General features: G+C 69.8%; 61 protein-coding genes and 1 riboswitch (2 of these 62 running past the window's edge). Of the genes, 48 read left to right on the top strand and 13 right to left on the bottom strand.

Annotated features, from left to right (window positions below):
• The 5 genes from ASH02_RS24125 to ASH02_RS24105 form a co-directional block, all read left to right on the top strand.
• Nucleotides 1–341, top strand: partial view of a LysR family transcriptional regulator gene (locus tag ASH02_RS24125; protein ID WP_200959234.1) — the 3' end only. Its footprint begins 664 nt before the window's first position; only the last 341 of its 1005 coding nucleotides appear in the window; its start codon lies off the left edge, out of view; it ends in the stop codon at nt 339–341.
• Between the two features lie 107 nt (nt 342–448).
• Nucleotides 449–1780 carry an MFS transporter gene (locus ASH02_RS24120; RefSeq protein WP_082621006.1) on the top strand — a complete coding sequence of 444 codons (1332 nt, stop codon included), beginning with the start codon at nt 449–451 and terminating at the stop codon, nt 1778–1780.
• A complete protein-coding gene (locus tag ASH02_RS24115) occupies nt 1777–2967 on the top strand; it encodes a CaiB/BaiF CoA transferase family protein (protein WP_057295607.1) in 1191 nt (396 codons plus the stop codon). Before ASH02_RS24120 ends, ASH02_RS24115 begins: the two co-directional genes overlap by 4 nt.
• 103 nt (nt 2968–3070) lie before the next feature.
• Nucleotides 3071–4219, top strand: coding sequence for an acyl-CoA dehydrogenase family protein (locus ASH02_RS24110; RefSeq protein ID WP_057295606.1), 1149 nt, complete (start codon nt 3071–3073; stop codon nt 4217–4219).
• A 70-nt stretch (nt 4220–4289) separates the two neighbouring features.
• Nucleotides 4290–4562 carry a hypothetical protein gene (locus ASH02_RS24105; RefSeq protein WP_057295605.1) on the top strand — a complete coding sequence of 91 codons (273 nt, stop codon included), beginning with the start codon at nt 4290–4292 and terminating at the stop codon, nt 4560–4562.
• A gap of 10 nt (nt 4563–4572) precedes the next feature.
• Here ASH02_RS24105 and ASH02_RS24100 read toward each other — a convergent pair whose 3' ends face one another.
• Both ASH02_RS24100 and ASH02_RS24095 read right to left on the bottom strand, forming a co-directional pair.
• Complete coding sequence (locus ASH02_RS24100) at nt 4573–4992, bottom strand: cyclic nucleotide-binding domain-containing protein (RefSeq protein WP_056686983.1); 420 nt, start codon at nt 4990–4992, stop codon at nt 4573–4575.
• Nucleotides 4993–5046: 54 nt separating this feature from the next.
• Nucleotides 5047–5649 (bottom strand): TetR/AcrR family transcriptional regulator, encoded by a 603-nt coding sequence (locus ASH02_RS24095; protein WP_235529990.1) that lies wholly within the window; start codon nt 5647–5649, stop codon nt 5047–5049.
• 131 nt (nt 5650–5780) lie between these two features.
• Here ASH02_RS24095 and cysD point away from each other — a divergent pair, with 131 nt between their 5' ends.
• From cysD to ASH02_RS24075, 4 genes are read left to right on the top strand one after another with little or no spacing between them, the layout of a single operon-like run.
• Nucleotides 5781–6695 (top strand): sulfate adenylyltransferase subunit CysD, encoded by a 915-nt coding sequence (cysD, locus tag ASH02_RS24090; protein WP_056889711.1) that lies wholly within the window; start codon nt 5781–5783, stop codon nt 6693–6695.
• The gene (gene cysN, locus ASH02_RS24085) at nt 6695–8596 is read left to right on the top strand and encodes a sulfate adenylyltransferase subunit CysN (RefSeq protein ID WP_057295604.1); all 1902 of its coding nucleotides are present in this window, start codon (nt 6695–6697) and stop codon (nt 8594–8596) included. The genes cysD and cysN overlap by 1 nt, the downstream gene beginning before the upstream one ends.
• 40 nt (nt 8597–8636) lie before the next feature.
• A complete protein-coding gene (locus tag ASH02_RS24080; protein ID WP_057295603.1) occupies nt 8637–9782 on the top strand; it encodes a sulfotransferase family protein in 1146 nt (381 codons plus the stop codon).
• Between the two features lie 55 nt (nt 9783–9837).
• Nucleotides 9838–10899, top strand: coding sequence for a DUF1214 domain-containing protein (locus ASH02_RS24075; RefSeq protein WP_057295602.1), 1062 nt, complete (start codon nt 9838–9840; stop codon nt 10897–10899).
• Nucleotides 10900–10917: 18 nt separating this feature from the next.
• Here ASH02_RS24075 and ASH02_RS24070 read toward each other — a convergent pair whose 3' ends face one another.
• Complete coding sequence (locus ASH02_RS24070; protein ID WP_056686964.1) at nt 10918–12246, bottom strand: FAD-dependent oxidoreductase; 1329 nt, start codon at nt 12244–12246, stop codon at nt 10918–10920.
• Nucleotides 12247–12321: 75 nt separating this feature from the next.
• Here ASH02_RS24070 and ASH02_RS24065 point away from each other — a divergent pair, with 75 nt between their 5' ends.
• Nucleotides 12322–13245 carry a LysR family transcriptional regulator gene (locus ASH02_RS24065; RefSeq protein ID WP_056889706.1) on the top strand — a complete coding sequence of 308 codons (924 nt, stop codon included), beginning with the start codon at nt 12322–12324 and terminating at the stop codon, nt 13243–13245.
• A 5-nt stretch (nt 13246–13250) separates the two neighbouring features.
• Here ASH02_RS24065 and ASH02_RS24060 read toward each other — a convergent pair whose 3' ends face one another.
• Together ASH02_RS24060 and ASH02_RS24055 are read right to left on the bottom strand one after the other, a co-directional pair.
• Nucleotides 13251–13748, bottom strand: coding sequence for a DUF6328 family protein (locus ASH02_RS24060; RefSeq protein WP_057295601.1), 498 nt, complete (start codon nt 13746–13748; stop codon nt 13251–13253).
• Entirely contained in the window at nt 13732–14289 is a 558-nt protein-coding gene (locus tag ASH02_RS24055; protein ID WP_057295600.1) for a Dps family protein, read from the bottom strand. The genes ASH02_RS24060 and ASH02_RS24055 overlap by 17 nt, the downstream gene beginning before the upstream one ends.
• A gap of 104 nt (nt 14290–14393) precedes the next feature.
• Here ASH02_RS24055 and ASH02_RS24050 point away from each other — a divergent pair, with 104 nt between their 5' ends.
• The 3 genes from ASH02_RS24050 (at nt 14394) to ASH02_RS24040 (ending at nt 16214) form a co-directional block, all read left to right on the top strand.
• Nucleotides 14394–14939: a type 1 glutamine amidotransferase domain-containing protein gene (locus tag ASH02_RS24050; protein WP_082621004.1), complete on the top strand. Its 546-nt coding sequence runs from the start codon at nt 14394–14396 to the stop codon at nt 14937–14939.
• Nucleotides 14940–15087: 148 nt separating this feature from the next.
• Nucleotides 15088–15831, top strand: coding sequence for a GAF and ANTAR domain-containing protein (locus ASH02_RS24045; protein ID WP_057295598.1), 744 nt, complete (start codon nt 15088–15090; stop codon nt 15829–15831).
• A gap of 113 nt (nt 15832–15944) precedes the next feature.
• The gene (locus ASH02_RS24040) at nt 15945–16214 is read left to right on the top strand and encodes a DUF7218 family protein (protein ID WP_057295737.1); all 270 of its coding nucleotides are present in this window, start codon (nt 15945–15947) and stop codon (nt 16212–16214) included.
• Here ASH02_RS24040 and ASH02_RS24035 read toward each other — a convergent pair.
• Nucleotides 16201–16896 carry an HAD family hydrolase gene (locus tag ASH02_RS24035; protein ID WP_057295597.1) on the bottom strand — a complete coding sequence of 232 codons (696 nt, stop codon included), beginning with the start codon at nt 16894–16896 and terminating at the stop codon, nt 16201–16203. The two genes, ASH02_RS24040 and ASH02_RS24035, sit on opposite strands and share 14 nt — an antisense overlap.
• 160 nt (nt 16897–17056) lie before the next feature.
• Here ASH02_RS24035 and ASH02_RS24030 point away from each other — a divergent pair, with 160 nt between their 5' ends.
• From ASH02_RS24030 to ASH02_RS23970, 13 genes are all read left to right on the top strand, one after another.
• Nucleotides 17057–17272: a hypothetical protein gene (locus ASH02_RS24030; protein WP_056686942.1), complete on the top strand. Its 216-nt coding sequence runs from the start codon at nt 17057–17059 to the stop codon at nt 17270–17272.
• A gap of 183 nt (nt 17273–17455) precedes the next feature.
• Complete coding sequence (locus ASH02_RS24025; protein ID WP_056686939.1) at nt 17456–18274, top strand: sigma-70 family RNA polymerase sigma factor; 819 nt, start codon at nt 17456–17458, stop codon at nt 18272–18274.
• Between the two features lie 76 nt (nt 18275–18350).
• Nucleotides 18351–19805 (top strand): SpoIIE family protein phosphatase, encoded by a 1455-nt coding sequence (locus ASH02_RS24020; protein ID WP_057295596.1) that lies wholly within the window; start codon nt 18351–18353, stop codon nt 19803–19805.
• A 244-nt stretch (nt 19806–20049) separates the two neighbouring features.
• On the top strand, nt 20050–21027 hold the full coding sequence (locus tag ASH02_RS24015) for a DNA topoisomerase IB (protein WP_057295595.1): 978 nt from the start codon (nt 20050–20052) through the stop codon (nt 21025–21027).
• 10 nt (nt 21028–21037) lie between these two features.
• A complete protein-coding gene (locus tag ASH02_RS24010; RefSeq protein WP_235539111.1) occupies nt 21038–22057 on the top strand; it encodes an NADP-dependent oxidoreductase in 1020 nt (339 codons plus the stop codon).
• 92 nt (nt 22058–22149) lie between these two features.
• Complete coding sequence (gene rpe, locus ASH02_RS24005; protein WP_056686924.1) at nt 22150–22812, top strand: ribulose-phosphate 3-epimerase; 663 nt, start codon at nt 22150–22152, stop codon at nt 22810–22812.
• Between the two features lie 223 nt (nt 22813–23035).
• Nucleotides 23036–23188, top strand: a riboswitch (FMN riboswitch).
• 112 nt (nt 23189–23300) lie between these two features.
• Entirely contained in the window at nt 23301–24431 is a 1131-nt protein-coding gene (gene ribD / locus ASH02_RS24000; protein ID WP_056686921.1) for a bifunctional diaminohydroxyphosphoribosylaminopyrimidine deaminase/5-amino-6-(5-phosphoribosylamino)uracil reductase RibD, read from the top strand.
• Nucleotides 24432–25067, top strand: coding sequence for a riboflavin synthase (locus ASH02_RS23995; RefSeq protein WP_056686919.1), 636 nt, complete (start codon nt 24432–24434; stop codon nt 25065–25067).
• On the top strand, nt 25060–26328 hold the full coding sequence (locus ASH02_RS23990; RefSeq protein WP_056686916.1) for a bifunctional 3,4-dihydroxy-2-butanone-4-phosphate synthase/GTP cyclohydrolase II: 1269 nt from the start codon (nt 25060–25062) through the stop codon (nt 26326–26328). The genes ASH02_RS23995 and ASH02_RS23990 overlap by 8 nt, the downstream gene beginning before the upstream one ends.
• Nucleotides 26325–26810, top strand: a complete 486-nt coding sequence (ribH, locus tag ASH02_RS23985; RefSeq protein ID WP_056686912.1) for a 6,7-dimethyl-8-ribityllumazine synthase — start codon at nt 26325–26327, stop codon at nt 26808–26810. Before ASH02_RS23990 ends, ribH begins: the two co-directional genes overlap by 4 nt.
• Before the next feature lie 55 nt (nt 26811–26865).
• Complete coding sequence (locus ASH02_RS23980) at nt 26866–27129, top strand: phosphoribosyl-ATP diphosphatase (protein ID WP_056687390.1); 264 nt, start codon at nt 26866–26868, stop codon at nt 27127–27129.
• Nucleotides 27130–27139: 10 nt separating this feature from the next.
• Nucleotides 27140–28006 (top strand): ATP phosphoribosyltransferase, encoded by an 867-nt coding sequence (gene hisG, locus ASH02_RS23975; protein WP_056686909.1) that lies wholly within the window; start codon nt 27140–27142, stop codon nt 28004–28006.
• Between the two features lie 8 nt (nt 28007–28014).
• Complete coding sequence (locus ASH02_RS23970; protein ID WP_235529911.1) at nt 28015–28443, top strand: PH domain-containing protein; 429 nt, start codon at nt 28015–28017, stop codon at nt 28441–28443.
• 13 nt (nt 28444–28456) lie between these two features.
• Here ASH02_RS23970 and ASH02_RS23965 read toward each other — a convergent pair whose 3' ends face one another.
• From ASH02_RS23965 to pdxR, 5 genes are all read right to left on the bottom strand, one after another.
• Nucleotides 28457–29365: an aldose 1-epimerase family protein gene (locus ASH02_RS23965; RefSeq protein ID WP_057295593.1), complete on the bottom strand. Its 909-nt coding sequence runs from the start codon at nt 29363–29365 to the stop codon at nt 28457–28459.
• Between the two features lie 4 nt (nt 29366–29369).
• The gene (locus tag ASH02_RS23960) at nt 29370–29966 is read right to left on the bottom strand and encodes a uridine kinase family protein (protein WP_057295592.1); all 597 of its coding nucleotides are present in this window, start codon (nt 29964–29966) and stop codon (nt 29370–29372) included.
• Nucleotides 29966–31180 carry an amino acid deaminase/aldolase gene (locus ASH02_RS23955; RefSeq protein ID WP_082621003.1) on the bottom strand — a complete coding sequence of 405 codons (1215 nt, stop codon included), beginning with the start codon at nt 31178–31180 and terminating at the stop codon, nt 29966–29968. Before ASH02_RS23955 ends, ASH02_RS23960 begins: the two co-directional genes overlap by 1 nt.
• Nucleotides 31180–31626: a hypothetical protein gene (locus ASH02_RS23950; protein ID WP_056686901.1), complete on the bottom strand. Its 447-nt coding sequence runs from the start codon at nt 31624–31626 to the stop codon at nt 31180–31182. The genes ASH02_RS23955 and ASH02_RS23950 overlap by 1 nt, the downstream gene beginning before the upstream one ends.
• Nucleotides 31627–31704: 78 nt before the next feature.
• Nucleotides 31705–33141 (bottom strand): MocR-like pyridoxine biosynthesis transcription factor PdxR, encoded by a 1437-nt coding sequence (gene pdxR, locus ASH02_RS23945; RefSeq protein WP_162262621.1) that lies wholly within the window; start codon nt 33139–33141, stop codon nt 31705–31707.
• 231 nt (nt 33142–33372) lie between these two features.
• Here pdxR and ASH02_RS23940 point away from each other — a divergent pair, with 231 nt between their 5' ends.
• The 10 genes from ASH02_RS23940 to ASH02_RS23895 all read left to right on the top strand — a co-directional run bounded on the left by ASH02_RS23940 (nt 33373) and on the right by ASH02_RS23895 (nt 43222).
• Nucleotides 33373–34602, top strand: a complete 1230-nt coding sequence (locus ASH02_RS23940; RefSeq protein WP_057295590.1) for a hypothetical protein — start codon at nt 33373–33375, stop codon at nt 34600–34602.
• Between the two features lie 7 nt (nt 34603–34609).
• On the top strand, nt 34610–35137 hold the full coding sequence (locus ASH02_RS23935) for an SseB family protein (protein ID WP_056889691.1): 528 nt from the start codon (nt 34610–34612) through the stop codon (nt 35135–35137).
• Between the two features lie 247 nt (nt 35138–35384).
• Nucleotides 35385–36134, top strand: coding sequence for a translation initiation factor IF-3 (gene infC / locus ASH02_RS23930; protein ID WP_321163498.1), 750 nt, complete (start codon nt 35385–35387; stop codon nt 36132–36134).
• Nucleotides 36135–36181: 47 nt separating this feature from the next.
• A complete protein-coding gene (gene rpmI / locus ASH02_RS23925) occupies nt 36182–36376 on the top strand; it encodes a 50S ribosomal protein L35 (protein WP_056686884.1) in 195 nt (64 codons plus the stop codon).
• An 80-nt stretch (nt 36377–36456) separates the two neighbouring features.
• On the top strand, nt 36457–36849 hold the full coding sequence (rplT, locus tag ASH02_RS23920; protein WP_057295589.1) for a 50S ribosomal protein L20: 393 nt from the start codon (nt 36457–36459) through the stop codon (nt 36847–36849).
• Nucleotides 36850–36968: 119 nt separating this feature from the next.
• Nucleotides 36969–37784: a TrmH family RNA methyltransferase gene (locus ASH02_RS23915; RefSeq protein ID WP_057295588.1), complete on the top strand. Its 816-nt coding sequence runs from the start codon at nt 36969–36971 to the stop codon at nt 37782–37784.
• 61 nt (nt 37785–37845) lie between these two features.
• Nucleotides 37846–38901 (top strand): sensor histidine kinase, encoded by a 1056-nt coding sequence (locus ASH02_RS23910; RefSeq protein ID WP_056686875.1) that lies wholly within the window; start codon nt 37846–37848, stop codon nt 38899–38901.
• 91 nt (nt 38902–38992) lie between these two features.
• The gene (pheS, locus tag ASH02_RS23905; protein ID WP_056686872.1) at nt 38993–40090 is read left to right on the top strand and encodes a phenylalanine--tRNA ligase subunit alpha; all 1098 of its coding nucleotides are present in this window, start codon (nt 38993–38995) and stop codon (nt 40088–40090) included.
• 4 nt (nt 40091–40094) lie between these two features.
• Nucleotides 40095–42575, top strand: a complete 2481-nt coding sequence (pheT, locus tag ASH02_RS23900; RefSeq protein ID WP_057295587.1) for a phenylalanine--tRNA ligase subunit beta — start codon at nt 40095–40097, stop codon at nt 42573–42575.
• 122 nt (nt 42576–42697) lie between these two features.
• On the top strand, nt 42698–43222 hold the full coding sequence (locus tag ASH02_RS23895) for a gamma carbonic anhydrase family protein (protein WP_057295586.1): 525 nt from the start codon (nt 42698–42700) through the stop codon (nt 43220–43222).
• A 67-nt stretch (nt 43223–43289) separates the two neighbouring features.
• Here the strand turns inward: ASH02_RS23895 and ASH02_RS23890 are convergent, their stop codons facing one another.
• Together ASH02_RS23890 and ASH02_RS23885 are read right to left on the bottom strand one after the other, a co-directional pair.
• Nucleotides 43290–43784 carry a DinB family protein gene (locus ASH02_RS23890; protein WP_056686864.1) on the bottom strand — a complete coding sequence of 165 codons (495 nt, stop codon included), beginning with the start codon at nt 43782–43784 and terminating at the stop codon, nt 43290–43292.
• Entirely contained in the window at nt 43784–44575 is a 792-nt protein-coding gene (locus ASH02_RS23885; RefSeq protein ID WP_056686861.1) for a maleylpyruvate isomerase family mycothiol-dependent enzyme, read from the bottom strand. Before ASH02_RS23885 ends, ASH02_RS23890 begins: the two co-directional genes overlap by 1 nt.
• Nucleotides 44576–44647: 72 nt before the next feature.
• Here ASH02_RS23885 and argC point away from each other — a divergent pair, with 72 nt between their 5' ends.
• The 12 genes from argC to ASH02_RS23825 form a co-directional block, all read left to right on the top strand.
• Entirely contained in the window at nt 44648–45688 is a 1041-nt protein-coding gene (gene argC, locus ASH02_RS23880) for an N-acetyl-gamma-glutamyl-phosphate reductase (RefSeq protein WP_056686858.1), read from the top strand.
• Nucleotides 45685–46116, top strand: a complete 432-nt coding sequence (locus ASH02_RS23875) for an ACT domain-containing protein (RefSeq protein WP_056686856.1) — start codon at nt 45685–45687, stop codon at nt 46114–46116. Before argC ends, ASH02_RS23875 begins: the two co-directional genes overlap by 4 nt.
• Entirely contained in the window at nt 46113–47264 is a 1152-nt protein-coding gene (gene argJ / locus ASH02_RS23870; protein ID WP_057295585.1) for a bifunctional glutamate N-acetyltransferase/amino-acid acetyltransferase ArgJ, read from the top strand. The genes ASH02_RS23875 and argJ overlap by 4 nt, the downstream gene beginning before the upstream one ends.
• Nucleotides 47261–48196 carry an acetylglutamate kinase gene (argB, locus tag ASH02_RS23865; protein WP_056686850.1) on the top strand — a complete coding sequence of 312 codons (936 nt, stop codon included), beginning with the start codon at nt 47261–47263 and terminating at the stop codon, nt 48194–48196. The genes argJ and argB overlap by 4 nt, the downstream gene beginning before the upstream one ends.
• The gene (locus ASH02_RS23860; RefSeq protein ID WP_056686847.1) at nt 48196–49374 is read left to right on the top strand and encodes an acetylornithine transaminase; all 1179 of its coding nucleotides are present in this window, start codon (nt 48196–48198) and stop codon (nt 49372–49374) included. Before argB ends, ASH02_RS23860 begins: the two co-directional genes overlap by 1 nt.
• Nucleotides 49371–50294, top strand: a complete 924-nt coding sequence (argF, locus tag ASH02_RS23855) for an ornithine carbamoyltransferase (RefSeq protein WP_056686844.1) — start codon at nt 49371–49373, stop codon at nt 50292–50294. The genes ASH02_RS23860 and argF overlap by 4 nt, the downstream gene beginning before the upstream one ends.
• Nucleotides 50291–50809, top strand: a complete 519-nt coding sequence (locus ASH02_RS23850; RefSeq protein ID WP_056686840.1) for an arginine repressor — start codon at nt 50291–50293, stop codon at nt 50807–50809. The genes argF and ASH02_RS23850 overlap by 4 nt, the downstream gene beginning before the upstream one ends.
• Before the next feature lie 102 nt (nt 50810–50911).
• Nucleotides 50912–52342 carry an argininosuccinate lyase gene (gene argH / locus ASH02_RS23845; protein ID WP_057295584.1) on the top strand — a complete coding sequence of 477 codons (1431 nt, stop codon included), beginning with the start codon at nt 50912–50914 and terminating at the stop codon, nt 52340–52342.
• A gap of 16 nt (nt 52343–52358) precedes the next feature.
• A complete protein-coding gene (locus ASH02_RS23840) occupies nt 52359–52958 on the top strand; it encodes a DNA-3-methyladenine glycosylase (protein ID WP_057295735.1) in 600 nt (199 codons plus the stop codon).
• A gap of 7 nt (nt 52959–52965) precedes the next feature.
• A complete protein-coding gene (locus ASH02_RS23835; protein WP_057295583.1) occupies nt 52966–53592 on the top strand; it encodes an FMN-binding negative transcriptional regulator in 627 nt (208 codons plus the stop codon).
• 97 nt (nt 53593–53689) lie between these two features.
• Nucleotides 53690–54964: a tyrosine--tRNA ligase gene (tyrS, locus tag ASH02_RS23830; RefSeq protein WP_056889684.1), complete on the top strand. Its 1275-nt coding sequence runs from the start codon at nt 53690–53692 to the stop codon at nt 54962–54964.
• A 10-nt stretch (nt 54965–54974) separates the two neighbouring features.
• A protein-coding gene (locus ASH02_RS23825; RefSeq protein WP_056686828.1) for an alpha-hydroxy acid oxidase crosses the window boundary here: on the top strand, nt 54975–55704 show its 5' portion. The gene runs 341 nt beyond the window's last position; 730 of the gene's 1071 nt are visible here — the first part of the coding sequence; it begins with the start codon at nt 54975–54977; the stop codon falls past the right edge of the window.

Below are 55704 nucleotides of genomic sequence, written 5' to 3'. Positions count from 1 at the left end.
TCCGCCAGCGTGGCGCGGTGCTCCCGATCGTGCAGGCCGGGGGCGGTGTGGCCGTGCTTCCCCTGCGGATCGCGGTCGAGGCGATGCACCACGGCGTCGTGGTCCGCGAGCTCGAGCCGTCACTGAAACGGGGCATCGGCCTCATCCATCGCCCGGGCAGCCTGACCGCGGCCTCCCAGACTTTTCTCACCCACGCCAAGCAACGCCTCGCCGAATGGGTCGAGGCACTCGAGCGTCAGGTCGCCTCCGGGTCAACGTTGATCCGGGCGGCCGAGGTCACGGTCGCGGCAATGGATCGCCGGGTCCGCGAGCTCAATCTCGAACGCTCCAAGGACCAGTAGGCAAACTCACCCGATTCGGGTGGATACAAGTCTTTGACGTAGTCGATCAACCGGACATTCAATTGTGGGAGCCGTCACACCGCGGCGCCACCGACCGAGTAGGTTCCATGACTCTCCTCTCCCACAGGGCCAAGCCCGCCGTACGCCGTCCCGGCTACGGCCGCGCCTGGACCCTGACCGTGCTCCTGGTGTTCTTCCTGTTCCTGAACTACGCCGACAAGGCCGTCCTGGCCTTCGGGGGCAAGGAGATCCAGCACGAGCTCGGCATGAGCCCGGCCCAGTTCGGACTGGTGCAGAGCTCCTTCTTCTGGCTCTTCGCCGTCGGCGCCGTGGCACTCGGCTCGTTGAGCACGCGGATCGGGCTGCGCTGGCTGCTCGGTGGCCTGATGGTCATCTGGGTCTTCACGATGGCGCCGCTGCTCGGCACCACGAGCTTCCTCGTCCTGCTGCTCACCCGCATCATGCTCGGCTTCGCCGAGGGTCCGGCGTACGGCTTGGCCACCCACGCCGTGCACGGCTGGTTCCCCGCCGAGAAGCGGGCCCTGCCCGCCGGCCTGGTCACCGCGGGCGCCTCGATCGGCCCGTTGGTGTGCGCACCGGTGCTGACCTGGATCATCGTGACCTGGAACTGGCACGTCGCCTTCGGTGTGCTCATGGTGGCCGGCCTGGTCTGGGCCGCCCTGTGGCTGGTCCTGGCCCGCAACGTGCCGGCCGACCACTGCGTCACCGACGAGGCGCCCGAGCAGGAGGTCCTGGCGGACGTCGTGCCGGCGGCCGAGCCCGACGTCAGCTACTGGACCCTGCTGAAGACCGGCACGGTCGCCGGCATCGCGGCCCTGCTGTTCCTCGGCTACTGGTCCACCGCATTGAAGATCGCCTGGCTGCCCGTCTACCTCTCAGACGGCCTCGACTACGGCACCCTCACCGCTGGCCGTCTCGTGATGATCCCGTACGCCGTCGCCGCGTTCGGGGCCATCGCCTCCGGATGGCTGTCCAACCGCCTCGTCTCGAAGGGCGTCTCGCTCAAGGTGGCTCGCGGCTACCTCGCCGGCAGCCTGGTCTTCCTCGCGGGAGCATCGATGTTCGGGCTCACCCTCGTGGGGCCGGGCATCCTGCAGATGGCCCTGATCACGCTGGCGTTCTCCGGCAACGTGGCGTCGTACGCCGTCGCGTTCACCGCCGTCGCCGACGTGGTGCCTGCGCTCAAGCGCGGTCCGATCCTGACCGGCCTCGTCGGGTTCTCCAGCCTGGCCGGCATCATCGCGCCGCTGGTGATGGGCTTCTCCGTGTCGGCCGGGGGTGGCGGTGCCTCGGGCTACTCCTTCGGCTTCGCCCTCACCGGCATCCTGATGGCCGTCGGCAGTGTCGTGGCCACACTCTTCGTCGATCCCACCCGCGACGCACTCAAGATCGAGTCGCTTGCCAAGGAGTCCTTGTGAACGCCCGTCCCCTCACCGGGGTGAAAGTGGTCGACTTCGGCCAGTTCATCGCCGCCCCCGCCGCCACGCAGGTCCTCGTGGACCTCGGCGCCGACGTGATCAAGGTCGAGCCGGTGCACGGCGAGTCCTCCCGCGTGATCGGCCTGCACGGCGAGGCCATGCTCCAGATGCACAACCGCGGAAAGCGCGGCGTCGCCCTCGACCTCAAGAGCGACCAGGGCCAGGAGATCGCACAGCGGCTGATCGCCGACGCCGACGTCGTCGTGCAGAACCTGCGGCCGGGAGTGATGGAGGCCTTCGGCCTGGGGGCAGCCCAGGTCCTCGAGGCACACCCGCACATGGTCTACGCCAGCATCAGCGGCTTCGGCCTCAACGGGCCCGGTCGGATGCGCGCCGGCCTCGACATCGCGGCCCAGGCCGAGAGCGGCATCATGCACGTCACCGGTGAGGCCGACGGGGAGCCGCAGCGCGTGGGCTTCCAGATGGTCGACGCCGCAGCGGCACACGTCGCCGCCGAGGCGATCCTCGGTGCCTACGTCCAACGACTGCGCACCGGCAAGGGCGACACCGTCGAGGTCTCCCTGCTCGAGGTCGCCATCCAGCTGCAGGCCTCCGCATGGGGCGCCTACCTGATCTCCGGCGAGGAGCCGATCCGTTCGGGCAACGGCCAGCCGAGCATCGCTCCGGCCGCCGACGTGATGCCCACCAAGGACGGCGCCGTCGTGGTGTCGGCGTACTCCGAGGTCCACTTCTCCAGGCTGTGCCGCCTGCTCGGCAGGCCCGAGCTCGCCGACGACCCGCGCTTCGGCTCCAACACCGACCGCGTGCGCAACCGACCGGTCATGCTGGCCGAGCTGCACGAGTGCTTCGCGCTGCTGACCAGCGACGCAGCGATGGAGCTCCTCACCTCCAACGGCGTCGTGGCCGGACGCATCAACACCTACGCCGACGTACGCCGGCACGCGGACGTCGAGGCCAGCGGCATCTTCCTCGACACCGTCGACGAGGCAGGCGCCCGCACCACGACGATGGCCTCCCCGTGGCACCTCGGGTCCGTCACCGAGCTCCCGGCCTCGGCCGCACCAGGGCTCGGCCAGCACACCGCCGTCGTCCTGGCCGAGCTCGGCTACGACACCGACACGATCGACAGGCTCGTCGCGGACGGAGTCGTCGTCACCGGCGCCTGACCGCACCATCACCCACCACCCCTCAGTCGAGGCGCCACGGCGCCGTCGAGCACTGGCGCTCACCCGAATCCGCGGGCGCCCACCACGAACAAGGAGCAGACCCATGCAACGCGATCTCTTCACCGAGGACCACGAGGCGTTCCGCCAGACGGTCCGCCAGTTCATCGCCAAGGAGATCACCCCCCACCTCCAGGGCTGGGAGGACGAGGGCTCGCTGCCCCGCGAGCTCTACAGGCAGACGGCCGAGATCGGCATCAACGGACTCCAGGTGCCCGAGGAGTACGGCGGCGGCGGCATCGACAGCTTCCTGTTCAACGTGGTCGTCTACGAGGAGGTCGGCTACGCGGCCGCTTCGCTCGGCGGCCTCCAGGTGCACCTGAACACTGTGCTGCCTTACTTCCTGCACTACGCCAGCGACGAGCAGAAGGACCGCTGGTTCCCCGATTTCGCCTCCGGTGACCTGGTCGCCTCGATCGCGATGACCGAACCGGGCATCGGCTCCGACCTTGCCGGCGTGCAGACCACCGCCGTACGCGACGGTGACGACTTCATCCTCAACGGTGCCAAGACCTTCATCACCGGCGGCATCCTGGCCGACCTGGTGATCGTGGTGGCCCGCACCGACACTGCCGCGGAGAACCGTCGCAGCGGGCTCTCGTTGCTCGTCGTCGAGTCGGGGATGCCGGGCTTCGTCCGTGGCCGCAACCTCGACAAGCTCGGCCTCAAGTCGAGCGACACCGCGGAGCTCAGCTTCACCGACGTGCGGGTCCCGGCCCGCAACGTGCTCGGTGTCGAGGGCGACGCGTTCTCGATGCTCACCAGCAACCTGCCGCAGGAGCGGCTCTCGATCGCGATCACCGCGCAGGCGACTGCCACGGCCGCGCTCAACTTCGCCATCGACTACGTCAAGGAGCGCAAGGTGTTCGGCAAGCCGCTGTCGGGCTTCCAGAACACGAAGTTCGTGCTCGCCGAGTGCGCCACCGAGCTCGAGGCCGGCCAGGCGCTGCTCGACCGCGCCACCGCCGAGCTCGATGCCGGCACCCTCACCGTGGCCGACGCCGCCAAGGTCAAGCTGTTCGCCACCGAGATGCAGGCACGTGTGATCGACAAGTGCCTCCAGCTTCACGGCGGCTACGGCTACATGCGCGAGTACCCCATCGCCCGGTTGTACGCCGACGCGCGGGTCACCCGCATCTACGGCGGCACCAGCGAGGTCATGAAGAGCGTCATCTCCAAGTCGATCGGCCTCTGACGGCACGATCCACGAACTTTCGAGAACCCGACCAACCGGCCGGACCGATCGCCCAGGAAGGAAAGACGCAATGAGCACCACCATCGCGAGCACCACCAGCACCACGGTCCTGCCGTGGACCGTCACCGGCTCCCACCGCGCGAGCACCGCCGACAGCCGCCCGTTCGGGGAGTGGCACGCCCGTCGTCTGGGGGACCGGTCCACGGCATGCGGCCAGTCCGCCGTCGGCTGGCCGATCTTCTGGGACCTCGACCTGCACCGGGGCGGCGACCGTGCCTGCCTCGACTGCACCGAGGTGGTCCGGATGGCCGAGCTGGTCGCCGAGGTCGACGCGCCCTACTGACGGCGGGGGACTACCGACCTTCCTGGTGGCGGGTGAGGTTCTCCTGCACGCGTTGGGCGACCAGCTTGTCCTCCCGGAGCAGGGCGCTCATCTCGCGTGAGTTCAGCACCAACAGCCGCATCGGCGTCTTCGCGGTGACGGTCGCCGCGCGCACGGTGTGCTTGAGCACGCCCATCTCGCCGACCAGCTCACCGATCTCGGTGTCGCGGACGGGCTTGCCGTCGACCTCGATCTCGGCCACCCCGTCGGCGATGATGAACGTCTCGTAGGCGCCCTCACCTTGGGAGGTGAGCACCTTGCCGGCGGCGACGTTCACGTCGTCGAGATGCTGGTCGATCCGCGCGAGCACCTTGGTCGACAGACCCTCGAAGAAGGGGACCTGTCGCAGCACGTCGATGCGCTCCTTGGGTACCCGGTTCCTGTTGAACATTCCTGCCCCTTCCGCCCTGCTCAGAGTGGCAGCGGGCCGGGTGCGTGGCAAGGCCTAGCTTGTGATCCCCCGGGTGATCGCGTGCGCGGCGAACGTGACGAGCTCGGCCGGGTCGAGGTCTCCCCAGTCGTTGACGAGGGCGTCGGACACGCCGGCCAGGCCCGAGTGCACGAAGCGGAGCATCGCCGGGTCGTCGGTGAGGCTCCGTCCCTCGATGCGCGCTGCCTCGACCAGCGCATGGCGCAGCGCGTCGTCGTAGCGACCGAAGCTCTCGCGCAGCCGGCTCACGGACTCGCTCCGGTCGCGTTCGGTGGCGCCGGTGGTGTCGCGCCAGGCGGCGGTCATCCGGACGACGCGCCTCCACTGTCGGGCCGACTCGGGGATCAGTGCCTCGATCAGGGCCGCGACGCCGTCGGTGCGCGGCAGGGAGGCGACGAAGTCGGCGGACTCGGCCTGGCTCTCCTCGAGCAGTGCGACGAAGATGTCCTGCTTGTCGGTGAAGTACTGGTAGATCAGGCCGGTGCTGGTACCGGCCCTTTGGGCGACCGCGCGGATCGTCAGTGCGGCGTACCCGCCCTCGTCCAGCAGCGCTGCGGCGGCATCGAGGGTGCCGCGGCGCCGGGCCTCTGCGTCGCCGTGGATCGACCTGGCGTTCATCCCGTTCACTGGGACACCTTAACCACGACGGACCCAGAATGAACAATGTTCATTTTGTCATGGCAGTCGCTGACGCCGCCCCGAGTGGGTGGGCGACGGCGGGCCGTCCATCCCTGGGAGGTACCGGCACGATGAGCACCACGCACCCCGTCCTGACGCACCTGGAACGTCTGGAGGCTGAGAGCATCCACATCATGCGGGCGGCAGTCGCCGAGAGCGAGAACCCCGTGATGCTCTACTCGGTCGGCAAGGACAGTGCGGTGATGCTGCACCTGGCCCGCAAGGCGTTCTACCCGTCACGGCTCCCGTTCCCGCTGCTCCACGTCGACACCACGTGGAAGTTCCGCGAGATGTACGAGCTGCGGGACGCGACCGCAGCGGCGGGCGACCTGGACCTGCTGGTCCACCAGAACCCCGAGTGCGTCGAGAAGTCGATCAACCCGTTCACCCACGGGTCTGCCACCCACACCGACATGTGGAAGACCGAAGGGCTCAAGCAGGCCCTCGACCTCCACAAGTTCGACGCGGCCTTCGGTGGTGCCCGCCGCGACGAGGAGAAGTCGCGGGCCAAGGAGCGCATCTTCTCGATCCGCTCTGCCGAGCACCGGTGGGACCCGAAGCAGCAGCGCCCCGAGCTGTGGCGGATGTACAACGTGCGCAAGTCGCCCGGCGAGAGCCTGCGCGTCTTCCCGCTCTCCAACTGGACCGAGCTCGACGTCTGGGAGTACATCCGGCAGGAGGAGATCCCGATCGTGCCCCTCTACTTCGCGGCGAAGCGGCCGGTCGTCGAGCGTGACGGCGCGTTGATCATGGTCGACGACGAGCGGATGCCGTTGCTGTCGGGCGAGGAACCCGAGCTCAAGAGCGTGCGCTTCCGGACCCTCGGCTGCTATCCGCTGACCGGCGCCGTCGAGAGCGTCGCCACGACCCTGACCGACATCATCCAGGAAATGTTGCTGACCACCACCTCCGAGCGACAGGGGCGAGTGATCGACCACGACAGCACCGCGTCCATGGAGAAGAAGAAGCAGGAAGGCTACTTCTGATGACCCACTCGACCGACCTGATCGCTGACGACATCGAGCAGTACCTCGAGCGGCACGCGAACAAGACCATGCTCCGCTTCATCACCTGTGGCAGTGTCGACGACGGCAAGTCCACGCTCATCGGCCGGCTGCTCTACGAATCGAAGCTGGTCTTCGAGGACCAGCTCACGGCACTCGAGACCGACTCGCGCAAGGTGGGCACCCAGGGCGAGGGCCTCGACTTCGCGTTGCTGGTCGACGGCCTGGCCGCCGAACGCGAGCAGGGCATCACGATCGACGTGGCCTACCGCTACTTCTCCACCGAGCAGCGCAAGTTCGTCGTCGCCGACACCCCGGGCCATGAGCAGTACACCCGGAACATGGTCACCGGAGCCTCCACCGCGGACCTCGCGGTGATCCTCGTCGATGCCCGCAAGGGTGTGCTGACCCAGACCCGACGGCACTCGTTCCTCGTGTCCCTGCTGGGGATTCGCCACGTGGTGCTCGCGATCAACAAGCTCGACCTGGTCGACTACTCGCAGGAGGTCTTCGACCAGATCGTCGCCGACTACAGCGGCTTCGCGAAGGAGATCGGCCTCGACGACGTCGTGGCCATCCCGATGTCGGCGTACGTCGGCGACAACCTGACCGAGAGCAGTGCCAACACGCCTTGGTACGACGGCCCGACGCTGATCGGGCACCTCGAGACGGTGCAGATCGACGACGAGCTGCTCACCAACCCGTTCCGGATGCCCGTGCAGTGGGTGAACCGGCCCGATCTCGACTTCCGTGGCTTCTCCGGCCAGATCGTCAGCGGCGTGGTGCGGCCCGGTGACCGGGTGCGCGTCCTGCCCAGCGGCCGCGAGTCGTCGGTCTCGCGGATCGTCACGATGGACGGCGACCTGGCGGAGGCGATCGCCGGCCAGTCCGTCACGATCACCCTGGCCGACGAGATCGACATCAGTCGGGGCGACGTGCTCGCCATCGCCGACGACCTGCCCGATGTCGCCGACCAGTTCGAGGCACACGTGGTCTGGATGGGCGAGGAGGAGATGCTGCCCGAGCGGCCGTACCTCTGCCAGATCGGCACGATGACGGTGCAGGCGCGGATCACCAAGCCCAAGCACAAGGTCAACGTCAACACCCTCGAGAAGACGGCGACCAACACGCTCGCCCTCAACGAGATCGGCGTCTGCAACCTCAGCTTCGACCGCCCCGTGCCGTTCGACCCGTACGCCGCGAACCGCGACACCGGCGGGTTCATCCTGATCGACCGGCTGACCAACTCCACGGTGGGTGCCGGCATGATCGCGCACTCGCTGCGTCGCTCGGACAACATTCACTGGCAGGTCGTGGACGTCGACGAGCGGGCCCGCGAGGCGCTGAACGGACACCGTCCGCAGGTGCTCTGGCTGACCGGTCTCTCCGGCTCCGGCAAGTCGACGATCGCCAACCACCTCGAGCGACGGCTGCACGCACTCGGCGCGCACACCTATCTCCTGGACGGCGACAACGTCCGCCACGGCCTGAACCGGGACCTCGGGTTCACCGAGGCCGACCGGGTGGAGAACATCCGGCGGGTCACCGAGGTGGCCCGGCTGATGGCCGACGCCGGCCTGGTCGTGATCGCGTCCTTCATCTCGCCGTTCCGCGCCGAGCGCGAGGCGGCCAGGGAGCTGGTCGGGGCCGACCAGTTCTGCGAGGTCTTCGTGGACACCCCCATCGACGTCGCCGAAGGGCGGGACCCCAAGGGGCTCTACAAGAAGGCGCGTCGCGGTGAGCTGGCCAACTTCACCGGCATCGACTCGCCGTACGAGCCACCTCTCGCGCCGGAGCTGCGGATCGACACCACGTCCGTCTCGCCGGAGCAGGCGAGCGACCAGATCGTGGGCCTGCTCCGCGCCCGCGGCGTCATCTCGTGACCCAGACCCACCAGGGCACCACTCAGGGAAGGACTGACCGATGACCCACGACCACGACGGCATTGGTTCCATCGAGGGCCTGCAGACCGCCGCGCGCGAGGCGTCCGGGTACGACGACTTCGGCACGGACGACTACCTCGAGGGGCTCCAGATCCTGCTCGAGTCGTTCGAGCGAGAGGCCGACCTCACCCCTCAGGGAAAGGTGATCGCCCGCAAGCTGATCACCGGAGCGCTCACGGGGCGCCTGACCAGCGAGGCCGGATTCGCGAGACACCCCGAGCATGTCGACGTCCCGATCGAGCGGCCGATCTTCGTCGTCGGCCTGACCCGAACCGGCAGCACCGCACTGCACCGTCTGCTCGGCGCTGACCCGGCGCACCAGGGGGTCGAGATGTGGCTCGCCGAGCGGCCGCAGCCACGACCCGAGCGCGACACATGGGCGGAGAACGAGGACTTCCGGCGTTCGGACGCCTTCTACCGGGCCCGCCAGGCGGCCGAGGCCGACCTGATGAAGGTGCACTTCATGGGCGCGGAGGAGGTCGAAGAGTGCTGGCGGCTGCTGCAGCAGACGATGCTCTCGACCTCGTTCGAGACCGTGTCCTACGTTCCGTCGTACAGCACGTGGCTGTCGGACCAGGACTGGACCGAGACGTACGCGCGCCACAGGAAGAACCTTCAGCTGATCGGGCTGCACGACGCCGACCGGCGATGGGTGCTCAAGAGCCCCAGCCATGTCTTCGCGATCGACGAGATCATGAAGGTCTATCCGGACGCGTTGTTCGTGCGCACGTTCCGGGACCCGCTCACGTCGATGGCGTCGACCTTCAGCCTCTCGGAGCAGGGCGGACACGGTATGTCGAAGTCCTTCGACCGCCCCGCCATCGGGCGCACCCAGCTCGACCTGTGGGCGCGCGGCAACGCGAACTTCAACGAGGCGCGGCTGCGGTACGACCCGGAGCAGTTCATCGACGTCGACTACGACGACTTCGTCTCCGATGCCGTCGGCACCGTCGAGAAGATCTATGCGCAGTTCGCCATGCCCTTCACGGACGCGGCCCGCGCGGCCGTGACGGCATCCCATGAAGCCAGCCTCTCCGACCATCGCCGTCCGTCACACCGCTACTCCCTCGAGGAGTTCGGCGTGAGCGCCTCCGAGGTCGAGGCGAAGTTCGCCGGCGCTTCCTGAACCTTCGCCGGCACTGTCCGAGAAACGAACCGTCAACCAGAACAGGGACACTCGAATGAACGCCACCTGGGAGAAGTTCTGTGCAGATCTGCTCGAGGTCGGGAAGATCCTGGAGGACGACATCGTCCCCCAGGACCCGCTGACCCAGGCCGAGGGAGTCCGCTACCTGAGTCGGCTGCTCCGGTACGGCACGATCAACAGCGTCGAGTTCACCGATCCACGGTGGCCGAGCTTCACCTCCGCGCCCAACCCCAACATGATGACGAAGATCGGTGCCGACAACCCCGACAACGTCTACATGCGGGCCAACGTCTCGGGCAGCTACCGCTACCGGGTCACCGGGACCCGCGGCACGGTTCCGTTGATCACGTTCGGTTCACGCGTCAACCGCTACCACATCGACGGCACCATGCTTCAGACCGGCGACCTGCACATCCACGACGTCGAGGTCGACGAGCACGGCCGCTTCGAGTTCATCGCGAGCGTGGACGAACCGGCGGACGGCGCCTGGCTGCCGTTGTCACCGGACAGCAACCTGATCTCGGTCCGGCAGACCCACCAGGACCGCCGCAACGAGGTCGTCGGTGAGCTGTCCATCGAATGCCTTAACCCTGACGGGGAGTTCAAGCCGTTGGACCCTGACGCGGTCGGGGAGCGTCTCACCAAGGCCGTCGAGGTCGTGAAGGGCATGTCGGAGACCTTCCTCGAGTGGTCCCGCAAGTTCCAGCCCCGCGCCAACGAGATCTTCGACTGGGGTCAGGACTACTTCCAGGATGCCGGCGGTGACCCGACCATCTTCTACCTGCACGGCTACTGGAAGCTGGCCGAGGACGAGGCATGGGTGATCGAGACCGAGGTCCCGAACTGCGAGTACTTCAACTTCGTCCTGCAGAACTTCTGGGTGGAGTCACTCGACTACGACCGCGCGAACATCTACCTCAACAACCACACCGCGAAGCTCAACGACGACGGCACGCTGACGATCGTGGTGGCAGCCAAGGACCCCGGGTACGGCAACTGGATCGACACCGACTCACATCGTGAGGGCACCTGGGCGATGCGCTGGATCAAGGCCGACTCGCACCCGATCCCGACCGCGAAGGTCGTCAAGCTCTGACCGGGGGAGGTGCTGCGCTCAGCGAGCCCTGCGCAGCATCTCCTCGCGCTCGACGACCTTGACCCGGGTCCGGCCCTCGGCCTCGCCCAGGGCGATCTCGTGGGCGTCGAGCCGCTCCCAGTTCTCGAACTCGACGACGTCGACGCCGCGCTCGGCGAAGTAGGCGTTGACCGCAGCAGGGTCGCGCTCGGGAGCGGTGGCCGTGGTCTCCTCGACCAGGTGCCCGACGGTCTGCGCAGCGTCGCTCTTGGTGTGCCCGATCAGGCCGACCGGACCGCGCTTGATCCAGCCGGTCACGTAGGTGCCGGGGATCGGGTCACCGTCGAGGTCGAGGACCCGACCCTCGTCGTTCGGGATCACCGCCGCCCGGGTGTCGAAGGGCAGGTCGGCCACCTGCGTGCTGCGGTAGCCGACGGCGCGGTAGACCGCCTGCACGTCCCAGTCGGTGAACTCGCCGGTGCCCTCGACGCCGCCGTCGCCGACGAGGCGGGTGCGCTCGGTGCGGAAGCCGGTCACGGACTCCTCGCCGAGGATCTCCACCGGCTGCTCGAGGAAGTGCAGGTGGATGCGGTGCGGCTTGTCGCCGGGATCGCGACCGACCCAGTTGGACAGCGTGTTCAGCACCATCTTCGCCTGCTTGTTCGCGGCGATGTGCTCCATGCTCGCGTCGTCGACCTCGAAGCCCTCGGCATGCACGACCACGTCGACGTTGGGGGAGTGGGCCAGCTCGCGCAGCTCGAGCGGGGAGAACTTGGCGTACGCCGGACCGCGTCGCGCGAAGACGTGCACGTCGGTCGCCTGCTTGGCCACGAGGCCGGCGTGGACGTTGGCCGGAACGTCGGTGGCGAGCATCTCTTCGCCCGTCTTGGCCAGCACCCGGGCGACGTCGAGGGCGACGTTCCCGGCGCCGACGACGGCGACGTGGCGCGCCTCGAGAGGCCAGTCGCGGGGCACGTCGGGGTGGCCGTCGTACCAGGAGACGAAGTCGGCTGCGCCGTAGGAGCCCGGGAGCTCTTCGCCGGGGATGCCGAGGTCGCGGTCGGACATCGCGCCCGTGGCGATGACGACGGCGTCGTAGAACGCACGCAGGTCGTCGAGCTTGCAGTCGACGCCGTAGGTCACGTTGCCCAGGAACCGGACCTCGGGCTTGGACAGCACCCGCTGGAGCGCCTTGACGATCTCCTTGATGCGCGGGTGGTCCGGGGCCACGCCGTAGCGGACCAGGCCGAACGGGGCAGGCAGCCGTTCGAGCACGTCGACGCTCACGTCGGTCCCGGACTTGGTCAGCAGGTCGGCGGCATAGATGCCGGCCGGGCCGCCGCCGATGATGGCTACACGAAGGGTCATGAGACCAGTCTGGGTGGCGTGTCCGCTCCGCGGAACGACGTCCACGTTGTGGGGTCACAACGTAGGCTTGTGACCATGTTGAGCCCGCACATGCCCGAGCTGCGCGCCCTCGAACTGCTGGTCGTGGTGGCCCGCACCGCCAGCCTGAGCGCCGCCGCCGTTGAGCTCGGCATCAGCCAGCAGGCCGCGTCCTCACGGGTGCGCACCATGGAGTCGTTGGTCGGTGCCACGCTCCTGGCCCGCACACGGCGCGGGTCCGAGCTCACCCCGACGGGCGAGCTCGTCGTGCAGTGGGCGAGCCGGGTGCTGGACGCCGCCGAACAGCTCGACGCCGGCATCACCGCCCTGCGCCAGGACCGACGCGGGCCGCTCGGCATCGCGGCCAGCCTGACCATCGCGGAATACCTGCTGCCCTCATGGCTGGTCGGCGTACGCACGGCGCAGCAGCGCTCCGGAGTGGCGACGACCGAGTTCACACTGACCGCCACCAACAGCGATCACGTCGCCGAGCTGGTCAGGGCCGGCGAGGCCGAGCTCGGGTTCGTCGAGGGTCCCGAGGCGCCTGCCGGCCTGCGACGCCAGGTGGTGGCGGTCGACGAGCTCGTCGTGGTGGTGGCGCCGAGTCATCCGTGGGCGCAGCGACCGAGCCGACGGGTCAGCGTGCACACCCTGGCGGCCACGCCCCTGGTGGTGCGCGAGGCCGGCTCCGGCACGCGCACCGTGCTCGAACGGGCGCTCGCGCACCTGGCCGCCGTCGACCCGGCACTCGAGTTCTCGAGTACGGCGGCCGTGCGCGCGGCCGTGGCCGCGGGTGCGGCGCCTGCGGCGCTCAGCGTCCACGCCGTCCACGACGACCTGGCCGCGGGTCGGCTGGTCCGGATCGCCATCAGCGGGCTGGAGCTGCCGCGGCCGCTGCACGCCGTGTGGAAGGGCGGCGCGCGACCGCCGGCGGGCCCGGCCCGCGAACTCGTCGACTGGGCGACCAGCTCACGGTCCTGACGGGCTCAGGGCGACTCCGGGTGCTCGGGTGCCCGGCCACCGGCCAGACGCGGAATCACGACCAGGGCGACGGTCACGAGCACCACCATGCCAAGGCCGACGACCGTGGCTGCCTGTCGATCGACGACGACGTCGAAGACGAACAGCGCGAGACCGGTGACGAGCAGGCCGATGAGGAACATCACGACCTGCGCCAGGCGGTGTCCGGCCATGACGAGGCGCTGCTTGCGTTGCCACCGGAAGACCCGGCGGTGAAGGGCGATCGGCGAAAGCAGGAGTGTCGTAGTGGTGGCCGCGAGCAGCACCAGCACCAGGTAGAGGTGCCGCTGGAAGTCATCCAGGTCGGAGAACGCCGACTGGAACGGCAGCGTCAACAGGAAGCCGCCGAGGATCTGTACGCCGGTCTGCAGCACCCGGAACTCCTGCAGCAGGTCGTCCCAGTTGCGGTCCGCGCGCTCCTCGGTGGACTCGTCGCGGCCCTTCGGCTCAGCCGCTGGCGTCACGAGCCGCGCCAGCCTCGGTCGTGGCGCCCTCGGTCTGCAGCTTCCCGCCCTGGTCCTCCAGGTGGGCGCGGACGAACCAGTGGAAGAGCTCGAGCTGCTCGACCTGCCCGATCAGCACGTCCTGGGTCACAAGGTCGAGATCGTCCAGGGCCTTGATCGCCTCCCGGTAGGAGGTGATCACGCCTCGATACGTGATGTCGAGGGCGGCGAGGTGCTCCTGCGTGGTGGCCCGGCCGATGCTGTAGTCGTCCCACGCGCGTTCCTTGACGAGGGCACCCGGGGTGCCGCGCGGTGCGCCACCCAACGTGGCGATCCGCTCGGCGAGGGCGTCGGCCATCGCGCGCACGGCGTCGACCTGCGGGTCGATCATCTCGTGGACGGCGATGAAGTGCGGCCCCACGACGTTCCAGTGCACGTGCTTGATGGTGAGCTGGAGGTCGTTGGCGGCATGAAGGCGTGACTGCAGCAGGTCGATGATCTGCTGGGCCGCGCCCTCGTCGAGACCGGGAACCGTGTAGTGCAGCGGTGTGTCGGTAGCCATGCCCGGGCAGTACCCGCATCCGATTCCTTCATACGGGCACCGACTGCCGTACGCGGTGCGGGGTACCGGGGTCGCCGACATCGACGGAAGGGATGACTCACACGATGACCAACGAATCGAGCACGACGAAGGTCGCCGTCCTGGTCGGCGCCGAGGGCATCGAGCAGGCCGAGCTCACCGTGCCGTGGGAGGCCCTGGCGGCCGCGGGGTGGCGGCCCGTGCTGATCTCACCCGAGTCGGGGGACGTGCAGGCCTACCACCACCTCGATCCCGCCGACAGTTTCACGGTGGACCAGAAGGTCGGTGACGCCGACCCGGGGGCGTACGCCGCCGTCGTACTGCCCGGCGGTGTGGCGAACGGCGACCAGTTGCGCACCGACGAGACGTCCGTCGAGTTCGTCCGGCACTTCCTCGAGGCAGGTAAACCGGTGGCCGCGATCTGCCACGCCATCTGGACCCTGGTGGAGACGGGTGGCCTGGAGGGACGACGGCTCACGTCATGGCCGAGCCTCCAGACAGATGTCCGCAACGCCGGTGGCGAGTGGGTCGACGAAGAGGTCGTGGTCGACGGCAACCTGGTCACCAGCCGCAAGCCCGACGACCTGCCGGCCTTCAACAAGGCGCTCCTCGATCAGCTCGGATCGGTCTGAGATGGCGACCCGCTCCGAGGAGGTCCACGTCGCCGACAGGGACCCGCGCCGGGCGGAGACGATCGACATGTTCGGCTCGGACGTCCTGCCCGGGCTCGCCAGTCACGAAGGCCCGGCGTGATGCGGGAGCGAGCAGTAGTCTCAGCCCATGCCTGACCAATCGACTGCCGGCGGGAACGACACCGGACCCTATTTCGCGGAGCTCAGCAAGGTGCTGATGTCCGACCATGACGTGGCAGGCACCCTGCAGCGCATCTGCGACCGATCGTTGGAGGTCGTTCCGGCGGCGGCCTTCAGTGCGATCACGGTGCGGCGACGCCGGGGCCGGCTCGAGACACTGGCGCACACCGACGAGATCGCCCTCCGCTGTGACGAGCTGCAGTACGAGTTCGAGGAGGGCCCCTGCATCGCGTCGGCCCTCGAGGACGAGCCCTACCTGATCCTCTCGACCAGCGATGACCAGCGCTTCCCGCTGTGGGGACCCAAAGTGGCGGACCTGGGCGTGCACTCGTTGATCAGTGTGCAGCTCTCCGCGGCGGCCATCGACCCCGACCGCGACCCGCTCGGCGCCATCAACCTCTATGCGACCAAGGTCGACACGTTCACCGAGGAGGACCTGCAGCGCCTCATCGTGTACGGCGTACACGCGGGCAACGCCCTGGCGACCTCCCACCTGGTGACGACGCTGGGCGAGGCAGTGGAACGGCGGCACGAGATCGGTGTGGCACAGGGGGTCATGCTGCAGCGGTACGGGCTCGACCAGGAGCAGGCCTTCGAGACCCTTCAGCGCTACTCCAGCCACGCGAACGTGAAGTTGCGCGACGTGGCAGCCCTGGTGATCGAGCAGGGCGGGTTGCCGGCCAGCTACAAGGATGTCGCCCAGGAGTCCTGAGTGGCGGCACCCGTGCGTCAGGGGTGCCGGCCGGATCGATGCCCTGCCGGTCTGAGGGATCCGCACGTGGGTACCGCGCGTCGGACACCGTGAGACGAAAGGAAGTGGACGCGATGCCGAAGCGCAAGCCTGGTCCCAGCGTCAAGGACCCAGAGCTCTACGAGGAGCTGCGCGACGAGGGGGCGAGCAAGGAGAAGTCGGCCCGGATCGCGAACAAGGCGGCCGCCAGCTCTCGCTCCAAGGTCGGGCGCAAGGGCGGGGAGTCCGGGTCGTACGACGACTGGACGGTCACCGACCTGCGCTCCCGAGCGAAGGAGATCGGCATCGACGGCCGGTCGAAGATGAACAAGAGCGAGCTGATCAAGGCCCTCAGGAACCATTGAGCGCGGGCTGCCCGGTCGACAACGGGCTCCGGCCCAACTGCGCGAGGAGATCGGCAGGGTGGGCGAACACGGACCCCGCACCGGCGCCCCGCAACGAGGCTTCGTCGATGCCGCCGCAGAGCAGACCGATGGTCGGAACCCCGCACGCCTGGGCGGCCTGTGCGTCCCAGACGGAGTCGCCGACCACGATCGCGCGCTCCGCGTCGACGGCATGCATCGCGGCCTGGATCAGGTCCGGTGCCGGCTTGCTGTGAGCGACCTCGGCTCCCGACAGCACCACCGTGAGGGATCCTGCGGCGTCGACGGTGGAGAGCAGTGCCTCGGTGATCTCCTGGCTGCCGGAGCTGGCCAGCACGAGTCGGTGTGTCGAGGCGAGGCGGCTCAGGAGGTCCGAGGCGCCACGTGTCTCGTGCACCTGCGACATGAGGTCGCGGAAGTGGCTGTCGTGGGCCCGGCGTACGTCGTCTCCGACGGCCCACTCGGCGGCCTCGCCGGCAACCTGCGCGACCAGGCGATCGCCGCCCATGCCGATGCAGCGGTGCACATCGCTCCCGCTGACCTGCAACCCGACGTCCCTGAAGGCGCCCATCCAGGCCACGACGTGCTGGTAGACGGAGTCGACCAGGGTGCCGTCGAGGTCGAACACGACCGTGTCGATCGGGGAGTGCTGCCCTGCGGGCATGTGCGGATCCTCTGCTTGGTGACTGTGTCAGTTTCCGTTACCCAATCCGGTCCAGCGCATGCCGTGAGGTCTACTGACAGACGAAGGTCACGGGCATTCGCATGGGACCCGCTGCCTCGGGTACCGCGACCACTGGTCGTCAAGGTCGAGAGGTGCAGAGATGGGCAAGCGGGCAACGTTCGTCGCAGCAGGTGCTGGGTGCCTGGTCGGCGCATGTCTCGGGCGGGCTCGGCAGCGCGCCCGGGGTCCGCATCTCGTCGCCGCCGGTGCGCACCCGGCGGAGCTCGCCGCCATGCAGAAGGTGGCCCGTCGGTCGCGCCGCGCGGCCGCCGACGCGAGCGCCGCACTGATCAACGACCGCTTCCGGGGCCCATGAGGCCAGGGGAAACTCCTGTGCCGCCGTGCCGGAACCAGGGACTGGAAAACCGAGGTGTCGTGCGCTAAGTTGCGGTGCGACGGCATCATCTGCCGGAGCATCACGAATGCCAACGAGGTCCACGGTTACACCTCTCGCTGAAGTCAACGGCGAGGCCCGAGCGAATTCCCCCGGGAGGCCGCCATGGCCAGCATTGACATCCAGAAGAATCCCTTCGACGACCTGCCCCGCGACCAGCGGCGCAAGCTCACCGCGAGTCTTCTCCAGCGCGCCGCGCGTGCCAGTACGCCGGAGGAACGAGCGCGGTTGCTCGAGGACGTCGTGCTCGCCAACGTGTGCGTGGCACGCAGCATCGCCTCGCGCTACAAGTCGCGCGGCATCGCGTCCGAAGATCTCGAGCAGGTGGCCAACGCGGCCCTCGTGCGCGTCGTCCAGAAGTTCGACGGGGAGCACGAGAGCGACTTCCTCGCCTATGCCGTGCCGAGCATCAGGGGGGAGATCCGTCGCTACTTCCGTGACCACGGCTGGGTGGTCCGCCCGCCGCGGCGCATCCAGGAGCTCCAGTCGCGGGTCATCGAGGAGCGGGACCGCCTGGGCAGCGAGGGGCGGCGTACGCCGAGCGACGGCGAGATCGCGGCTGCTCTCGACGTGCCCGAGCAGGAGGTGTCCGAGGCCCTCCGCGCGGAGGGTTGCTTCACCCCGACGTCGCTCGACGCCCCCGTGGGCGACGACGTGGGCGCCAGTCTGGGCGACATGCTGCCCGATCCGCAGGCCGACGAGGCTGCCGCGGCGGAAGCGCGCGTGATGCTGCGTCCGGTGGTGCGCAGGCTGTCCGCCCGAGACCGCAAGCTGCTCCGGATGCGCTTCTTCGACGAGCTCACCCAGCAGGAGATCGCCGACGAGTTCGGGGTCACCCAGACCCAGGTGTCCCGACTGCTGAGTCGCATCATGCGCGACCTTCGCAGCGGTCTCGTGGAAGGGCGCGAGGACATCGAGGCGTGACGATCGGGCATGCCGAAGCCCCAGTTGGATACCGTGAGGGGGATGGAGTGGCACGTTCTCGGCCAGAGGGGGCGACATGCCCACCACACCCACTGATGTCCAGATTCCGTCCGGGCTGCCCGTCCTGCCCGGCGTCGTCCTCACGGGCAGCTACCTGCTCACGGACGTGCCACCGCTCAACCGCGGTGACACCATGGACGCGATCGTGCTGCCGCATCGACGGGTCGCGCTCATGGTCGCCGACGTGGTGGGCCAGGGCTTCGGTGCAGCCCTGGCCGTCACCCAGGTCCGGGCGATCCTGCGGGAGCGTCTCACGGGTGGCGCTGGGCTGCTGGGCGCACTCGAGAGCGTCGACGCCTACGCCGAGCACCATCCGGAGACCTGCGCCACCACGATGTGCGTCGCCGTCCTCGACCTCGACAACGGGCATGTCGAGTACGGCACGGCAGGTCACCTGCCACCCATGATCCTCACCCCCTTCCGGCCCGCACGCATGCTGCCCTCGGAGCAGGGGCGCCCCTTGGGGACCGGGGGCGACTTCCACACCGGGTGGGCCAAGCTGGCGCCGGAGGACCTGCTGGTGCTCTACACGGACGGTCTGGTGCGCACCCCCGCACGGTCGTTGGACCTGGCGAACGCACAGCTGCTGCAGGTGGCGGCGACGGCACTCGACCGGACGATGTCCGGCCCGGCGGTCCAGCGTGGGGACGAGGTGTGCCGGGCCATCCTGAACGGTGCCGGCACGGCCGGCGACGTACGAGACGACGTGGCGCTGATCGTGGGAGCGCGTAGCCCCGCCCCCGCGACGTACTCCATCCGCGCGTCGGCCAGCACGGCTTCGGCGTCGACGGTCCGCGACGGGCTGCGTGACTGGCTCGACGCGATCGGTGCGGGCCTCCTTGACCACATCGGACTCGACCATGCGCTCGCGGAGCTGGTCACGAACGCGGCCCAACATGCCTACCCGGATGACACGCGAGATGCCGAGCGCCCGCTGTGGGTCGACGCCGCGCTGGACGACAGCGGGACGGTGACCGTCACGGTCTCCGACGCCGGCCGGTGGCGCGAGGAGGTCTCTGACGGCCGGGGACTGATGATGGCCGCCGCGCTGGCCGACAGCATGGACGTCCGCCGGGGCCCGCGCGGAACGGAGGTCGAGCTGCGGCTGAAGTTGGCCCGACCCGTGCAACTGCTCCAGTCCGAGCCGGAACCGCGGGCCGCCCCCGTGGTCGACGACCATGACGGAGAGCTCCACACGGTCGCTGCGCGGGGGAGCCTGGTCGCCAAGGGGCCGATCGACGGCGTGACCATCGAGGTCTTCGACGCAGCGCTGCACGAGGCGACCCGGGCGGGCACTGCCTCGGCCACGGTCGATCTCAGCGGGGTCACCCACCTCGCGAGCCCGGGGGTGCAGTCGCTCTTCGAGTTCCTGGCCCGCACCAAGAGGGCCGGGGCCGAGCTGACCTTCCTGGCACCGGCAGGTTCCCCGGCCGCCCAGATCATGACGCTCGTCGGACTGGTGTCGGCTTGATCCGGATTTGTCGGGAACTGCGCGGTATGAGCATGCACGGTCCGGGTACTGGCTTCTCGCGTCGGGGCCGATCGGCCAGTGCGGACCGGCTTCGACGTCCAGGCAACACACGGGCTGGCGCCTCACTCTGCACTGCTTGCGCGCGGCACTGCCGAACGAGTCCCGGCCCGCTCCTGATCGCGGAGCCCTCCCGTACGCCGTGCGAGGGCTCCGCGATCCACGTCCCGACGGCGAGGATTCCAGGGTGCGACTGCGACGGGTGTCACCGCACGATCCCGGCTGGAGCCGGCGCCGGGCCGGCCGCGGGTTCGTCTATCTCGACGAGGTGGGGGAACGGCTCCCGGACGACGACGCCCAGAGGATTCGGGACCTCGCCGTGCCGCCGGCCTGGCAGGACGTGTGGATCTGCCCGGTGGTCAACGGCCACCTGCAGGCGGTCGGCACGGACGCCGCGGGTCGCCGGCAGTACCTCTACCACCCGGACTGGCGGATCCGCCGTGACGCCGAGAAGTTCGAGCGCACCACGTCCCTGGGACGGGCGCTGCCGCGGATGCGCAGGGCGGTGTCGCGCCATCTCCGGGACGACGAGATGAGCGAGGCGCGCGCCTGTGCGGTGGCCGTTCGCCTCCTCGATCTCGGGTACTTCCGGATCGGCAACGACGTCTACACCGACGAGTACGGCAGCTTCGGTCTCACCACGCTCGAGCGACGACACGTGCGGCTCTCCGGTGAGGTCGCCACGTTCGACTTCGTCGGCAAGTCCGGGGTCGAGCACGTCGTGACCATCGACGACGCCAGGTGTGTCGCGGCGATCAAGGCGTTGCGGGCGCGCCGGGGTGGGCCCGATGAGCTGATGGCGTTCAAGCACGGTCGACGATGGCACCGGCTCGAGCCCGCCACGATCAACGACTACGTCCGTGCGGTCTCGGGAGTGGAGGTGACGGCCAAGGACTTCCGCACCTGGCACGCGACCGTGCTGGCCGCGGTGGCCCTGGCGCAGAGCCCGGAGCCGGGAGAGAGCAAGGCCTCACGCAAGCGGGCGGTGCGTGCGGCCATGGAGGAGGTCGCGGAGTATCTCGGCAACACCCCCACGGTGGCGAGGACGTCGTACGTCGACCCGCGAGTGCTCGACCTCTACGAACAGGGCGAGGTGATCGGCACCAGCCGATCCGCGTCGCAATCCGCGGTGGAGAAGGCAGTCCTGCTTCTGCTGGGTCAGTAGCATCGCCACGGTGAAGACCACCCAGATCCGCCTTGCGTCCCGACCCGTCGGTGAGCCCCAGGACAGCGACTTCTCGTTCGTCGACGAGGAGCTCCCGGCACTCGAGGAAGGACAGGTCCTGCTGCGCACGATCTACCTCTCCCTCGACCCCTACATGCGCGGCCGGATGAGCGCCGCCAAGTCGTACGCCGAGCCGGTCGAGGTCGGCGCCGTGATGATCGGCGGCACCGTGTGCGAGGTGCTCGAGTCGCGTTCATCCGCACGCCAGCCGGGTGACCTCGTGCTCGCCTTCGCCGGCTGGCAGACCCACGCCGTCGTCGACGCCGGTCAGACTCGCCGTCTCGACCCCGAGGCCGCACCGGTCTCGACCGCGCTCGGCGTCCTGGGCATGCCCGGCTTCACGGCGTACGCCGGACTCCTCGAGATCGGCAGGCCGAAGGCGGGGGAGACGGTCGTCGTCGCGGCGGCCACCGGTCCGGTCGGTTCCGCGGTCGGCCAGATCGCGAAGGTCAGGGGCGCCCGCGCGGTCGGCATCGCAGGCGGACCCGAGAAGTGCCGGGCCCTGCTCGAGGAGTTCGGCTTCGACGCGGCCGTCGACCACCGCTCGCCGACCTTCGTCGACGACCTCACCGCGGCCACCCCGGACGGCATCGACGTCTATTTCGAGAACGTCGGGGGCCCGGTGGCCGCTGCCGTGGCCCGACGCCTCAACACGTTCGCCCGCATCCCGGTGTGCGGCCTGGTCGCCAACTACAACGCGACCTCCGCGCCCGAGGGACCCGACCAGCTGCCAGCCTTCATGGGGAAGGTGCTGTCGCTCAGCCTGACCATCCGCGGGTTCATCCAGCAGGAGTTCGTGCCCACGCATCACGAGGACTTCCTGCGTGACATGGCCGGGTGGGTCGCCGACGGCTCGGTGCGCTACCGCGAGGACGTCGTCCACGGCCTCGACCAGACGCCCGAGGCCTTCCGTGGACTCCTGACCGGACGCAACTTCGGCAAGCTCCTGGTGCGTGTCGGTGACGAGTAGGTCACCCGCTCCGACCCGCGCGGCGTCCGGTCGAGTGCGCGGCCGGGCTCCCGTGGCGGGCCGGGGGACGCGCGCGGGATAGAGTCCCGCCCGTGGGTATCCAGATCACGCCGAGCATCCTGAACGCCGACCTTGCCGACCTGGCCAACGAGGTACGCCGCATCGGCAGTGCCGACTGGGTGCACGTCGACGTCATGGACAACCACTTCGTGCCGAACCTGACCCTCGGGTTGCCGGTCGTGGAGTCGCTGGCCAGGTCGACGCCGTTGCCGATGGACGCGCACCTGATGATCGAGGACCCCGACCGCTGGGCTCCGGCGTACGCCGAAGCCGGTTGCGGCTCGGTGACCTTCCACGTCGAAGCGGCCAAGGCACCCGTCCGCCTGGCTCGTGAGATCAGGGCCCAGGGCGCCCGCGCGTCGATGGCACTCAAGCCGGCCACGCCGATCGAGCCCTACGAGGACCTCCTCGCCGAGCTCGACATGCTGCTGATCATGACCGTCGAGCCGGGCTTCGGTGGCCAGAAGTTCCTCGACCTCTGCCTGCCCAAGATCCGCAAGGCACGGGCGCTGATGGACAAGCACGGACTCGAGACCTGGCTCCAGATCGACGGCGGGGTCTCGCTCGAGACCATCGAGCGTTGCGCCGAGGCCGGTGCCGACGTGTTCGTCGCCGGGTCGGCCGTCTACTCCGCCCAGGACCCCGACGCCATGGTGCGCGAGCTGAAGGCCAAGGCCGAAGCCTCCGCCGGCTAGCTCACCCTGCACCCTGTCCGCATCGACCTGTCGCCAGTTCTGATCGACCTGTCGTGAGTTCGGGTCGACCTGTCGCCAGTTCGGCCCGAGAGTCAGAACTGGCGACGGGTCGTCAAGAACTGGCGACGGGTCGCGGAAGGGAGACGGGTGCAGTCTTGGTGGCCGGGCTCACATCCGCGCGCCGTGGGTGGTGTGGCAGGATTGCTCCCGTCGAGTTTTCAACTCGCGTGCTCTGGGGTCGGTGCAATTCCGAGCCGGCGGTGACTGGGTGAAGAGGTTTCACCCGGAAGTCCGCGACCCGGTCACAACCAGTGACCGGTTGACCAGGTGAGATTCCTGGACCGACGGTCAAAGTCCGGATGGGAAGTGCACGCAGTGGTTGATGCTCTGCGTGAGGCCGTCCGACGCGCAGCACGCACGAGTTGACCCCCTGCCGATCGACCCGCATCAAGCCCCAGAGTCCGCGACCGGACCGAGAGGGCAAGCGGATGACCAGGGTGATCACCGAATACTCTGCCGTCGAATACTCTGCCGCCGAGCAACGCGCCATGCTGCGTGCGCTCGAGATCGCGGCCACCCCGGGCGTGCCCCTCGGCCCGAACCCACGCGTCGGATGCGTGCTCCTCGACGACGACGGCATCGAGGTCGCCGAGGGCTTCCACCGCGGAGCCGGTACGCCGCACGCCGAGGCGGCCGCACTCGCCGAGGCCGCCGGCCAGGCGCCGGGTGACCTTGCCCGCGGTACGACGGCCGTGGTCACCCTCGAGCCCTGCAACCACACCGGTCGAACCGGTCCGTGCGCCCAGGCCCTCATCGACGCCGGCGTACGTCGGGTGGTCTTCGCCCAGTCCGACCCGAATCCCGTGGCTGCCGGGGGAGCGGAGACGTTGCGGGCAGCCGGTGTCGACGTCGCGTACGGCCTTCACGAGGACGCCGCCCGACGACTCAACCGGGCGTGGACGTTCGCCGTCGAGCACCAGCGTCCGTTCGTGACGTGGAAGTTCGCGACCACCCTCGACGGCCGCAGCGCCGCTGCCGACGGCACCAGCCGCTGGGTGTCGTCACTGCCGGCCCGACGTGACACGCACCGCCTGCGCGGTGAGTGCGACGTGATGATGGTCGGCGCCAACACGGTCGACGTCGACGACCCCGAGCTGACGGTGCGCGACGAGCTGGACCAACCCGTGGAGGCGCAGCCGCTGCGTGTGGTGATGGGGCTGCGCGACCTCCCGGCGACGAAGAGGATCTTCAACGACTTGGCGGAGAGCCTGCACCTGCGCACGCACGATCCGCGCGAGGCGCTGCAGCAGGTCTTCGATCTCGGACGCCGTCACGTCTTCCTCGAGGGCGGGCCGACCCTGGCCGCCGCCTTCCTCGAGGCCGGGCTGATCGACGAGGTCGTCACCTACGTCGCGCCGATGCTGCTCGGCGCCGGACGCAACGCCGTGGCCGACCTCGGAATCAGCACGATCGCCGACGCGTTGCACTTCGCGATCGACGACGTGACCGTGCTCGGCACCGGCGCCGAGACCAACATCCGCCTCACCATGACACCGAGTTCGTTGGTTGAGGAGCGAGCGCCAGCGAGCGTCTCGAAACCACACACAGAGGAGAGCTGAATGTTCACCGGAATCGTCGAGGAACTCGGCACCATCGAGGCGATCGAGTCCCAGGGTGACGCGATTCGCCTCTCCATCCGCTCGGCTGTCGTGCTCGACGGCACCGGCCTCGGTGACTCGATCGCCGTCAACGGCTGCTGCCTGACGGTCGTGGAGCACGACGGAGCCGTCTGGACCGCCGACGTCATGCAGGAGACCCTCGACAAGACCTCGCTCCTCGGCGTACAGCCGGGCGACAAGGTGAACCTCGAGCGTGCGGTCACCGTCGAGAAGCGACTGGGTGGCCACATCGTGCAGGGCCACGTCGACGGCGTAGGCACCGTCGTACGCCGGACCCCCAGCGAGCACTGGGAGATCGTCGAGATATCGATGCCCGAGGGCATGGGCCGCTACCTGGTCGACAAGGGCTCCATCACGGTCGACGGCATCTCCCTCACCGTCGTGGAGACCCACGGCGACACGTTCACCGTCAGCCTCATCCCCGAGACGTTGGCGCGTACCACCCTCGGCTTCCGGGGACCCGGCGACCGGGTCAACCTCGAGGCCGACGTCATTGCCAAGCACGTCGAGAAGTTGCTGGCCAGTGGCTACATCAACCAAGGAGACAGCACCAATGAAGGACCAGGCAATGAGTGACAAGGTGCGACTCGACAGTGTCGAGGACGCCATCGCGGACATCGCGGCCGGCAAGGCAGTTGTCGTCGTGGACGACGAGGAGCGCGAGAACGAGGGCGACATCATCTTCGCGGCCAGCAAGGCCACCCCGGAGCTGATGGCGTTCACGATCCGCCACTCGAGCGGCGTGATCTGCGTGCCGATGCCCGCCGAGATGCTCGACCGCCTCGAGATCCCGTTGATGACGCCGCACAACAAGGACAAGCTGCGGACGGCCTACACCATCTCGGTCGACGCCCGTGACGGCGTGAGCACCGGCATCTCCGCCGCCGACCGGGCGCACACCGCGCGCGTGCTGGCCGACTCCGCGACCGAGCCGTGGGAGATCACCCGTCCCGGCCACGTCTTCCCCCTGCGCTACCGCGAGGGCGGCACCCTGGTCCGTCGCGGCCACACCGAAGCCGCGGTCGACCTGGCCAAGCTGGCCGGGCTGACCCCGGCCGGCGTGCTCGTCGAGGTGGTCAACGACGACGGCACGATGAAGCGCGCCCCCGAGCTGCGCGCCTTCGCCGACGAGCATGGCCTGAAGATGATCTCGATCGAGGACCTCGTGCGCTACCGCCGCCGCACGGAGGTGCTCGTCGAGCGCGTCGCCGAGACCGACCTGCCCACGAAGTTCGGCGACTTCACCGGGTACGGCTACCGCATCACGATCGACGACAGCGAGCACATCGCCCTGGTGTACGGCGACATCAGCGGTGACGCGCCGGTGCTGACCCGGGTGCACTCGGAGTGCCTGACCGGCGACGTGTTCGGCAGCCACCGCTGCGACTGCGGTCCGCAGCTCGACGAGGCGCTCGAGCGGATCGTGGCCGAGGGTCGCGGCATCGTCGTCTACCTGCGCGGCCACGAGGGCCGCGGCATCGGGCTGGTCGCCAAGCTGCAGGCGTACGCGTTGCAGGACGGCGGGCGCGACACCGTCGACGCCAACCTCGACCTCGGGCTGCCCGCCGACGCGCGTCACTACGGCACCGCCACCCAGATCCTGCGCGACCTCGGGGTCGGCACGGTGCGGTTGATGACCAACAACCCTGACAAGGTCAACAACCTCGAGGACTTCGGCATCACCGTGGCCGAGCGGGTGCCGCTGACGCCGCACCCCAACGACCACAACCTCGCCTACCTGATGACCAAGCGCGACCGTATGGGCCACGCGCTGCCGGACCTCGAGCCGGCGCCCACGTTGGACGGACACGACACGTTGGAAGGACAAGAGCTGTGAGCGGAGCGGGAGCCCCCGACCAGAAGCCGATCGACTGCCACGACCTGCGAGTCGCCGTGGTCGCCTCGAGCTGGCACGAGGAGGTCATGAACGGCCTCCTCGAGGGTGCCGACCGTGCCCTGCGCGCGCACCAGGTGGAGGCGCCGACCGTCGTGCGCGTGCCCGGCGCCTTCGAGCTGCCCGTGGTGGCGGCCGCGCTGGCCACGACGTACGACGCGGTGATCGCGCTCGGTGTCGTGATCCGCGGCGGCACGCCGCACTTCGACTTCGTCTGCAACGCAGCCACCGATGGGCTCGGTCGGGTCGCCCTCGACACCGGTACGGCGGTCGGCTTCGGCCTGCTCACCTGTGACGACGAGCAGCAGGCCCTCGACCGCGCGGGGTTGGCCGACTCCCGCGAGGACAAGGGGTGGGAGGCCACGTCCGCGGCGCTGGCCACCGCCCAGCTCCTCAAGCAGGTACGCCGCGGCATCATCGAGTGATCGCTCGTGAGACCGGCGCGGGACGCGGTCGTCGTACGCCGTAGGCTTGTCGACCGTGAAGACGTTCGAGGAACTCTGGGCCGAGCTCAACGAGAAGGCCCAGACCCGACCTGAGGGATCCGGCACCGTGCGACAGCTCGACGCCGGCGTCCATGCCATCGGCAAGAAGCTGGTGGAGGAGGCCGCGGAGTCCTGGATGGCCGCCGAGCATGAGGGCAAGGACGCAGCAGCCGAGGAGATCAGCCAGCTGCTCTACCACGCCCAGGTGCTCATGATCGCCACCGGCATCACTCTCGACGACGTCTACTCACACCTCTGAGGAACCCCACATGACGCAGCCCGCCAACCAGAAGCTCCTCCGGATCGCGGTGCCCAACAAGGGCTCGCTGTCCCAGTCCGCGACCGAGATCCTGCGTGAGGCCGGCTACCGCCAGCGCAGCGACACCAAGGAACTCGCCCTCATCGACGCCGAGAACGGCGTCGAGTTCTTCTACCTGCGTCCGCGTGACATCGCGTTGTACGTCGGCGAGGGCACACTCGACATCGGCATCACCGGCCGCGACCTGCTCCTCGACTCCGGCGCCGAGGCCGAGGAGGTGGTCCAGCTCGGGTTCGGCCGTTCGAAGTTCTTCTTCGCCGGCCCGGCCGGCCAGTTCACCGACGCCTCCGAGCTCGAGGGCAAGCGCATCGCCACGTCGTACGTCGGTGTGGTGCAGCAGTTCCTCGACAAGCGCGGCATCAACGCGACCGTGACCCGCCTCGACGGAGCCGTCGAGACCAGCATCCAGCTCGGCGTCGCCGACGTGATCGCCGACGTCGTCGAGACCGGCAGCACCCTGCGTGCCGCCGGCCTCGCCACGTTCGGAGAGGTCGTGCTCGAGTCCGAGGGTGTGCTGATCACCCGCGGTGGCGACCGACCGGCCGGGTTCGACGTGTTCCTGCGTCGTCTCCAGGGCGTCCTCGTGGCCCGCTCCTACGTGATGATGGACTACGACATCCGCAGCGAGCACGTCTCGAAGGCGGTCGACCTGACCCCCGGCATCGAGAGCCCGACGGTCAGCCCGTTGCATCGCGAAGGGTGGGTCGCGGTGCGTGCGATGGTGCCCCGCGACGGCGCCCAGAGGCTGATGGACGAGCTCTACGACATCGGTGCCCGCGGCATCCTGCTGACCGACATCCACGCCTGTCGGGTGTGAGCGCGGCCGTGTCCGAGCTGACACTGCCGCACACCTGGCGGCCGTTGGGCGTCCGCATGGCCGGCATCGCGGGCGGCGTCATGCTGCTGGTGCTGTGCGGTGCGACCTGGTTCCTCTTCGACTCCGAGGTGCGCGAGACGTTCACGCTGTTCCAGCGTGGCACCGCGCTGCTGCTCGGACTGTTCGTGGCGTCGCTGGTCCACGCGCTGGTCCGGGCCAGGGCGGTCGCCACCAGCGAGGGGCTGCTGGTCGTCAACGGCTACCGGACCCGGTTCTACGAATGGGCCGAGATCGTCGCGATCCACCTGCCGCGCGGGGCACCGTGGGCCACGCTCGACCTGGCCGATGGCACCACGTGTGCGGTGATGGCGATCCAGGGCAGCGACGGCGCCCGCGCCAAGCAGGCGGTCCGAGAGATCCGTTCGCTGTTGGGCTGAGTGCCTGAGTGGCTCAGAGCGCCCGGATGCCCCACGAGACGGAGAGCTCGCCACCGTCCGGAGCCAGGGTCGTGAGGTCCTCACCCGACCGGAACGCGTTGGCCTGTGCGGTCATCGGCTCGACTGCCAGCGAGCGGCGTGCCGTCGCGGGCACGTCGTCGGCCGAGTAGACCTGCAGCCACCTCACGTTGTCGTCGACCCAGAGGGTCACGCCCCGCTGCGGCCCCTGGAGTACGACGACCGCACGGCCGGCCTCGTCACGCACCAGGTCGGTGAACGCGTCGTTGAGCACAATGGCCCGGATCGGCCGCGAGACCCGGAAGTCGAGCTCGGTGCCCTCCACCTCCTCGCTGCCGACCGGCAGCAGGCGGTCCGCGGAGACGAGGGAGCGCCGGGCCGCGGGCAGGGTCAGCTCCCAGTCGTCGATCGGCCCGTCACCCGCGAGCAGATACGGGTGCGCGCCGCAGGCATAGGGCGCGGGGGAGTCGGAGAGGTTCGTGGCGGTCTGGGTGACCGTGAGCCCGTCGGCGGACAGGTCGTAGAGCACGTGCAGGTCGACCGCCCACGGGTAGCCGGTCTGCGCCATCACCCGCAGCGTCAGCGACACCGAGTTCGGCGAGTGCTCCTCGAGGGTCCAGGCCGCCCACCGGGCCAGGCCGTGTGAGGCGTTGTTGCGCCTGGGCTCGGTCAGGGCGAGCTGGTGGTCCCGGCCGCCGAAGGAGTACTGCCCGTCCTCGATCCGGTTGGGCCACGGCATCAGCAGCTGCCCGCGACCACCGGAGGCCGTCTCCGACTCTTCGAACCCGTCGACCAGCGGAGTGCCGTCGTACGACAGGTGCCGCAGCGCGCCACCGCTCTCCGTCACCACGGCCCGGTAGCCACCGCCGCTGATCTCGAACTGTTCCCCCGAAGGCATCACCATGGACTCACCCTATGGTTCTGGTTCCGTCGAACCGCAGGTCGGCAGTGCCGGGCAGCCCGTGTGCGGCGAAGAACCGCGCCTCGTCGGCCATGAAGCCGGCCCACAACGCCCGGTGCCCCGCCTCGTCCCACGGCTCGCCCTCCCGGGCATACAGGGCACGGTCGCGGGCGAGGCCTCGCTCGAGCCGCAGGTCGTCGGGCGCGGAGACCCAGACCAGCGTGCTGCGGTACGGCGCCAACGCCCGGTCGCCCGAGCCGACACCCTCCAGCACCAACAACGGCGACGGCGGCACGTCGTGTCGCTCCGCGAAGGCGCCCAGGACCCAGTCGTAGCGCCGGTAGTGACCCGTCTCGCCGGCGGCCAGCGGCACCACGACCTGGTCGTGCAGGCGCGCGCCGGTGTCGCCGTTCAGGCCGCTCCAGCCCTCGTACATGTCGTCCATGTGCAGCACGACGGCGCCGGGCACCGCCTCCGCGAGGGCGGTCGCCAACGTGGTCTTGCCGGAGCCGGCCGGGCCGTCGACGCAGACCAGGCGACCGCCGGCGAGCCGACCCGGTCGCGCCCGCGCGTGCTCGAGGACGGCCGCGACGACATCGGTCATCAGAAGGCGTTGCCGGTGCCCCGGTAGGTCGGCACGGAGTCGGTGATCGCGGACCCGGAGAGCAGGTGCACGGTGTCGGTGTGCTCGGACGGCTCGCCCGACTTGGCGTGCCGGAACCAGACCAGCTCGCCGATCTTCAGGCGCGAGGCGGGGTGCCCGGTCAAGGGGGTCTGCACCTCGCCGGCGCCTTCGAGCCCGGTCAGGTGCAGCCCGGGCGGCGCCCACGGGATCGGTGCACGGTCGGCGCCGATGGGTCCGGAGGCGATGAAGCCCCCGCCGGCCACGGTCACGACGTTCGCGGACGGTCGTCGTACGACGGGAACCGCGAAGAACGACGCCGGACGTGGCGTGAACGACTGGTAGTGGTCGAAGAGGCCGGGCACGAGCAGACCGGACCCGGCGGCCACCTCGGTGACGACCGGGTCGGAGGCGGAGGACTCCACCGATCCCGAGCCGCCGGCGTTCCAGAACTCCAGCGGCGCGATCTGGCGCAGCGCCGCGTTGATCTCGTGGCGACGCACCTTCAGCTGCTCGACCGAGGCCGACTTCAGCCGGCGCACGATCATCGACTTCGCGCGCTGCGACGGTACGTCGTCGGGCACACCGGCGACCTGTCCCTCGTAGGTCATCACGCCGACGAGCGTGAATCCGGGTCGGTCGGCGATCGCCCGGCCCAGCGCGGTCACGGCGGCCGTGTCGTAGAGCGGCGAGCGCTTGGGGCCGACGTGCTGGCCGCTGATCCTCAGTCCGGCGTCGACGTCGATCGCGATCCGGATCGCCACCGCCTTCGACGAGCGCACCGAGTCGATGATCTCGAGGTGGTCGACCGAGTCGACCATGAGCGTGATCGCCGAGGCTGCGGACGGTGAGCTGACCAGCCGCCCGAGGGCGTCGCGGTCGACGGTCGGGTAGCCCATCACGATGTCGTCGGCGATGCCGTTCTCGTGCAGCCACAGGGCCTCGCGCAGGGTGTAGCCGAGCACGCCGTGGAAGCCCGGCCGAGCCAGTGCCCGCTGCAGCAGTGCGGGCACCCGCAGGGACTTGGAGGCCACCCGGATCGGCGTGCCGGACGCCCGCCGGACCAGGTCGGCCGCGTTGGCGTCGAAGGCGTCGAGGTCGACCACCATGGCCGGTGTGCGCAGGTGCCCGGGAAGGTCGGCGACGGCCGCGTCGAGTCGCGCCCGCAGACGATGGCGGGCGATGCCGTCGTCCATCAGTTGATGCCGCGCTTCTTCAGGATCGCCTCGATGTCGGCCAGGTCGTCGTCGATCGCAGGCGCGCCCTTCTGCGACGAGGGCGGCAGTGCCTTGCGCTCCTTGCGCTTCGGCTTGACCTCCGGCGTTTCCTCGCCCGGACTCGACTCACCGCGAGCGGACAGCCAGCCGGAGACGCCGAACAGCACGACCGAGGTGCCGGCCAGCAGGATGCCCAGCCACACCAGGGGGCTGAACACGAAGCCGGTCGCCCAGTCGGCCACCGACGAGGTGATCTCGCCGAACATCTCGAGGGTGCCGGTGAAGTACGCCGCGGCCGGCAGCAGCGTCAGCGCGGCGCCGCGGGTGGCCGAGGCGGCGCCACGATTGCGTGCGGCGTACCAGGTCCACAGGCCGCCGCACACGGTCAGGGCCAGGGCGAGGGCCTGCCAGCTCACTTCGGACATGCCTCCAGCATTTCACATGTCCGGTGATCCGGCGTGGGTACGGTGCCGGGCGGGCGTCGTCGACTGCGTCGGCGGCCCTCAACCGCGGCATTCCTCGATCACCTCGAGCAACGCCAGCAGGCCTGGCCGCACACGCTCGGTGTCGATGCAGGAGAAGCCCACGCGCACGAACCCGGAGCCGGTCGCGGCGTCGGCGAAGTAGAGCTCGCCGGGGTCGATCAGGATGCCGCGCTCGCGTGCGGCAGTCACGACGTGATCGCTCGTCGCGCCGTCGGGAAGTCGCAGCCACAGCGCCGTACCGCCGGGAGGGAAGACCTGGTCCGGGAAGCGGGTGTGCAGCGTCCCGGTCGCGACCTCCCAACGGACGGCGAGCTCACGCCGGTAGGCGTGCAGCGACCTGGTGAACGAGCCGTCCCGCATGAAGAGGGCCAGTGCGCGTTGGGTGACACCGGGGACCTGGCGGTGGACGTAGCGGCGCCGCCAGGCCAGGGCCCTGATCAGCGACGGGTCCGCGACCACGAAGCCGACCCTGATGCCCGGGGCGAGGAGCTTCGACATCGAGCCGAGGTAGATCACCCGGTGCGGGTCGTGGGACGCGATCGCGGGCGTCGGTCGTCCGCGGTAGCAGAGCTCGCTGTCGTAGTCGTCCTCGATGACCAGGAAGTCGTCGTCGCGGGCCCGCCGGATCAGGTCGAGTCGGCGGTCGGGGGACAGCGTGACGTTGCTGGGGTGCTGGTGTGACGGCGTCGTGTAGCAGAGGGACGTCTCGCGGGTGAGGTCGTCGACCCGCAGGCCCTGGTCGTCGACGGGCACCGGCACCAGCTCGGCCCCGCGGGCCGCGAACACGTGGCGGGCGTCGACGTAGCCGGGATCCTCGACCACGACGTGGTCGCCGCGCCGGACCAGGGTGTCGGCCAGCAGGGCCAGGGCCTCCTGGGCGCCGAGGGTGATCAGCACGTTCTCGCGTTCGACGAAGATGCCGCGGCTCGGCAGCAACGACCGGCGCAGCTCGTCGATCAGGAGCATGTCGTCGATGAGGTTGTCGTCGAGCGAGGCGTGGCGGTGGTCGTCGCCCAACGACTTGCGCACGGCAGAGAGCCACTGGCGATCGGGGAAGAAGCGGGCGTCGTGCTGCCCGGTGATGAGGGGGTACGGGTAGGTCCACCACTCGGGAACCCGTTGCAGGTGGGGGATTCCCGGGGTGACCGGTTGCCGGATCCAGCGGGCCCAGTCGACGTCGCCGCCCGACTCGGTGGGTGCGTCGGCGACCGTCGCGTGGGTGTTCACGAAGACGCCGCTGCGCGGTGCGCTGCGCAGGTAGCCCCCGGCGATCAGCTCGTCGATCGCGGTCTGCACGGTCATGCGGGAGACGCCGAGCTGCTCGGCCAGCATGCGGCTCGAGGGAATCCGCTCTCCGGCCCGCCACGACCCGGTGAAGATCAGCTGCTCGACCATCGTGCGGACCCGCACGTGCAGCGGGAAGACCGACGGGACTCCGTCGAACACCTCGCTCACGAGAATCGTCGAGGCCGGCATGCCGATCTCCCATCTGGACTGGTCGGATTGCTGAAACTGGATCTTGTCCTAGTCCAGATATTGCCCGAGTGTAGGGCCAGTCATGCCCTTCAGGCCCCTGCGGACCCGGGCCACCACGTTCGATCCTGTTGTTCCGAAAGGCTCCGCCGGACATGTCCGAGACGCTGCACGTTGCCGGCCGCGTGACCCATGAGCAGTAGGCACGCGAGCATGGGGGGAGCCCTGGCGACCTTTGCGCCGGTCGTCAGCACCATCTCGTTCTACTTCGCCTTCCACACCCTGGTCATCACCGCCCTGCCGCTGACGGCGGACGACGCCGGCATCGCCTCCGTGGCGGTCACCGTCTACATGGGAGCCGGGCTGTTCTTCGACGCAGCCGCCGCGTCCGTCGCCACGCATCGCGGCCTGCGCTCGGTGGTGGCCGTCTCGGCCGCGCTCATGGTGGTGATCGCCGCCGCGATGCTGACCCTGGGCGACATCGGCTGGGCCCTCGTGCCGGTGGCACTGGTGCTGGCGGCGTGCTCGAGCCTGATCTACATCCCCGGCCTCGCCCACTACTCCCACCTGTTGGGCGCTCGACAGGCGAGGGGTCAACGGCTGTCCGTGCTGGTCCAGCGACTGGGCGCACTGGCGGCGTCCGTCGTGGTCGGCCTCTCACTCGCCCGCGGGGTGCCGTCGGCGCTGTGGTGGGCGGTCGGAGGCTGCGGCGCCCTACTCGCACTCGGTGCCACCCGGCTGCCCGCCGGCGTCGTGCGTGAGGCCGAGCCCCGAGTCCGCCTGCTCGCGGCCGCCCACGCTGCGTGGCGCGAGACCGCCGGCTCCCGGACGATGCTCTGGGGGTTGCTCCCCGCCATGGCGATGCCGCTGGTCTTCGTGCTCACCGGGTCGGTGCTCCCGGCGCTGGACGGCACGGACGCGGCGGCCGCCGGCCTCGGCCTGATCGCCCGGGAGCTCGTCGCGCTCGTCTGCGCTGCCCTGCTGGCGCGACGTGGACGGCTCCGCGCCAACGTGGAGTTCATGGTCGCGGTGGTTCTGTGCGCGGGCGGCGCACTGCTCGCGTTGACCGCGACCTCGCCCTGGCAGGTCGTCGCCGGTGTGGCCCTGACCGGCCCGGTGGTCTCCTCGGCGATCATCGTGTCCGCCTTGAACGTGCACGCGGCAGCGCGTCACTCCACGCGGCCGTGGGCGTGCTTCGGGGCGATGGGCATGTCGGCGCGGCTCAGCGGCCTCGCCTCTCCGCTCCTCCTCGGCGCCGCCGGGGTGTGGGGCGCCCCCTCCATCGGTGCGGTGTTCGTCATGCTCCTCGTGGGACTGGGCCTGGGCATGTGGCCGGGCCGGCAGGCCCTGCGCGACGAGAGGGACTCCCCACGCGGTGGGCCCACCCGGCCGGTCGACCACGCGGCTCGGTTGGGTCACCGATCACGATCCCGCCTATCCTGACGCCACCATGACGAACCCCAATCCCGATCGCTTCGAGGGCGCCCGCATCCTCGAGTCGTCCTTTCCCGACGACGACGGCGGGCAGTTCCCCGAGGTGGCCGAGGCCCTGTCGGCGTACGCCGCGGATCGGAGCAGGTACGCCGAGGCGTTGGCCGCCGTGCAGTCCTCGCGCCTGCTGGTGCCCGTGGTCGCGCTGCTCGGCGAGGTGGAGTACGACGACGAGGGCCTGGCCCACGACAAGTCCAGTGACATGGCGGCGGTGCTGATGCGGGGCGGCGACGGCCGGATGGCCCTGCTGGCCTTCACCGGCACGGAGCAGCTCACCGCCTGGAACGCCGAGGCCCGTCCGGTCGCCGTACCCACGATCGCCGCTGCCCAGTCTGCGCTCCAGGACGAGGCCGAGGCGCTGGTCATCGACGTCGCCGGGCCGGTGACGTTCGTGGTCGAGGGCGACGACCTGCGAGGACTCGCGGCGGGGTGGCAGCTGGTCGAGGTCGACGGCCGCTCGGCCTGGCTGCAGCCCGAGGCCGACTGAGTCGATTTGGGGGAGTGGGCGGAGGGCGCGTAGTCTGTCCCTCGACCGATCTGCATTGCCATGACCCCATGGCGGAGTGGATCAGACAAGCGGAGGTTTCGACTTCCCACCCGCATCGACCGCGAGGTCGTCGGGTCCGGTCCGCAGAACCAGGTCTGCGCGGCGTACGCCGTGGTGCAGGCATGGAGACGCGTGGTGCACCTGTGCATCTGGAGACTGGGCTTCCGCTTGGAATGAGCGGAAGCCCATTTTCGTTCCACAAGGGCGAATTCGTTCCATCCACAGATTTGCACCATCGTCCCCAGGAGGACCCATCAGCACAGAGCTGCGCATCAACGACCGGATCCGGGTTTCCGAGGTCCGGCTCGTTGGACCCAACGGCGAGACCGTCGGCATCGTGCCGACGGCTGACGCGCTGCGCCTTGCCCAGGAGGCTGACCTCGACCTCGTCGAGATCGCGCCGCAGGGCAAGCCGCCCGTCTGCAAGCTCATGGACTACGGGAAGTTCAAGTACGAGAACGCCCAGAAGGCCCGTGAAGCCCGACGCAACCAGACGAACGTGATCATCAAGGAGATGAAGCTTCGTCCCAAGATCGACGCGCACGACTACGAGACCAAGAAGGGTCACGTCGTCCGCTTCCTCAAGGCCGGTGACAAGGTCAAGATCACGATCATGTTCCGCGGTCGTGAGCAGCACCGCCCCGAGCTCGGCTTCCGGCTGCTCCAGCGCCTGGCCGAGGACGTCGAGGAGCTGGGCTTCGTCGAGAGCTCGCCCAAGCAGGACGGCCGCAACATGATCATGGTGCTCGGGCCGCACCGCAAGAAGGCCGACGCCAAGGTCGAGATGCAGGCGGAGAAGGAGTCCAAGGCCGCCGAGCGCGCCGCGGGCGAGGCCGAGGAGTCCTCGTTCCGCAAGGCATCCGCCGGCACCAAGCCCGTGGCCCAGAAGAAGGAGCGCAAGCGCTCCGAGAACCTCGATCCCGAGATCGAAGCCTGAGTCCAGGCCCCCCACGTTCACCAGATCCAGAGATAGAGAGCAGAGAGATGCCGAAGAACAAGACGCACTCCGGTGCCAAGAAGCGCTTCCGCGTGACCGGCACCGGCAAGATCCTTCGCGAGAAGGCCGGCAAGCGCCACAACCTCGAGAAGAAGCCGTCCAAGGTGACCCGCCGCATGACCGGCACCGTCGAGCTGGCCAAGGCTGACGTCAAGTCCGCCAAGAAGATGCTGGGTCTCTGAGACCAACTTCCTGCTGGTGACCTCGCCCCGATCGGCGGACACCGCACCCCCAAACTTTTCGAGCAACAAGGAGTAAGACAGTGGCACGCGTCAAGCGGGCGGTAAACGCCCACAAGAAGCGCCGGGTAGTTCTCGAGCGCGCATCCGGTTACCGGGGCCAGCGCTCGCGCCTGTACCGCAAGGCCAAGGAGCAGGTCACCCACTCGCTGGTCTACAGCTACCGTGACCGCAAGGCCAAGAAGGGCGAGTTCCGCAAGCTGTGGATCCAGCGCATCAACGCCGCTGCCCGCGTGAACGGCCTCACCTACAACCGCTTCATCCAGGGCCTGAAGGCCGCCGAGGTCGAGGTGGACCGCAAGATCCTCGCCGACCTGGCCGTCAACGACGCCCCGGCGTTCGCCGTCCTGGTCGAGCTGGCCAAGGCCAACCTCCCCGAGGACGTCAACGCGCCCCGCGAAGACGCGACTGCCTGATCTGTCTCACCGGTGGTTGAGGAAGGCGCGCCAGCGCCTGTCTCGAAACCCTTGGGTTGAGGAAGGCGCGCCAGCGCCTGTCTCGAAACCACACCGACAGACAGCAAGGACGATCTGACGTGGCGAGCTTCCGCGACAACCCCACCCCGCTGACCAGCGGGAACGCGAGGGTCAAGAACGCGCGGAAGCTCGCCCGTCGGTCATTTCGGGCCGAGCACCGGCTCTTCCTCGCCGACGGCCCCAAGGCCGTCGAGGGAGCGCTGGCCCTGAGCGGCTGCGCGGTCGAGGTGTTCGCCACTCCCGAGGCCACCGAGAAGTACGCCGACCTGCGGGTCGCCGCGAGCTCCGCAGAAGTCGACTGGACGCCCGTCGACGAGCGGGCCCTCGCCTCGCTCTCCGACGCGGTCAACCCGGCCGGTGTGATCGCGGTCTGCCGTTTCGTCGACCGACCCGCCGACCACGTGCTCGACGGCGGACCTCGCCTGGTCACGATCTGCGCCGACGTCCGCGATCCCGGCAACGCCGGCACGGTGATCCGCACGAGTGACGCCGCCGGCGCGGACGCCGTACTCCTGGCCGGCAACTCGGTCGACGCCCACAACCCGAAGACGGTGCGGGCCACGGTCGGCAGCCTCTTCCACGTCCCCCTCGCGGTCGTCGACGACCCCGCCGAGGCCGTACGCCGGGCACAGGCCGCCGGACTCGTCGTCCTGGCCGCCGACGGCGCCGGAGAGATCGACCTGTTCGAGGCCGACGAGCTCCTTGCCGGGCCCACCGCGTGGCTGTTCGGAAACGAGGCCTGGGGACTTCCCGAAGAGCTGGCCGCGCTCGCCGACCACCGAGTGCGCATCCCGATCACGGGCCGGGCCGAGAGCCTCAACCTCTCCACCGCCGCCGCGGTCTGCCTCTACGCGTCCGCCCGCGCGCAACGCTGAGCCCGCACCACCCACCACGCAACGTCGCACGCGACCGCGTCCCGGGCGCTAACCTCGCCCTGTGGACCAGACCGCCCGCGAGACCCTCGACCAGCTGCCCGACGGCGTGGTCGTCGCAGGGGACGACGAGGTCGTGGAGCTGGCCAACGCCGAGGCGGTCCGCATGCTCGGTGCGACGTCAGCAGATGATCTGGTCGGTCAGAAGCTGAAGGACGCCCTCGTCCTCCAGGACCAGTCCGGTGAGACCTGGTGCGACCGCAACCAGCCGTACCTCGGTCTCGCCACCCGCACCGGCGTGCCCGAGCAGCCGTGGGTGCTGCCCAACGGCACCGAGGTGCTGGTCAACGCGCGCATCCTGCGCCCGAGCCTCACCGAGCCGATCGAGCGGGTCGTGGTGAGCCTGCGGTCGGGACGCGGACGCGCCCGGCTCGACCGGGAGCGTTCCGACCTGGTCGCCACCGTGGCCCACGAGATCCGTTCTCCACTCACCGGGGTGAAGGGCTTCGTGCAGGCCCTCCTGAACAGGTGGGACAAGCTCAACGACGACCAGAAGAAGCTGATGCTCACCACGGTCAACGCCGACTCCGACCGGCTGAGCCGCCTGATCGCGGAGCTGCTCGACGTGGCCCGCATCGACACCGGTCGGCTCTCCCTGTTCCCGAGGCCCGCCGACCTCGAGGTGCTCGTCCAACGCGTCGTCGACTCGGTGCGCGCCGGCACCTCCCGGCCGGTCGAGCTCGCCGTCGGGCCCGGCCTTCCCGAGGCCCACGTCGACCCCGACAAGTTCACCCAGGTGATCACCAACCTGATCGAGAACGGCATCCGGCACGGCGACGGCGTGGTCTCGGTGACCCTGTCCGCGATCGCCGAGGAAGCCGACTTCGACGGCGTACTCCTGACCGTGGACGACGAGGGCAGCGGCATCCCCGAAGAGATGCGGCGCCGCGTGTTCACCAAGTTCTGGAAGCACGGCGAGCGCGGTGGCTCCGGGCTCGGCATGTACATCGTGAACGGGCTCGTCCGGGCCCACGGCGGTGTGCTCACCATCGGGGATTCACCCGCCGGGGGAGCCCGGATCGCGACCGCGTGGCCCGAGGACGACAGGCGCCAGCTCTGACGCTGGGTGAGACCAGGCCAAACCCGGTCGCGGCGCCCGCGGCGTACTTCCTAGACTGGCCCTGGCACATCCCCCTTCCCGGAAGGCAGTCATGTCGGGACCGAACACCGATTACGACCCCGTCGAGGTCACGCCGTTGCGTGCCGACGAGGTCGAAGCCCAGCGCGACGCCGCGCTCGCCGCGATCGCCGCGGCCGCGGACCTCGAGGCACTCAAGCAGGTGCGCCTCGAGCACGCCGGTGACCGGTCCCCGCTGGCCCTGGCCAACCGAGAGATCGGCGCCCTGCCGCCCCAGGCTCGCAAGGAGGCCGGCGCCCGCGTCGGCAAGGCCCGCGGCGAGGTCAACAAGGCCCTCGGCCAGCGCCTCGCCGTGCTCGAGGCCGAGCACGAGGAGCGCATGCTCGTCGAGGAGACCGTCGACGTCACCCTGCCGACCGACCGCGCCCTGACCGGCGCCCGGCACCCGATCACGATGATGTCCGAGCGCATCGCCGACGTGTTCGTCGCGATGGGCTGGGAGGTCGCCGAGGGTCCGCAGGTCGAGGCAGAGTGGCTCAACTTCGACGCGCTCAACATGGGCGCCGACCACCCGGCCCGCACCATGCAGGACACCTTCTGGCTCGAGCCCGCCGAGGCCGCACTGGTGCTCCGCACGCACACGTCGCCGGTGCAGGCCCGCACCATGCTGACCCGCGAGCCCCCGATCTACGTGGTGTGCCCCGGCCGGGTCTACCGCACCGACGAGATCGACGCGACGCACTCGCCGGTCTTCCACCAGGTCGAGGGCCTGGTCATCGACGAGGGCATCACCATGGCCCACCTCAAGGGCTCGCTCGACCACTTCGCCACCGCCATGTTCGGCGAGGGCATCACGACCCGGTTCCGGCCGTCGTACTTCCCGTTCACCGAGCCGTCGGCCGAGGTCGACCTGGTCTGCTTCGTCTGCCGTGGCGTGAACTCCGACGAGTGCCGCACGTGTCGCGGTGAAGGCTGGATCGAGTGGGGCGGCTGCGGTGTCGTGAACCCACGCGTGCTCATCGCCTGTGGCGTCGATCCGGAGAAGTACACCGGCTTCGCCTTCGGCATGGGCATCGACCGCACCCTGATGTTCCGTCACGGCGTCGAGGACCTCCGCGACGTGTTCGAGGGCGACATCCGCTTCGCCCAGCCCTTCGGAATCGAGATCTGAACCCATGAAGGCCCCTGTTTCCTGGATCCGCGAGTACGTCGACCTGCCCGACGCGGTCACGTCCGGCGAGCTCGCCGCCACGCTGACCATGCTCGGCCTCAAGCTCGAAGCACTGGTGACGCCTGCCGACGCCATCACCGGACCCCTCGTGGTCGGCCGGGTGCTGACCATCGAGAAGGAGCCGCAGAAGAACGGCAAGGTGATCAACTGGTGCACCGTCGACGTGGCCGACGCCAACGGCACGGGTGAGCCGCAGGGCATCATCTGCGGAGCCCACAACTTCGTCGAGGGCGACCTGGTGGTCGTCTGCCTGCCCGGCGCCGTGCTGCCCGGCAACTTCGAGATCTCCGCGCGCAAGACCTACGGCCACATCTCCGCGGGCATGATCTGCTCCTCCCGCGAGCTAGGCCTCGGAGAAGACCACGACGGCATCATCGTGCTGCCCGCCGAGGCAGGCAGGCCCGGCGACGACGCGTTCGAGGTCCTCGCGATGAACGACTCGATCATCGAGTTCGAGATCAACCCCGACCGGGCCTACGCCCTGTCGCTGCGCGGCATCGCGCGTGAGACCGGCATCGGGTTCGACGTCCCGTTCCGCGACCCGGCCGACCGGGACGTCCCCGCAGCCAACGGCGACGGGTACCCGGTCGTCGTCGACGACGTCGCCGGCTGCCCGGTCTTCGTGGCCCGCAGCGTCACCGGCTTCGACCCGGCCGCGCCGACCCCCGACTGGATGGTCACGCGACTCACTGCGGCCGGCATGCGCCCGATCTCCCTGGGCGTCGACATCACCAACTACGTGATGCTCGAGCTCGGCCAGCCGATCCACGGCTACGACCGGTCGAAGCTGTCCGGCGCGATCCGGGTGCGCCGTGCCACCGAGGGCGAGAAGCTCACCACGCTCGACGGCCAGAAGCGCAAGCTCAGCGCCGAAGACCTGCTGATCACCGACGACTCCGGGCCGATCGGCATCGCAGGCACCATGGGCGGCGAGACCACCGAACTGTCCGGGAGCACCACCGACGTGGTGATCGAGGCCGCCCACTTCGACGCGGTGTCCATCTTCCGCACCGAGCGTCGGCACAAGCTGCCCTCCGAGGCCTCCAAGCGCTTCGAGCGTGGGGTCGACCCCGAGCTGCCGGCCGCAGCCGCCGACCGTGTGGTGGAGCTGATGGTCGAGCTCGGCGGCGCCACCGCCGACCCCGGTGTGACGGTCGTGGGCGAGGCACCTGCTCGTCGTACCGTCACGGCCGCCACCGACCTCTCCGCGCGGGTCACCGGCATGGAGATCAGCGCGGAGACCGCCGTGGCCAACCTCGAGAAGGTGGGGTGCCAGGTCGTCGGCGACGGCGACACGCTCACCGCGACGGTGCCGCCGTGGCGCCCCGACATGAGCGACCCGTTCGACCTGGTCGAGGAGGTCGCCCGCATCGTCGGCTACGACAAGGTGCCCTCGGTGCTGCCCCCGGCACCCTCGGGCCGCGGGCTCCCCGTCGCCCAGAAGCTGCGCCGACGCGTGGGCCTCGTGCTCGCCGGCGCCGGCTGGACCGAGTCGATCAGCTACCCGTTCGTCGGCGACTCCGACTGGGCCAACCTGGGCCTGCCCGACGACGACGAGCGGCGCCGCACGATCCGCATGGCCAACCCGCTCAACGCCGAGGAGCCCCAGCTCGCGACGACGCTGCTGCCGGGCGTGCTCCGGTCGCTCGGCCTCAACGTGGCCCGCGGCAACGCCGACACCTCCCTGTTCGAGACCGGACTCGTGTTCCTGCCCACGGGGGAGGAGGCCGCGCCGATCCTCGGTGTCGACCGCCGCCCGACCGACGAGGAGTGGGCCGCGATCGAGAAGGCCGTCCCGCACCAGCCCCAGCACCTCGCGCTCGCACTGACCGGACAGCGCGAGCGCTCCGGCTGGTGGGGCGAGGGGCGTCAGGGCTCGTGGTCCGACGCGATCGGCGCCGTCCGCGACGCCGCGGGTGCGCTGGGTGTCGAGGTCGAGGTGACCGCCGCGGCGCTCGCTCCGTGGCACCCCGGCCGCTGTGCCGAGATCCGCGTCGGCGAGACCGTGCTCGGCCACGCCGGCGAGCTGCACCCCAAGGTCTGCAAGGCGTACGGCGTCCCGGCGCGGTCCGCTGCGGCCGAGATCGACCTCGACGCGCTGCTGCGCCTGGCCCAGGTCGTCACGCCCAGCCCGCACTTCGCGTCGTACCCGGTCGCCAAGGAGGACGTCGCCCTCGTGGTCGACGCGTCCGTGCCGTCCGCCGACGTCGAGGCGGTGCTGCGTGAGGGTGCCGGCGAGCTCCTGGAGTCGGTGCGCCTCTTCGACGTGTTCACCGGCGAGCAGGTCGGCGAGGGCAAGAAGTCGCTGGCCTTTGCGTTGCGTTTCCGGGCGCCCGACCGCACCCTCAAGGAGGGTGAGTCCGGTGCCGCCCGCGACGCCGCCGTGGCCCTGGCCGCCGAACGCCTCGGAGCCGTCCAGCGCTGACGTCACGAACCGCGTGCTCTTGATGCGCGAACCGTGGATTCTTGATGGCCGAACCGTGGATTCTTGACGTGTGCCCCGGCCCTGACCGTGCCGCGCGACGCGGCCAGCCTTAGGGTCGGCGCATGCCATTGTTCGAGTTCGAGGGCAAGCGCCCGGAGGTCCATCCCGAGGCGTTCGTCGCGCCGACCGCCACCTTGATCGGTGACGTGGTCATCGAGAAGGGCGCCAGCGTCTGGTACGGCGCGGTGCTGCGCGCCGACGACTGCCGCATCATCGTGCGCGAGGGTGCCAACATCCAGGACAACTCGGTCGTGCACGGCACTCCCGACTCGGTCGTCGAGATCGGTGCGGGCGCGACCGTGGCGCACAGCTGCATCGTGCACAGCGCCACCCTCGGCGAGAAGGCGTTGCTGGGCAACGGCTCGACGATGCTCGACGGCACCTCACTCGGCGCCGGATCCCTGGTGGCCGCGGGGTCGTTGCTGACGCCGGGCACCGCGATCCCCGAGGGCGTACTGGCGGCGGGATCACCGGCACAGGTCAAGAAGCCGATCGCCGGCACCTCGGCGGAGTTCTGGGTCGAGGCGAACCCGCCGTACTACGCCGAGCTGGCCCAACGGCACCGCACCGGCATCTCCGGGGCCTGACCCACGAGCCTGCAGTTGTTGCGCCTCGAACCTGCATGCCTCGACGCAAGGACTGCAGGTTCGAGCATCAAGAACTGCCGGCTGGTGCGGCCTCGATCTGCTCGCGCAGGATGTCGGCATGACCTGCGTGCCGGGCCACCTCCCGGATCATGTGCAGGTAGATCCAGCGCAGGCTCACCGCCCCGAAGTGGTCGTGCTCGATCGTGAAGTCGAGGTCCAGCGGATCGGCGATCTCGCGACCCCGCCGGGCCGCCGCGCGCAGCTCGGCGACCGCCGACTCCACCGTGTCGTCGGCGGTGACCGCGAAGCTGGCGTCGTCGCCGTACCCGTAGCCGTCCCACTCCGACTCCGGCAGCGCCGCGACCCGACGCTGGAACCAGCTGCGCTCGGCGCAGGCAACGTGCTTCAACAACGCCAGGGGTGTGGTCAGTGATGGGACCAGCCGGCGTCGCGCATCATCCTCGGACAGCCCCTCCACGCACTCGATCAGCGACTGCCGGTTGATCTCGAGCATGTTGACCAACATGGCCCGCTCGGGACCAACCGTCACCATCTCGAGCATCAGTTGATCGGGTGGTTGACGCAGCTGCGGAAAAGGTCGTACGTCGACCGCTCGCCGGCCACCGTGATGGCCGAGTCGTCGGCGCGCCTCCACAACCAGGCATCGAGGTCGGCCGCCTTCCCTGCCACCACGACGTCGGGCTCGACCCCGGGATCGGCGACCACGTTGATGTCGTCCTCGTCGTGGCTGGTGCCCTCCGGGTCGGTGCCGGTGAACCGGCCCAGCTGCACCCACACGTGGTGGTCGGTGTCGATCGAGTCGACCCGCACGTGGTGATCGCCCCCGGTGAACGTGCCCCACGGGGGAGTGCCGCCGAACATGACGTCGAGGACCTCCTGCACGCCGTCGGCGGCCAGCCGCGCGTCGAGGTCGCTCGGCAGCCCGGCCGCCTGCTCGGCGTCAACCCGGTGGATCAGCGCCTCGTGTGCCTGGCGGCGGAACGTGAACGCGACAGTCTGCTCGGTCGACCAGGTCCAGGCGGGGTGCGCCGGGTCGGCCGCCTCGAGGGCGGTGACCAGCGCGGCCGACCGCTTGTCGAAGAGCGCGAGCAGGTCGTCGTACGACGCGGGCCGCTCGGGCTCGGTGTAGTCGTCGGGGGAGGCCGGTCGGTTCTCGATGATCCACGCCCAGAAGTCCTGGACACCGGTGAGGTGCCAGAGCAGGTCGGCGGCGTCCCAGTCGGGGCACGCAGGAACACGTGCGGTGGGGTCGGCGTCGGCGAGCACCGCTGCGAAGCGCGCCGAATCCGTGCGAAGGTGGTCGAGGTAGGCGTCGTACGAAAGTCGCGTCATGGCGCACACGCTAGGGGTCCGCGGCCAGACCCGAAACCCAATATGCGATGTCATGCATACATGTGTATAGTCATGCACATGTCCGACAAGATCTCCGTCGCAGTAGCCGGGGCCAGCGGGTATGCGGGCGGCGAAGTCCTCCGCCTGCTGCTGGCCCATCCCAACGTCGAGATCGGGGCGCTCACCGGCGGCTCCAACGCGGGGGAGTCCTTCGGCCGTCTCCAGCCGCACCTCGTGCCGCTCGCCGGGCGCACCCTCGAGCCCACCACCCCCGAGGTGCTGGCCGGCCACGACGTGGTCTTCCTCGGCCTGCCGCACGGCGCCTCCGCCGAGGTGGCCAACGCGTTGGGTGACGACGTCGTCGTCATCGACTGCGGGGCCGACTTCCGGCTGACCGACGCAAGCGTGTGGGAGAAGTTCTACGGCGGCACGCACGCCGGGGCCTGGCCCTACGGCATCCCCGAGCTCGCCCAGCAGCGCGAGGAGCTGCGCGGAGCCCGCCGCATCGCGGTGCCCGGCTGCTACCCGACGGTCTCGACGCTGACCATTGCCCCCGCGGTCAGCGCCGGCGTGATCCAGAACGACATCGTCGTGGTCGCCGCCAGCGGCACCACCGGCGCCGGCAAGGCCGCCAAGACGCACCTGCTCGGCAGCGAGGTGATGGGCAACGCCAGTGCGTACGGCGTCGGCGGGGTCCACCGCCACACGCCCGAGATCATCCAGAACCTCAACCTGCTCACCGAGTCCGAGGTGAAGGTCAGCTTCACCCCGATGCTGGTGCCGATGCCGCGCGGCATCCTGGCCACCGTCTCGGCGCCCCTCTCCGGTGACCTCACCGCGGAGCAGGCCTACGCCCTCTACACCGAGGCGTACGCCGACGAGCCGTTCGTGCACGTGCTGCCCGAGGGCATGTGGCCCCAGACCAAGTCGGTGATCGGCTCCAACATGGTGCACGTGCAGGTGACCGTCGACGAGGCGGCCGGCCGGCTCATCGCCGTCGGTGCGGTCGACAACCTCGCCAAGGGCACGGCCGGCGCCGCCGTACAGTGCATGAACCTCGCGCTCGGACTCGAGGAAACCACCGGACTCCCCACGATCGGACTCGCCCCATGACCGACGCACGGACCTTCAACCTCCAGCAGTTCCCCGAGAAGCTGGCCGTAGTCCGGCTGGCACCGGGCGCCGAGATCCCAGACTGGGCCGAGGCCTCCTCGTTGCTCTCGATCACCGCGACGGCCACCGAGACCTCGTTGGTCTGCGCCACGCGCAGTGTCCCGACCAAGGTGCAGAGCCAGAAGCCGTTCACCGCGTTCGCCGTCCAGGGCCCGCTCGACTTCGAGCTGTACGGCGTCCTGGTCGAGCTGCTGCAGCCGTTGGCCGAGGCCGAGATCAGCGTCTTCACGATCTCCACGTTCGACACCGACTGGATCCTGGTGCCGCAGAGCTTGGTCGACGACGCGACCGAGGCATGGCGACGACGAGGGCACACCGTTGCCGCCGCCGTCCCCGTCACCCCTCCGCGAAAGAGCAAGAAGAAATGACCGTCACCGCACCCCAGGGATTCATTGCCGCAGGCGTCGCCGCCGGGCTCAAGTCCACCGGCGCCAAGGACCTCGCCCTCGTCGTCAACCAGGGCCCCACCTACGACTCCGCCTCCGTCTTCACCGCCAACCGCTGCAAGGCCAACCCGATCCTGTGGAGCCAGGAGGTCGTCAAGGACGGCGTCGTGCGCGCCGTCGTGCTGAACTCGGGCGGCGCCAACTGCTACACCGGCACCGAAGGCTTCCAGACCACCCACGCGGTCGCCGAGCAAGTGGCCGGCAAGCTGGGCATCGGCGCGATCGACGTCGTGGTCTGCTCGACCGGCCTGATCGGTCTCGCCAACCCGCGCCAGAACCTCCTCGACGGTGTCGACGCGGCCCATGCCGCACTCTCCGTCGACGGGGGCGTCGACGCGGCCGAGGCGATCATGACCACCGACAGCGTGAGCAAGAAGGTCGTCATCGAGGGCGCCGGTTGGAAGATCGGCGGCATGGCCAAGGGCGCGGGCATGCTGGCACCGCAGCTGGCCACCATGCTCGTGGTGCTCACCACCGACGCCGTCGTCCCCGCCGCGGACCTCGACCAGGCACTGCGCGCCGCGACCCGGGTCAGCTTCGACCGGCTCGACTCCGACGGCTGCATGAGCACCAACGACACCGTCACGGTGATGGCCAGCGGAGCCTCCGGCATCACGCCGACCCTCGCTGACTTCACCGACGCGCTCACCCAGGCCTGCACCGACCTCGCCATGCAACTGCTCAAGGACGCCGAGGGCGCCGACCACGAGATCGCGATCACCGTGCTCAACGCGGCTTCCGAGGACGACGCCGTCGAGGCGGGCCGCTCGGTGGCGCGCAGCAACCTGTTCAAGGCCGCGGTCTTCGGCAACGACCCCAACTGGGGACGCGTGCTGGCCAGCCTCGGCACCACGCAGGCCGCCTTCGACCCGGCCGACCTCGACGTCGCGATGAACGGCGTGTGGGTCTGCCGCAAGAGCACCCCTGCCGAGGACCCCGCCGGCGTCGACCTCACCGGTCGCGACGTCACCGTCACCATCGACCTCAAGTCAGGCAACGAGCGGGCCACGGTCTGGACCAACGACCTGACCCACGCCTACGTCCACGAGAACAGCGCGTACTCCTCATGACAGACACCGAACAGAGTCCCGAGACCGCCAAGGCCGCAACGCTGGCCGGGGCCCTGCCCTGGCTGAAGGCCTACAACGGCAAGATCGTCGTCATCAAGTACGGCGGCAACGCGATGACCGACGACACCTTGAAGAAGGCGTTCGCAGAAGACATCGCGTTCCTCCGGTTCGCCGGCTTCAAGCCGGTCGTGGTGCACGGCGGCGGCCCCCAGATCTCCAAGATGCTCGACCGCCTCGGCATCGAGTCCGAGTTCCGCGGTGGCCTGCGGGTCACCACGCCCGAGGCCATGGACGTCGTACGCATGGTGCTCGTCGGGCAGGTCCAGCGCGAGCTGGTCGGGCTGGTCAACCAGCACGGTCCGATCGCGGTCGGCCTCTCCGGTGAGGACGCCGGCCTGTTCACCGCCGAGCCCACCAACACCATCGTCGACGGCGAAGAGGTCGATCTCGGCCTGGTCGGTGAGGTGGCGAGGGTGCGCCCCGAGTCCGTGCTCGACCTGGTCGAGGCCGGCCGGGTGCCGGTGATCTCCAGCGTGGCACCCGACGAGGCCGGACTGGTGCACAACGTCAACGCGGACACCGCCGCCGCGGCGCTCGCCGCGGCCCTGGGTGCCGAGAAGCTGCTCGTGCTCACCGACGTCGAGGGCCTCTACCGCGACTGGCCGAACAGCTCCGACGTGATCGGCCAGATCAGTCCCGAGGGCCTCGAGACCCTGATGCCCTCGCTGGCCAGCGGCATGGTGCCGAAGATGCAGGCCTGCCTCCAGGCCGTGCGTGACGGCGTGAAGCGGGCGACGGTCGTCGACGGCCGCGAGCCGCACGCCGTACTCCTCGAGCTCTTCACCGACGAGGGCATCGGCACCCAGGTGCTGCCCGGCGTCGACACCGTGATCCGGCAGGCGAAGAACCCTCCCGTCGTGAAGGAGTCCTGATGACCGCGACCTGGACCGAGCGGTACGCCGACTCGGTGATGAACACTTTCGGCCCGCCGAAGCTGGTGCTCACCCGCGGGCAGGGCGCCCACGTGTGGGACGCCGACGGCAAGGAGTACGTCGACCTGCTCGGCGGCATCGCGGTGAACGCGCTCGGCCACGGCCACCCGGCCCTCGTCGAGGCGGTCACCAACCAGCTGCAGACGCTCGGCCACATCTCCAACTTCTTCGCCAGTGGCCCCCAGATCGAGCTTGCCGAGAAGCTGCTCGAGCTCGTCGGCGAGCCCGGCCGGGTGTTCTTCTCCAACTCGGGCACCGAGGCCAACGAGGCGGCGTTCAAGCTGACCCGCCGCACCGGCCGCACCCACGTCGTGGCCGCCGAGAACGCCTTCCACGGCCGCACCATGGGTGCGCTCGCGCTGACTGCGAAGGCTGCGTACCGCGAGCCCTTCGAGCCGCTCCCGGGCGACGTCACGTTCGTTCCCTACGGCGACTCCGATGCGCTGGCCGCCGCGGTCACCGACCGGACCGCCGCGGTGATCCTGGAGCCCATGCAGGGGGAGGCCGGCGTCAACGTGGCCCCCGAGGGCTACCTCGCCGACGCCCGCCGCATCACCAGCGAGCACGGCGCCCTGCTCTGGTTCGACGAGATCCAGACCGGCATCGCCCGCACCGGCGCCTGGTTCGCGTACGCCGACTCCGGTGTCACGCCCGACATCATCACGCTGGCCAAGGGACTGGGTGGCGGCATCCCGATCGGCGCCACCCTCGGACTCGGCAAGGCCGCGTCGCTGCTCGAGCCGGGCAACCACGGCACCACGTTCGGCGGCAACCCGGTCGCGACCGCGGCCGCACTGGCCGTGCTCCACACCATCGAGGCCGAGGACCTCCTCGCCCGGGTCACCGACCTGGGCAAGCGACTGTCCGAGGGCCTGGCCGCCGACCCGCGCGTGACGGAGGTGCGTGGCGCGGGCCTGCTGATCGGCCTCACGCTGACCACGGAGTCCTCCGCCGAGGTGACCGCCAAGGCACTCGAGCAGGGGTTCATCATCAACAACCCGACGCCTGACCGGATCCGCCTCGCCCCTCCGCTGGTGCTCACAGATGCGGACGTCGACTCGTTCCTCGCAGCCTGGCCCGGGATTCTCGACGCGGCCGGAGTCGGAGTCGTGCCATGACCCGCCACCTGCTGCGCGACGACGACCTGACGCCGGCCGAGCAGGCCGAGGTGCTGGCCCTCGCGGTCGAGCTCAAGGCGGCGCCCTACGACCACAAGCCGCTGGCCGGTCCGCGCACGGTCGCGATGATCTTCGACAAGCCGACCCTGCGCACCCAGACGTCGTTCTCCGCCGGCATCGCCGAGCTCGGCGGCAACGCGATGGTGATCAACGGAGACCTCGCCCAGATCGGGGTCCGCGAGTCGGTCGAGGACGTCGCCCGCGTGCTGGCCGGGCAGGTCGCGCAGGTCGTGTGGCGCACCAACGACCACGCACGGCTCGAGACGATGGCCGCGTGGGCCGGCATCCCGGTGATCAACGCGCTCAGCGACGACTTCCACCCCTGCCAGCTGCTGGCCGACCTGCTCACCGTGATCGAGCGCAAGGGGCCGCTGGCCGGGCTGCGTGCGACGTTCGTCGGCGACGGGGCCTGCAACATGGGCAACTCGTGGTTGATCGCCGGCGCCACGGCGGGCATGCACGTGGTGGTCAGCTCGCCGGAGGGCTACGAGCCCAGCGAGTCGATCGTCGGCCACGCGGCCAAGATCGCCGCCGAGACCGGGGGATCGGTCGGCCTCGAGCGCGACCCGGTCGCCGCGGTCGCCGGAGCCGACATCGTCATCACCGACACGTGGGTCTCGATGGGCAAGGAGGCCGAGTCGGCCGACCGCCTGGCCGCGCTCGCGCCGTACTCCCTGACCAGTGCGCTCCTGGCCCACGCCAAGTCCGACGCGATCGCCATGCACTGCCTGCCGGCGTACCGCGGCAAGGAGATCGAGGCCGAGCTGATCGACGGCCCCGACAGCGTCGTGTGGCAGGAGGCGGAGAACCGTCGACACGCCCAGAAGGCCGTGATGATGTGGTTGGAGGCCCGACGATGAACGAGCAGGCGCTCACTCCGTTGACCAAGAACGCGCGCCAGCAGCTGATCATCGAGCTGCTCGCGCACCAGGAGGTCAAGTCCCAGGTCGAGCTGGCCGAGTTCCTCGCGGCCCGCGGCGTCAACGCGACCCAGGCGACGCTGTCGCGCGACCTCGTCGAGCTCGACGCGGTCAAGGTCCGCGCTCGCGACGGTGGCCTGGTCTATGCCGTGCCCGCCGAGGGTGGCGACCGCACTCCGACCAGCCCGCGCGACAGCTCGGCGGCCAACGCCCGACTGGCCCGCCTGTGCGCCGAGCTCCTGGTCAGTGCCGAGGCGAGCGCCAACCTGGTCGTCCTCCGCACCCCACCGGGGGCCGCGCAGTTCCTCGCCTCCGCGTTCGACAAGGCCGAGATCGGCGACGTGCTCGGCACCATCGCCGGCGACGACACCGTGCTGGTCATCGGCCGCACCCCCACGGGGGGCGATGCGCTGGCGCAACGCTTCCTGGGCTTCGCCAACAGCCGTACGGCGTGACCGCCGCCCACCTCCACAGACACTGCGTGCACATCCGCCGCCCACCCCGACAGACACTGCGTGCACATCCGCCGCCCACCCCGACCGACACCGAGGACTCCCGTGACCCAGGACAGCACCACCAACACCGGCAAGCTCTGGGGCGGACGCTTCGGGAGCGGTCCGAGCCCCGAGCTCGACGCCCTGTCCCGCTCCACCCACTTCGACTGGCGCCTGACGCCCTATGACCTGGCCGGGTCGCGCGCCCACGCCAACGTGCTGCACGCCGCCGGGTTCCTCACCGACGCCGACCACGCCGAGCTCCTGCGCGGACTCGACACCCTGGGGGAGAAGTACGCCGTCGGCGACCTCGCCCCCGACCCCGGCGACGAGGACGTGCACGGCGCCCTCGAGCGGCTCCTGCTCGAAGAGGTCGGGCCGGACGTCGGCGGACGACTGCGCGCCGGACGCTCCCGCAACGACCAGATCGCCACCCTGTTCAAGGTGTTCCTCCGCGACCACGCGAAGGTGATCGCTGGTCAGGTGCTCGACCTGGTCGACGCGCTGCAGGCCCAGGCCGACGCCCACCTGGGCGCGATCATGCCCGGCCGCACGCACCTCCAGCACGCCCAGCCGGTGCTGCTCAGCCACCACCTGCTGGCCCACGCCTGGCCGCTGCTGCGCGACGTCGAGCGGATCCGCGACTGGGACGCCCGGGTCGCCGCCGACTCGCCGTACGGCTCGGGGGCACTGGCCGGCCAGAGCCTGGGCCTCGACCCCGAACGCGTGGCCGCGGAGCTGGGCTTCAGCGGTTCCACCGCCAACTCGATCGACGGCACGGCGGCCCGCGACTTCGTGGCCGAGTTCGCCTTCGTCACCGCGATGATCGGGGTCGACGTCAGCCGCCTGGCCGAGGAGGTCATCCTCTGGTCGACGCGCGAGTTCGAGTTCGTCAAGCTCCACGACTCGTGGTCGACCGGGTCGAGCATCATGCCGCAGAAGAAGAACCCCGACATCGCCGAGCTGGCGCGCGGCAAGGCCGGTCGCCTGATCGGCAACGTGGGCGGGCTCCTGGCCACGCTGAAGGCGCTGCCCCTGGCCTACAACCGCGACCTGCAGGAGGACAAGGAGCCTGTCTTCGACTCCGTCGACACCCTCGAGGTGCTGCTGCCGGCCTTCACCGGCATGGTCGCCACGCTCACCTTCAACACCGAGCGGATGGCCGAGCTGGCCCCGCAGGGCTTCTCGCTGGCCACCGACATCGCCGAGTGGCTGGTGCGGGAGGGCGTTGCGTTCCGCATCGCCCACGAGGTCGCAGGGGCCTGCGTGCGCCGCTGCGAGGAGCTCGGCATCGAGCTGCACGAGCTCAGCGACGAGCAGTTCGCCGAGATCCACCCGAACCTCACTCCCGCGGTCCGCGACGTGCTGACCGCCGGGGGATCCGTGGCCTCGCGCAACGGCCGCGGCGGCACCGCACCCGACCGGGTGCGCGAGCAGCTGACCGAGCTCGGTGCGGCCGCGGCGGCGCACCGCGGCCGGCTCGGCGAGTCCTGAGGGGCAGCGCGGGAACGTGTCCCGACCGACCGGTCTCGACGTACTCGCGGGGGCACCGCTCGAGGTGGCCCCGTTGCTGCTCGGCGCCGTGGTCTCGCACGGCGACGTCGCGGTGCGGCTCACCGAGGTCGAGGCGTACGACGGCGCGAACGACCCGGGCTCCCACGCTCACCGCGGCCCGACGCGTCGCAACGGGGTGATGTTCGGCCCACCCGGTCACCTCTACTGCTACTTCACCTACGGCATGCACGTGTGCGCCAACGTCGTGTGTCGTGAGGAGGGCACCGCCGGTGCCGTGCTGTTGCGGGCCGGCGAGGTGGTCAGTGGTGTCGAGGTGGCGAGGTCGCGTCGTCCGAGGAGCAGCGACCGCGACCTGGCCCGGGGACCGGCCCGCCTGTGCACGGCGCTCGGCATCGGCCTCGACGACGACGGCAACGACCTGGCCACCGGCCCGATCACGCTGGCCCTGTCAGCAGCGGCGCCGACCTCGGCGATCAGCACCGGTCCTCGGGTGGGACTGCGGCTCGCCCCCGACTGGCCCTGGCGCTTCTGGTTGACCGACGATCCGACCGTCTCTGCCTACCGCCCCGCCAAGCCCCGCGCACGAAAGGCATGATCGAGCCATGCTGATCCATCCTTGGGACTCCGTCGACGACTGGCACCGACTCGTGCCCGGCAACGACTTCGGCCAGCTCGTCACCGCCGGCCATGTCGACGGTTGGCCCGTCATCGTGCCGACCCACTTCATCGTCGAGGGCGACGAGGTCCTGCTCCACCTCGCCCGGCCGAACCCGGTCTGGCGGGCGTTGGAGTCCGACGACCGTGTGGTCCTCTCGTTGATCGGCGACTGGACCTACGTCGACGCCGCGATGAACTCCGACCCGGGCGACGATCCCGCGCTCGGCGTACCGACGTCCTACTACTCGGCTCTCCAGCTGCACGGGCACGCGACGGTGATCGACGACCCCGAGGCGAAGGCCGACATCCTCGCCCGACAGCTGGCGCACTTCGAGCCGCCGGGCTCGACGCGGGTCACGCCCAGCCCGACGATCGAGTCCGACCGCCGGCAGCTGCCCGGAATCCGCGGGCTCCGAATCCGGATCGACCACGTCCGGGCCAAGCAGAAGTACGGCGGCAACAAGCCGGCCGCCCAACGACAGGGCATCGCCGACGCGCTGGCGCAGCGCGACGGGCCCGGCGACCGTGCGGCCGTGGCACACCTGCGCGCAGGCTCCACCTCCGATGAGTGAGCAGGGACCGACGAGTGAAACCGGCTACCTCACGACACCGGTGATGGGGCAGGCTTGGCCCCGGACCACTCCTCGACTTCCTGCGGAAGGAACCACGTTGCCCACCGACCCGAACCTCCTCGATGACCTCGAGTGGCGCGGACTGATCGCCCACTCGACGGACCCGGACGCGCTGCGTGAAGCGCTCTCCGCGGGGAGCGTGAAGTTCTACGTGGGCTTCGACCCGACCGCGCCGAGCCTCCACATGGGCAACCTGGTGCAGATCATCACTGCCAAGCGACTCCAGGACGCCGGCCACACGCCGTACGCCCTGGTCGGTGGCGCGACCGGCATGATCGGTGACCCGCGCGACTCGGGGGAGCGCACACTCAACTCGGCCGACACCGTCAAGGAGTGGGTCGAGCGGGTACGCCGCCAGATCGAGCCGTTCCTCGCCTTCGACGGTGAGAACGCAGCGACGATGGTGAACAACCACGACTGGACCGAGTCGATGTCGGTGATCGACTTCCTGCGCGACATCGGCAAGCACTTCCCGGTGAACCGGATGCTGGCCCGTGAGACGGTGAAGCGGCGCCTCGAGTCGGGCATCAGCTACACCGAGTTCAGCTACATCCTGTTGCAGTCGATGGACTTCCTGACCCTTCACCGCCAGCACGGCGTCACCCTCCAGTTCGGCGGGTCCGACCAGTGGGGCAACCTCACCGGCGGCGTCGAGCTGATCCGCCGCTCCGACGGGGCCACCGCCCACGCCTTCGCGACGCCGTTGATCACCAAGGCCGACGGCACGAAATACGGCAAGACCGAGGGTGGGGCCCTATGGCTCGACCCGGCGATGATGTCGCCCTACGCCTTCCACCAGTTCTGGCTCAACGTCGAGGACGAGAAGGTCGGCGAGCTGCTGCGCATCTTCACCTTCCTCAGCCGCCAGGAGATCGAGGACCTCGAGGCGCAGACGGCCGAGAAGCCGTTCCTGCGCGCCGGTCAGAAGGCCCTCGCCGACGCAGTCACCACCCTGGTGCACGGTGCGGAGGAGACCGAGCACGCCAAGGCGGCGGCCCAGGCGCTGTTCGGGCGCGGCGACCTGACGACACTGAGCCCTTCCACGCTGGGCGCGGCGTTGCGCGAGGCAGGGGCCGGTTCCTTCTCGAGGGCAGACGGTGTCCCTGACGTCGTGGCGTTGATGGTCACCTCGGGGCTGGCCAAGAGCAACGGGGACGCGCGCCGCACGATCGGCGAGGGTGGTGCCTACCTCAACAACGTGCGCATCGAGGACCCCGACTACGTCCCTGTGGAGTCCGACTTCATCGGGGGCTCGTGGCTGGTCCTGCGACGGGGCAAGAAGACCATGGTCGGCGTCGAGGCGCGGGACTGAGGCCCGGCTGATGGAGACCGGAGTGGACGCGCGCTGGCTGGACGGACTCGAGGAGACGGCACGGCAGGCGCTGCCCGCTCCGGTCTTCCGCTATTTCCAGCAAGGGGCGGGGGAGGGCCTGACTGCCTCGGAGGCCCGGGAGGCCTGGCGGTCGATCCGGTTCGTCCCACGGGTGCTGCGCGACGTCCGCGAGGTCGACCTGACGACCTCGGTGCTCGGCGCTGACCTCGCAGTGCCGTACGCCGTCGCACCGACAACCCTGCAACGCGCGGCGCATCCCGACGGTGAGCTGGCGATGGCACGCGCCGCCGCCGAGGCCGGCTCCCTGATGGTCGTGTCGAGCAACGCCGGTACACCGTTCGACGACATCGGCGCGACCGGGGTGCGTTGGTGGCTGCAGGCGTACGTGCCCGAGGACCGTGCGCTCGCGGAGCCGCTGCTGACCCGCGCGGTCTCCGCCGGTGCCTCCGCGGTCGTGCTCACCCTGGACACCCCGGTGGTCGGCACGAAGTACGACGACGGACCCACGGTCTGGTACGAGCTCGATCCCTCCCTGCTCCGGGTGAACTTCTCCGACGGACAGGATGAAGCGGCCGCCGCGGCCAAGGCCCGCAATCTCGGCACCGACGACATCGCCCACGTACGTGAGCTGACCGGGCTGCCGGTGGTGGTCAAGGGCGTGCTGCACCCCGACGACGCGGTGGCGTGCGTGGAGGCGGGAGCGGCCGCGGTCTGGGTCT

This window comes from Nocardioides sp. Soil796, from assembly GCF_001429525.1.
Taxonomy (GTDB): Bacteria; Actinomycetota; Actinomycetes; order Propionibacteriales; family Nocardioidaceae; genus Nocardioides.
This window is presented reverse-complemented; position numbering and strand designations above follow the sequence as displayed.

Coding starts and splice junctions, on each gene's coding strand:
- ASH02_RS24070 (WP_056686964.1), bottom strand. CDS start 12,246: ATGACCCTTCGTGTAGCCATCATCGGCGGCGGCCCGGCCGGCATCTAT.
- ASH02_RS24020 (WP_057295596.1), top strand. CDS start 18,351: ATGCCCACCACACCCACTGATGTCCAGATTCCGTCCGGGCTGCCCGTC.
- cysN (WP_057295604.1), top strand. CDS start 6,695: ATGACCCACTCGACCGACCTGATCGCTGACGACATCGAGCAGTACCTC.
- ASH02_RS23995 (WP_056686919.1), top strand. CDS start 24,432: ATGTTCACCGGAATCGTCGAGGAACTCGGCACCATCGAGGCGATCGAG.
- ASH02_RS23940 (WP_057295590.1), top strand. CDS start 33,373: ATGGGGGGAGCCCTGGCGACCTTTGCGCCGGTCGTCAGCACCATCTCG.
- ASH02_RS23885 (WP_056686861.1), bottom strand. CDS start 44,575: ATGACGCGACTTTCGTACGACGCCTACCTCGACCACCTTCGCACGGAT.
- ASH02_RS23850 (WP_056686840.1), top strand. CDS start 50,291: ATGAACGAGCAGGCGCTCACTCCGTTGACCAAGAACGCGCGCCAGCAG.
- ribD (WP_056686921.1), top strand. CDS start 23,301: ATGACCAGGGTGATCACCGAATACTCTGCCGTCGAATACTCTGCCGCC.
- argF (WP_056686844.1), top strand. CDS start 49,371: ATGACCCGCCACCTGCTGCGCGACGACGACCTGACGCCGGCCGAGCAG.
- ASH02_RS23895 (WP_057295586.1), top strand. CDS start 42,698: ATGCCATTGTTCGAGTTCGAGGGCAAGCGCCCGGAGGTCCATCCCGAG.
- ASH02_RS23965 (WP_057295593.1), bottom strand. CDS start 29,365: ATGGTGATGCCTTCGGGGGAACAGTTCGAGATCAGCGGCGGTGGCTAC.
- ASH02_RS23875 (WP_056686856.1), top strand. CDS start 45,685: ATGACCGACGCACGGACCTTCAACCTCCAGCAGTTCCCCGAGAAGCTG.
- ASH02_RS23950 (WP_056686901.1), bottom strand. CDS start 31,626: ATGTCCGAAGTGAGCTGGCAGGCCCTCGCCCTGGCCCTGACCGTGTGC.
- ASH02_RS24100 (WP_056686983.1), bottom strand. CDS start 4,992: ATGTTCAACAGGAACCGGGTACCCAAGGAGCGCATCGACGTGCTGCGA.
- ASH02_RS23935 (WP_056889691.1), top strand. CDS start 34,610: ATGACGAACCCCAATCCCGATCGCTTCGAGGGCGCCCGCATCCTCGAG.
- ASH02_RS24110 (WP_057295606.1), top strand. CDS start 3,071: ATGCAACGCGATCTCTTCACCGAGGACCACGAGGCGTTCCGCCAGACG.
- argC (WP_056686858.1), top strand. CDS start 44,648: ATGCACATGTCCGACAAGATCTCCGTCGCAGTAGCCGGGGCCAGCGGG.
- ASH02_RS24080 (WP_057295603.1), top strand. CDS start 8,637: ATGACCCACGACCACGACGGCATTGGTTCCATCGAGGGCCTGCAGACC.
- rpmI (WP_056686884.1), top strand. CDS start 36,182: ATGCCGAAGAACAAGACGCACTCCGGTGCCAAGAAGCGCTTCCGCGTG.
- pheS (WP_056686872.1), top strand. CDS start 38,993: ATGTCGGGACCGAACACCGATTACGACCCCGTCGAGGTCACGCCGTTG.
- pheT (WP_057295587.1), top strand. CDS start 40,095: ATGAAGGCCCCTGTTTCCTGGATCCGCGAGTACGTCGACCTGCCCGAC.
- ASH02_RS23835 (WP_057295583.1), top strand. CDS start 52,966: ATGCTGATCCATCCTTGGGACTCCGTCGACGACTGGCACCGACTCGTG.
- ASH02_RS24095 (WP_235529990.1), bottom strand. CDS start 5,649: ATGAACGCCAGGTCGATCCACGGCGACGCAGAGGCCCGGCGCCGCGGC.
- ASH02_RS23990 (WP_056686916.1), top strand. CDS start 25,060: ATGAGTGACAAGGTGCGACTCGACAGTGTCGAGGACGCCATCGCGGAC.
- ASH02_RS24025 (WP_056686939.1), top strand. CDS start 17,456: ATGGCCAGCATTGACATCCAGAAGAATCCCTTCGACGACCTGCCCCGC.
- hisG (WP_056686909.1), top strand. CDS start 27,140: ATGACGCAGCCCGCCAACCAGAAGCTCCTCCGGATCGCGGTGCCCAAC.
- ASH02_RS24055 (WP_057295600.1), bottom strand. CDS start 14,289: ATGGCTACCGACACACCGCTGCACTACACGGTTCCCGGTCTCGACGAG.
- ASH02_RS23960 (WP_057295592.1), bottom strand. CDS start 29,966: ATGACCGATGTCGTCGCGGCCGTCCTCGAGCACGCGCGGGCGCGACCG.
- ASH02_RS24050 (WP_082621004.1), top strand. CDS start 14,394: ATGACCAACGAATCGAGCACGACGAAGGTCGCCGTCCTGGTCGGCGCC.
- ASH02_RS24030 (WP_056686942.1), top strand. CDS start 17,057: ATGGGCAAGCGGGCAACGTTCGTCGCAGCAGGTGCTGGGTGCCTGGTC.
- ASH02_RS24075 (WP_057295602.1), top strand. CDS start 9,838: ATGAACGCCACCTGGGAGAAGTTCTGTGCAGATCTGCTCGAGGTCGGG.
- ASH02_RS23860 (WP_056686847.1), top strand. CDS start 48,196: ATGACCGCGACCTGGACCGAGCGGTACGCCGACTCGGTGATGAACACT.
- ASH02_RS24045 (WP_057295598.1), top strand. CDS start 15,088: ATGCCTGACCAATCGACTGCCGGCGGGAACGACACCGGACCCTATTTC.
- ASH02_RS24120 (WP_082621006.1), top strand. CDS start 449: ATGACTCTCCTCTCCCACAGGGCCAAGCCCGCCGTACGCCGTCCCGGC.
- argJ (WP_057295585.1), top strand. CDS start 46,113: ATGACCGTCACCGCACCCCAGGGATTCATTGCCGCAGGCGTCGCCGCC.
- ASH02_RS24065 (WP_056889706.1), top strand. CDS start 12,322: ATGTTGAGCCCGCACATGCCCGAGCTGCGCGCCCTCGAACTGCTGGTC.
- ASH02_RS24105 (WP_057295605.1), top strand. CDS start 4,290: ATGAGCACCACCATCGCGAGCACCACCAGCACCACGGTCCTGCCGTGG.
- ASH02_RS24040 (WP_057295737.1), top strand. CDS start 15,945: ATGCCGAAGCGCAAGCCTGGTCCCAGCGTCAAGGACCCAGAGCTCTAC.
- ASH02_RS23890 (WP_056686864.1), bottom strand. CDS start 43,784: ATGCTCGAGATGGTGACGGTTGGTCCCGAGCGGGCCATGTTGGTCAAC.
- ASH02_RS24035 (WP_057295597.1), bottom strand. CDS start 16,896: ATGCCCGCAGGGCAGCACTCCCCGATCGACACGGTCGTGTTCGACCTC.
- ASH02_RS23955 (WP_082621003.1), bottom strand. CDS start 31,180: ATGGACGACGGCATCGCCCGCCATCGTCTGCGGGCGCGACTCGACGCG.
- cysD (WP_056889711.1), top strand. CDS start 5,781: ATGAGCACCACGCACCCCGTCCTGACGCACCTGGAACGTCTGGAGGCT.
- argB (WP_056686850.1), top strand. CDS start 47,261: ATGACAGACACCGAACAGAGTCCCGAGACCGCCAAGGCCGCAACGCTG.